Genomic DNA, 57,671 nt, shown 5'->3' with positions numbered 1-57,671 from the left:
AAATGATTATCTCTATTTTTATAACAACTTCTTCTTAGAACCGCTTGTACTCGTCTGATCAACACATGAAATGAAAAGGGTTTTGTTATATAATCATCAATCCCTATATCAAAGCCTTTCATTTGATCTTGTTCTTCTTCTAAAGCCGTCAACATAATAATGGGTATGTTTGACTGACTACGGATCATTTTGGCAACTTCAAATCCATTAAGGTTTGGCATCATTACATCAAGAAGAATTAAATCAAAGGATTGTGTATTAAAACGTTTCATTCCCTCTAACCCATCTGAAGCAACCTCTATTGTATAATGTTGTGTCATCAAAAACTGTTTAACTAATTCTTGAATTTCTAAATCGTCTTCTACTACAAGAACATGATAGTTCATCGATATATCCCCCTCGAAGCACATTATAACCTTTCAATCTGTAGTTTATGTGAAGATACCTCATGTTCCCTTTAAAACCTCTACTATCCTCTTATTCATAAAACAAATATTCATACTGACATGGAATCGATAAATGCTGCTGACGCTAACTTTTATCATTTCCTTAAATAGTTAACAAAATATATATCATTACTCGATAATCTCATTTGCGAAGATGGGGGTCTTTGCGACGTTGTTTTGATAACCGCATTGAGCGCGCAATCGACTGAAAAGAAAGCTTTTGGCTTCAACTTCTCTACATAAACTCCTCAACATCTCCACACAGATACCAGATTGGTCATGTACATTAATTGTTAGGAAGAAAATTGATTTTAATCTCCTTTATATATGCACTTCAAATGGAGTGTTCAGAATCAATATTTATCTTTCTATTCAGCAGTTATCTTTCAACGTATTCAATTAAGGAGAAGTTTTTATGAATAAAATCAATCTACGTCCATGGTTATTTTTGGTCGTATTTATGTTATTAATGTGTTCGTGTTTGACATACGTATCGCTTAAAGCTTTAGGAGCAGAGGAGATCTTCTTTACTTGTTAATATGATCATGATTAAAATATCTTAAAAGTATTTTTTAATATGATAATAATAAGAATCCATTTAGAAAAAGATGGATTCTTATTTTGTCGTTTAGGGGTACCGTCAGGAAAATGCGGATTTACAACGCTAAGCCCATTTTTAACAACGTTAAGAAAATTTCAATGGTCTTAAAGAATCTAACGAGATTATTTTTTCTGGATTAAAATTGTATTCTCCAAGTAAATTAATATGTTCCCAACCTAGAGGCGACATATGGTGCAATAATTCTTCATTAAAACTATCTGACCTTTTTGATATTCAACTGCTTTTGTTAGATGTAAGGTATTCCAAATACTGATGGCATTTCATTATGTTTAAAGCACTGGCTCTTTGCAATTGATGCTGTATGGTTCGTTCCCCTATGCTCTCCTTGTTTTCCAAAGAAAATAGCTCTTGCCAGCTAAGCTGTTTTGTCTTGAATAAGAACCTAATTTCTCCATAATAAGGGATGCTGAGACTGTTCCTTCTCTTATTGAATGGGCAAACCGCAAAACATCTTCATAATTTTCTTCAATGACCTTTGTATTTATTTGTCCACGTAAAATAGCTTTTAGTTTTGGATACTCACTTGCTTTATCTATTGTAAATAATTTTGAGTCCGATAGATCTCTTATCCTTGGAGCAAATTTAAATCCTAATAAATGAGTTAATCCGAAAATTTGGTCTGTGTAACCAGCTGTGCCTGTATAATGTTCCTCAATATTTAGATCTGTCTCATGGTGTAATAAACCATCCAAAACATGAATTGCATCCCTTGAATTAGTATGAATAATTTTTGTGTAGTAAGAAGAGAATTGATCACTCGTAAATCGATAGATGGTGGCTCCTTTTCCAGTTCCGTAATGTGGGTTTGCATCTGCATGTAGTGATGAAACACCTAGCTGCATTCTCATTCCGTCTGACGAAGAAGTTGTACCGTCTCCCCAATAGGAAGACAATTGTAATTTGTGATGAAAATTTACTAATAAGGCTTGGGCTTTATTCATTGCGTCTTCATACATGCGCCATTGAGACACATTGGCTAGTTGCTTATATGTAAGTCCTGGTCCCATCTTACTCAATCCAATATTCATTCCCATTCCTAAAATTGCAGCCATGATAATAATTGTTTCTTCTTTATCTGGTTTTCGATTATTGGAAGCATGAGTAAATTGCTCATGAAATCCTGTTATATATGCAACATCCATAAGTAAATCAGTTAATTTTATTCTTGGTAGCATTTGATAAAGACTTGCACTAAATTTCTTTGCTTCTTCTGGAGCATTCTTTTCTAAGCGTGAAATTGACAGTTTTCCTTTTTTAAGAGAAACCCCATCTAATTTATTAAAATTGGCAGACAACCACTTTAGTCTTTCGTTAAGGCTGCTGGTTCTCTCTGACAAATAGTCTTCGTATGATAAACTCACTGATAACCTCGTATTCTCTTTCGTTTGATTCCATGTATCTTCCGAAAACAAATATTCCTCAAAATCTCTATATTGTCTACTGCCCACAATGGATACATCACCAGCACGAACATGTTCCCTTAGTTCTGTTAAAACAGCCAGAATGTACTCTATTGATACAAGTGTAGGAGACTGATAAAATCATAGTTAAGAGCGTCTCATAAGACTTGTCTCAAAAATGAGGTGATATTTTGCGAAAAATCGGTTATATACGTGTCAGTTCAACTAGCCAGAATCCTTCAAGGCAATTTCAGCAACTGAACGAAATCGGAATGGATATTATTTTTGAAGAAAAAGTTTCCGGAGCAACAAAAGATCGTGAGCAACTTCAAAAAATGTTAGAGGATATACAAGAAGGTGACATCATTTATGTTACGGACTTAACTCGGATTACTCGTAGTACACAAGATTTATTTGAATTAATCGATAACATACGGAGTAAAAAGGCAAATTTAAAATCCTTAAAAGATACATGGCTAGATTTATCAGAAGATAATCCCTACAGCCAATTCTTAATTACGGTTATGGCGGGTGTAAACCAATTAGAACGTGATCTTATCCGTATGCGGCAGCGTGAAGGGATTGAACTGGCTAAGAAAGAAGGAAAGTTTAAAGGTCGGTTAAAGAAGTACCATAAAAATCATGCAGGAATGAATTATGCAGTAAAGCTTTATAAAGAGGGAGATATGACTGTAAATCAAATTTGTGAAATTACAAATGTGTCTAGGGCCTCATTATATAGAAAGCTATCGGAAAGGAACAGTTGATGAGTTATACCAAAAATCGGAAATATATAATAGAAAATAAAATTCATATAGAGGTGGAATTATATGCCTAAAATTGACAATATGTTAGCAATTCTATGGATGCTTCGTTCAGGTGAAAAAATTACTGCAAAACAAATTTCAGAAAAGTTAGAGATGAATATAAGGACTGTGTATCGTTATATTGATACAATTTCAACAAGTGGCGTACCTATAATTTCAGAACCAGGACATAACGGTGGATACACTTTATTGAACAATTTTATTGAGGCTCCTCTATTTTTTGATTTTGAGGAGCAAACTTCACTTTATCATGCTGCTGTTTTTGCAGAAGAAGCTGGATATTATGGTGGTGAAGCACTAAATAGGGCTATTTCAAAGCTAAGTAAATATTCAAATCAAGAGCAGGAAACAAAAATAAACCAACATTTAACTAGTCTTGAAGTAATAAGTCGATTAAGTTCACCCTCTATGGAACCTTTTTTGAAGGAGTTGGAGCAGGCCGTAGCTGACGGGTACTCAGTAAAAATTCTTTACCATAAAAGTGGCGAAAAGCAATTAAATTATAGATTGGTCGATCCGTACAGAATTATCTATTGGAATAATAAGTGGTATGTGATTGGATTTTGTCATCTTAGGAATGATATCCGTAGTTTTAGAGTAGATCGAATTGAAAGTCTAATGCTAACCGAAAATAAGTTTAACCGACCAGAAAATTTTTCAGCACGTGACTTTTTTATAAAAAATCTTCTTCCAACTATAGAAGATAAGGAAGGGATTATTTCTTTGGTTATTAATGGGGATAAAAGTGTATTGGCTGATATTTGCCAACATTGGTTTTTAGGACATTATTTACAAGAACGGACTTCAAATCAAGCAGTTTTTCTTCTTGAAAAAGATATGATACATACATATGTACCTTATTTACTTTTACCGTACAATAAATCTATTAAAGTTATTGAGCCAATAAGTCTTAAGAAAAGACTTATTGAAGTTCTGTCGGAATTAATAAAATTTCATCAAGTATGATAACTTCCCTGACGTTAACTGTCAGGGAAGTTATATTATAATTGCTATATCAATTGTGATTGGAGTGTTATTGGATGCAAACAAAAAAAGTTTTTCTATATGTATTTAATACAATGTCGGACTGGGAATATGGATATTTAATTGCTGAACTAAACTCAGGAAGATATTTCAAAAAAGATTTAGCACCTTTAAAAGTAATTACAGTAGGAGCTAATAAAGAAATGATTACTACTATGGGAGGACTGAGCATAAAACCAGATATTTCCCTTGATGAATGTACTCTTGAGAGTAAAGATCTTTTAATTTTACCAGGAGGGACTACTTGGAGTGAAGAAATTCATCAACCTATCTTGGAAAGAATTGGCCAAGCTTTAAAGATTGGCACTATTGTTGCTGCAATTTGTGGTGCAACTGATGCCCTCGCGAATATGGGATACTTAGATACTAGAAAGCATACAAGTAATAACTTAGAATATACTAAAATGGTATGTCCTAACTATAAAGGAGAAAAGTTCTATGAGTTGGGATCTGCGGTATCTGATGCGAATTTAGTTACTGCATCAGGAATAGCTCCTCTGGAATTTGCAATGGAGGTACTGAAAAAAATAGATGTATTTACACCAGATGCATTACATTCATGGTATAACCTAAATAAGACTCATAAACCTGAATACTTCTTCCAGTTAATGGATTCAATAAATAGATGAGCTAAAAAAAGCAACTTAGCAGATTTATATTAGTTTAAATAATTACCATGCTTTAGACAATGTCAAAGCATGGTTTTTGAATATAACTTAAAAATGCTTATGGAGTAATGAAAAAGCCCAATTTCTCTATTAATTAACGGTGAAGTTGGGCTTTTTAGTATTGAAAATTCCTTAACGTTGTAAATCCGCATTTTCCTGACGGTACCCCGTTTAAAGCTTTATTTGTTATATTTTCGATTTTACAAATGTCTACTGATAGATTTTTACATAAAATATTGATAAAGATACAAAGTTCCCCCTAAGATAAACATGTTTTAATTTTCGCCTGTTTATCCTAGGGGGAACATATGCTATTCATAACCGATTATTTACGCCTGGTTGTAAATCTGTCGAGCTATAGTATCATAAAATTTATTTAATGCATGAAAGAATTTCAATTAGGAGATGTAGAACCTTGTATCATATCTTCTTCTGAATTAGATGAGTAAGGATCCCACTGTTCTGGTGTCCGTTCACCTGGATTTGATGTGAATTCCTCCCACTGCTCTGGCGTCATTTCTCCTCTTGGATTTGGAGATTCCCGCTGCCGCTGGTCGGGAATCTTTTCTTCTGAATACGTATTATTATCTTGGTCCATATTGGTTTCACTTTGATCCAGGTTTCCACCTAAATTAATCAAATTCGCAAATAAACCAATTGCTATTCCGATAGATACTAAGCCAATGGATGCTGCTATTTTCGTCCACATCTTTTTCACTCCAATTTTACATTTTTATAAAAGAGTTTCGATAAAATTTTATTCCCGTTTCTTCTTCAAATTTTTACAAACCAAATTTCGTTGTTCAAGATAAACTACCCTATCAGACTGCTTAGCGACTTCCTGAGAATGCGTAACAACGATGATACATTTATTTTCTTTATGAGCAAGTTCTTTGAACAATTCGACAATTTCATCTGAAGTTTTCTCATCTAGATTACCAGTCGGTTCATCCGCAATTAATAAATCTACTTCACAAGATAATGCACGAGCTATGGCTACACGCTGTTGTTGACCGCCACTTAGCTGTAAAACTTTTCTTTTTGCTTCGATTTCCGACAAGCCAACCATTTCTAATAACTCAAGAGCTCTTCTCTTTTTATCATTTATTTTAACTCCTGTAATTTCCATTGCCGTGACGACATTTTGAAGAGCCGTCATATACGTAATAAGATTATAAGATTGAAAAATTATCGAAACATATTTATTTCTATATTTATCTAAACCAATTTTCCGTATATCTTTTCCTTTGTAGAGCACATGTCCTTCTTTAGGATTGTCTAATCCACTTGCCAGACTAAGTGCCGTAGTTTTTCCTGAACCTGAAGGACCTAAAATACTATAGAAACACCCTGTTTCAAAGGTAAAGTTGACATTCTCTAATAAAGTATTCTTCCCATTATTACTTTGATAATAGTAATTTAAATTTTTAAATTGTAATATGATGTCCATATGACTCCTCCTACTCATCTTTTAATAGAATTTCTTTTGGATTTAAGCGAAGAATTGATAATGCTGGTATAAGCGTTGATAAAATCGCAATTAATAGCCCTAGGCCACCTAAATTCAGCACATCTTGTGATGATATACTTACATCAATATTGTCGATAGGTTCCACATCCTTATCTTGTTTATTCATACTTCCAAACGAGAATCCTAAAGTATTTGATTCTTGTTGTTGATCTTCAGCAGCAATAACTTCTTGCTGTAATAAACTGTCTCCCATTTTTTGAGACACTGATTTACCTGTAATGATAGAAATGCCAAATGCTAGAACAGCTATACATAATACTTCTACTAACAATTGTCCTATTAATTTCCTCTTTTTTTCACCGATAGCCAATAGAATACCTAATTCCTTACGTCGCTCTTTTATGGTCAACATAATAATAAGACCTAATATAATGGATCCTGCAATGGATACTAAATAGACAATCATTTTGGAAGTAGCGGCAATATTCTCGATAGGGCCTACCATTTTTTGATATAAAGCATCATGCGCATCTAACTTAAATAGATCGAAATCAATATTTGTTTTCTTTGCGTCTGCTTTAAAATCCTCAATATTTTCTGGATCATTTAAGTAGTAAATTGCTTCGTTAATAGATACATCCTTTTTATCATTTTCTTCATCCATTTCTTTCGTCGAATCATAAGTAGTGTATACTTTGTTAGATGGGTGCATCATAGCTGGTAAATTTTCCTCAAAGTCAGTTATTCCAGAGTTTTTGTATATCCCTATTATTTCTAACTCAACATCCGATGTTTCATCAGTTGATTTAATCTTTAACTTATCACCAACTTGAAGCTCGTTTTGTTCAGCTAACCGTTTTTCAATCAGAGCTACTTTCTTATTCGCATCCTCTGATGTAACTGGACGACCGTCAATAATTTCATTCGTTCCATCTGTAAAATCTTGCATTAAATCAGAACTTCTTACACCTTGGATAAATGTATTAGGCATTTTCATATTTCCAGAGTTACTACCACCTACTGTTCCAACTACTCCTTCATCATCTTTTTCACTATTAATAGGTGCAAAATCATCTGCTACAAGCATTTCACTTTTAAGATAGTTGTAGTCTATTACATAAGGTGATTTAGCTAATTGGTCTGCTTCTTCTACCAAAAGTTCCGGATGCTTTATTTTTCCATTCGGATTCTCTTCTCGCTGTTTCGCCACATTTTCCATAAGCTTCTCTTCATCGATTCTAAGACTTACGTCTACACCTAATGTTTGTCTAGCGTGATCATTCGCCTTTTGTGAGACATTTTGAATAGCGAAACCCGCTAATACTAAATTGGAAACTACTAGAAATACAGTGAATAATATTAGCGATTTTCCCTTCCTTGCTTTAACACTTAAAAATGCTCGTTTGATAAAATTCATTTTTATTACCTCCTTGATAGCTATACTATATATGGGTGACCTGTAGTTTATATGGAGATACTGCGGAGTTTATCTAGAGATATACAGGAGTTTATGTGGATCAATTTGTGAACTTTATTTTTGGATGAACAATTATTTTATAATAAAAAAGACGCAATTCCCCCCACCGTATAGGATTCCTTTATCAGCGTAAATATGAAAGGAATGTCTCATTGTGTAAAAGCAGTTGTTCCTTATATGAAGAAGCAACATTCAGGTGTGATTGTAAATATGGGTAGCGTAGCGGGAATGACTTAAATAGGCTCATCTATCCCCTATGCAGCAACAAAATCAGCCATTCACACAATGACTAGATCATTCGCTATCGCATTAGCACCTAATATTAGAGTAAATTGTTTATCTCCTGGTGCGATTAAAACAAGATGGTGGTCTGGGAATGAAGAAAAAATGTATCAACTTGCAGGTACCTTACCACTGAAAAGAATATCTATACCAGATGATATTGCAGAGGAAAAAATCAAATTAAAAGAATAGTAATAGATGCGGAAATATAAAAGAGGGAGTCTAAGAGGGTTTAAGTGAATGTAAGTATTGTGGTTAGAGATTAATCAACTCTTTTTTCGTTTACTTGTTGGCATAATATGAAAGCACGTTGCGAGAAAAATTTGGGAAGTATAACGAACGAGCGTTGAAAATTGAGGAATCTGACTAAGTAGAATAAAGAGAAAAGGAGTAGCGAATGCTACTCCTTTTTGTTTAATTTAAAACTATTAATGATGTTGCACTTCGGGATAGTTCGTTGAACAAGCTATCTGCATCAAATAAGGAACAGCCGCATAGGTAACTGTATAAATGGTATTTTGATGAAACAAATAGTCTTCAAAAAGCGCGTCAACTGTTTCTTGGTCGTATGCTTGCTTCAATCGCTGTAATAACGCTGGCACATTTTCTCCAGAGCCATATGGTCCTGTCAGATTTCGCCATACCGCACTCGTCAATTCAAGCGAAACGAACACCTCCCTCTAATTACCACTCACGCCAATCATCTGTTAACTCATAACGTCCAAGATTCTGACTTTTAGTAAGGTCATCAATATCAAATCCACAATGAATCAGCACTTGGTCAAAATAGTCGCAAAGCTCCTCTCGTTCTTCAGTTTCAATTAATCCGCCTCCACCTACCTCATTAATCTCATTTAGGGCAAGTACCGCCGTTTCAATAGATTTCATAATTGCAGGATAGCTATCTGGCTGATTTGGCAGTTTCGCAATGGATGCTGCATACTGCTCTAGCACCATTTCCGTCTGATGAATAAAACTATCTGGAAACAATTCCGCGTAAATACAGTCATCTTTCTCAATCAATCCAGCAGTAAATTCTTCCTCTTCTTCTCTTTTAGCATTGCGCCAGCGTGACGTTGGTCGAATAACTTGCATAGGCCATTCCCCTTTATCTTGAGTTTCTAATTAGTAAAAAACCCCTCTTAAAAAGCCTTTATAATATAGAGTATTTGGTAGCATCGTAACAGTTATTTAAACATAACTCACTACCATTCACGTTCTCTTAATGCGTCTTCAATATCAAGCTTCACGTTGTATACATCCAATATATCAATAACAGTTAATGCAATACTATCTCGTGCAACAGTTTCAATTTCACTGTCATGTTCTAAGAATTCGTCTTCTAAATCATTTATCGCACGTGTAATTTCATCAAATTTTACTTGTATATCTTCTAATGAATGGGGACCTTGCTCTAAATAGCAGACAATTTGCTCCAATATACCTTTAATTTTATCTACTAAAAATTTAGGATAATAACTATCTTGATACATACCCCTTAAATAATTGATTTCTTTCATCTAAAACTCCTCCTTCAACTCTACTATCCCTCAATAATCTCCAAGTAAAACCAGTTCTTTTCCCCTCTATTAATCCAATATCGCCCTAGAAAATAAATCATGTATCTTTTGATCATTTTCACAAGCTTGTTTAAATCCAACAGCGAATCGCAACAATGCGTCCTTTTCGCTGGCATACGCACAGAACATATCTGCTTCTGGGTCAAAACGCACAATGCCTTCTAGCTCTGGCAACTTCTCTTGCAAATACACATCCGCAAGCGAGCACCAATCGTAGCCGTTACCTTGAAATCCTTCGTCTGCCCGTGTTTCAAACAACTCCTGTTTATAAATGCCTACTTCTAATAGGAACGAAATATTTCCACTATCATGTTCTAACCATCTAAACGGTTTTAGTTCTTCATTCACCATTTGAGCATGTAGACTAGCTAACTTATCCATTGTAAAACTTAATATCCCCTCTTGACTTACAATTTCCCCCTGCTCTATGCGTTCATTTAACCAACTTGAAACAAAGTCTGGGGCATATCCTCCTGTACTGAAACCTTGTGCAAGTGCAATGATATTCTTGTAATCCGCTAAATATTGCGCTTGCGTCACCTTCGAATTAGCACCAGTGTACAACCAAAACTGGATATCATACATCAGCATGGATAGTTCGTCTGCATGTAAAGCAAAATAGCCTTTGTCCTCTACAATTTGCGTACAAATACCTCGAATAACTGCTTCCATCCGATTTCCCTCTCCAGTTTTCTCACATAACGACTGTAACAAAGGAGAGAACGGTACATGTTTCACCATATCCAAATCGTCAAGTTTATCTTGTTCTGATGTATCGAACACTTCCTCATTCACCAATCCGACAATAAAAGTCTCAAAGTTCGGCGCAAGGAAAGTAATATAGTAATCAGCCTCTTGGTCTACATGTACAACAGCAGGTTCACCATCTGCACCACATGCACGATAATCAAGCATAATGACATCATGACCTGCCGACGGGCAATCGGCTATGACAACGCCAATATTTGGGTAGCCCCATTCTTCCAACATAAAACTGCTTCCCAAACTGCCACACAAGCTATTAGCCTTTTCGCGACCAATGCCCATAATTCCTGTAATCGCCACATGATTTTCTGCCCATGAAGTCGGCATAGCCGTTGGAAAACAAGTGTTAACTGGCATACCGCCGTTCTGTTGTTGCATAAACCAAATATAATCTGCTGGCAATTTATAGCCAAGTTCCTCTTCTATAGAAGCAATCATTTCAGTAGTGGGGGACACTTCTACATAATTTTTATACGCATAATCGCTTTTTTCCCAAAATTGACTGAAATCACGCTCATGAAAAGGTACAAGCTTGATATCATCTAGCGCTTCCGCTGACTTTTTCATAATATTCCGACATGCTACTATATACTCTTCAGTTCTAGTATCAAACTGTAATTCCTTCGCTTTTTCAAATGCAGCCAGTGCTTCTTGCCATTCCTGGATATAGAAATAAGCATAGCCAACACGCCAATGCCAATCTGCATCTTGTTGCCCCTGTTTTTTAACTGTGCATAACTGGGACAACGCTTCATGATAACGCCCTAAATTATTAAGCGCACGACCATAATGACCTACTATTTCGTAATCTCGCTCTGACTTAGACAATTGTTCAATCGCTTCTACAATTTTGTCATGTTGACTTTCCTCATACCATTTTTCTAACATATTCAATAATTTTTTTGGCATAATCCCACTCCCTCTCAATCATCTTGTAATTCAGCTAAACAAGTATCTTGTATTCTTGTGATGTTTGGTTAATGAATCACTAAATCAATCAACTCTTTTGCTTCCTTTAAAGAACATCCTGATAAGTCTATCAATTCTTTCATAAAAGGCAGATAATAACGTTTTGCAAATTTTTCTCTATATTTATCAGAATCTATTGTTGTGTTGCCATTGGGTAAAACATACTTTCACTTCAATAGATATTAAAAAAATTATAATATACTTCAAACCAGATAACAAACGTACGTTCCTTTCTGATCTATAAAGCTCCAAAATGAACCGTTAGCTGTAAGTGAGTTTCATTGTCATAAATAGATGATATTAAGTATTGGTAGTAATCACCTTTGCTATCTTCAACATTTAGATCTACATTGTACAATCCTACCCAAATCTTTTTTTCATCTTTGATGTTAATTAAAGGAATCTATTTAGATGTTTCCATCGTGACACCTCTAGCCATTTATAAATTACATTTACTAACACCTGAAATTTAGACCAAACGCAAACTATTATAAGTATCCGTCATTTCAAATACATATGATGTTGATAAAATGAACCTTATAGTTTCGTCGAATTTGCCTATAAAAACTACCAGTACAGCGGTTGTTGAGTATCCCAGAAGATCTAGCGGTACGATTCACGTATTGAACTTGTGCTAATCTCATACGGACTTGGCTCTGTACTAGTCAAATCAATTATATGTAGCATTCCATTGTATGTACCGACAAGCAATGTTGTCTCGTCAGAGTTTAATGCCATGCCACTGATTGTCCCAGATACGTAGTAACGCCAAAGTTTATTCCCCTCATAGTCGTCTTGTTTAAATGCGATACAGCCACGAACCGGTGTATAATCCATTAAGTCTGCCTTTTGGATTGTCTCAATGTACCATTTTGAAAAATCATTTTGTTGTGTTGTCATTGTTCTTTCCTCCGTTTCTGCAAGTTGTTTGCCACCAAAACTGAATAAATAAAAAGCACAAAGCTATCCTCTGAATAAGGACGTCTTCGTGCCAATTAATGTCTGAACAATCTTGTTCGTGTACAACTATTTAAAGATTTAGTCACAAAGACTTCTGTACGGAAATGTAAGTATAAATCTTTAATGGCTATTAGAAAGAGCTTGATTCGACATTTCCATAATTTTTTCAGCCGTCAATCTACCTGAACGCATCACACCATAGACACCATGGGCGCTTTGAGACCAGTGACCAGTTAAATACAATCCCTTAATTGGCGTTTCTGGTCCAAACATGTCTGTTCCGATTCGAATAGTGTTTTTCATCCATCCATATATAGAACCACCATCATTAAGCGTAAATCGATGAATAGTTCTTGGTGTGGCAAACTCATAAAAATGGAGTCTTTCTTTAATACCTGGTATTTTCTTTTCCAACATATTTAAATATTTATCTACAATAAATTCTTTACCTTTTTCATCTCTTATTTTTTCTAAGTAATGTGAATCACAGAGAGACATAACATTTATTATAGAATAACCTTTGGGTGCTAAGCTTGTCTCTGATACTGATGGGCAGCAAAATGAAATCACTGGAACGTTATCATTATTAAGTGGATCAAAGCAAAAATCCCTAGAGTTTTCTATGTTTTTTTCGGATATATAAACAGTTTCATGAGAAAAATCCGTTTGATTCCAATCCTTATTTTTTATCACACCGTACAATACAACTGCAGAATAGGAATTTTTTAGATTTCGCAATTGTTTTTTAAAGGATTGTGGTAACAGTTTTTCATCCATCATTTGAGTGAAAGTATTTTTTATGTCTGCATTTGAAATAATTGTTTTAGCTTTATAATGATTTCCTCTATGATCAACAACACCCTCTACGTCCGAACCATTAAACAATATTTTTTCAACTTTTCTATTAACTATGACTTTACATCCACTCTCTAGTATATATTTTTTCAATACATTACTTAATTGTTGTGAATTACCTTTAGGATAGAAAGCTCCTCCGTTGTAACTAGCCATTATATTTATCATTTTAAAAGTTGACAGTTCGTCAATAGAAACTCCTGCAAATAAAACTAATGAACTTAGAAGTAATTTGATATGAGGGTGTGTAAAATGCTCATCTAAATATTCCTTAAATGATGTTTTTTCTAATTCTATTATTCTTTTAAGCACGTCTGTATTATAATTTCCTTTTAAACTACCTATATATTTTATTTCGTCTATCACGTTTCTAATAGATGCTTGTTCTACTGGAAATAATGTTTGTAGTAGACTTTTGAATTTATCTAATTCTCCAGGAATTGAGAATAATTCATCTTCTATTTTTACTGTAATCATTGGATCAATTCGGGTAAATTTAATTTGATCTAACAAACCTAATTTATTATATAAATTATAAATTTCTCCCCCTTCTTCCCCTCCGCCTATTACATGAATAGCGCTATCAAAGATATAATTAGACCTCTTAAAAGTATGAGCTAAACCACCTACAAAATAGTGTTGTTCTAGAACAAGTACCTTATACCCTGATTGAGTTAATAATGCGGCAGATGTTAATCCAGCTAATCCAGAACCAATAACTATTATATCGTACTGATTATCACTATTATTCATATTTTACTCCTTTGTTCAGTTAAATTTATTAAGAACATTTATTGGATATAGTTGCATTAATATAGAGGCGAAATCTATTAAATTAGCATTCCCAAGAAGATTTTATTATTGAAAAAATAGTGGCAAAATCATCATCAACAGTATTAGATGATTTTGCCAAAAAATTATTTTAGTCAGTTGTAATCCATTTTTTCAACGTATTATAGTGTTGCATCAAATTTTCGAACTACATTTATGCCAGTTTCATAGTTCGTTTTTCATTTTTCCAATTCATAATTTATAGTACCTCTCTTATTAGCAAATAATGAAAAAACTATATTCATTATTAATGCGAAAATCGGAAAAGCCGATGCATAGTAAAATACCTTTGATAAAGATTCACTTGCAATAGGACTTAATATTAATGAACCTAAAGACACTCCTAAATAGGACATTAAACCAAAAATAGAGAAAGCATCTGTTTTAGCCATATTGTCTTTTACTTTTGCAATTCTGTTGTAAAAAAGATTCATTAGTCCACCATAAGAAGAACCAAATACAACAGCATTTATTATTAATAATACATAATTATTTGTATCACCTATTAAATAGGTACTAATTGTTATTAATAATATAGTAATCGGCACTACTATTTTTTCAGAAATATAAGAAGTGATTGTCAACGTATACACTTGAGATAAGAGAAATGCCAACCAAAAAAATAAGTAAAATATATCTATTCGCAAGTTTAATCCTTCTAATAATAATGGCAGATAGGCAATAACAGCCCCATAACAGAGAGAAATTAATAGAAAAGCTATATAATTAATTACATAATCTAAGCTAAATACATTTTTATTTATATGTTTTAATCTACTACCTAGTTCAATTGGAACTGCTTGTTTTTTAATGAAGAAACTTGTTAGTACAGTCGTAATTGCTACACTAAAGAGAAATAGGTATAGGTACATCTTATTTTCAATACCATAAAATAAATATAATCCTAAAAATGGAGCGGTAGCAGACGCCATTCCCATAAAAGAATTATGAAGACCAATACTTAATTTTTTATTATCACCTATATTAACAATAAGTGTAAGTAACACAGGAGAAACAATCCCAACCCCTAAGCCTAAAAAAGATGCGCCAACATAATATAAAAATAGACTATTTGCATCCAATACTAATAGTCCAAATCCCATACAATATAGTATTAAACCTACCTTCAATAATGATTCTTCACTAAAATGAACTTTCAGTAAAAAAAACCTAACAATAAGTAATGCAGCCATAAATGTTCCTAAAACATATCCCGAAGTTGCTGCAGAATTAGATATAGCGTAAACTAACAACGGTAGTATAGAGGTTAATAAGCTAAACAGAAAATTAAATATGAAAACGATATATAATATTTTTTTCAATATTTCACCCTTTTTCAATTAAATACTTTCGTTAACACACGTACGACAAATTTACCCATAAATTTATTTCTTATTGAAATGAAGGAATTTGTATCAATTAATTGGCAACCAATACTTTTCTTTGTATCATATGTTGTTGGTCCACAATACATTTTTTTAAATCCATTATTTATGGCGTAGTCAATTGAAACGTAATATAGATTAAAATATGCAAAACATGAAGTAGAATGTTTATAATCCATCCCTACGTGTTTGAAAATTAGATGATCATTGTCTTCTACCAATAAAGCAAAAGCAATTATTTCTCCCTCAAATTCGATAATTAGCCACCTATAGCAATCGTTCATATTGATCCAATTACTAAAACTTTCTTCTGAATAATTGATTATGCTCGGAACAGCATCATTTCTTAACGCTGTGTTGTTGTATAGTTGGTAAATTTTTGAGTAATCTTTGATTTCATCACAATTACATATATATATTTCAGCACCATATTCTTGTAGGATTTTTTGTTTATTTCTTACATCCCATCTTTTTTTCTTTTTTAAACTTTGGAGATAGTCATCGAATGTATTATATTCTGTGTTCAATACAGTATTAGGGTAAAATGGAATTCGGACAAAGTTTTTTTCCTTTAATTTTTGATTGAGTAATTCGTCATAAACATTACTTACAAACACTGAATCACATTTAATTTGGTCGTAAATTACATTTCTACAGGATACAATGAATTCATCTAAGAATAAGTCATTTTTTCCATGTATTCCTTTAAATGAAGATAGCGGATTTGTGATGAAAACGACTTTAAATTTTAAAGGATTTAAATGGACTTTGTTTAACGAATCTATTGCTTTTTTCATAGAACCCGACATAAAAGTTCCTACATCTAATTTTCTAATAATATAACCTGTTGAAAAATATAAGATTTCACCATTTTTTTTTCCAACCAAATATATTGGTTCATAATCATTCAGCGTCTCTTCTAAAAATAAGAACCAATTTTTAGAGATTTCACTTGAATTTAAAAAGTGTGATTCAATAAATCCAGCTTCATCCTTATAAATATCTTTATATTTCCTATATAATTTTATTTCCATTATATAGATAAACCTCCGTCCACTATTAGGTTTTGACCAGTAATATATAAAGATTCATCTGAGCTAAGAAATCTGATAACACCTGTTATATCTTTTGTTTCTCCGAAACGGCCTAAAGTAATATTTGGCAAAAATTTTTCTTTATTTATGTTTTCTGTCATTTCAGTATTAATAAATCCCGGGCTAATTACATTCACTCTTACTCCATATGCCCCTACTTCTTTAGCTAATGTTCTAGTAAGAGAAATAATTCCTGCTTTAGATGCAGAGTAATTTGTTTGACCAGGAATTCCTATTACACCAGAAATAGATGAAATGTTTATGACTACACCACTTTTTCTTTTACACATTTCTTTTAATGCAAATTTACTATAGTTAAATGTTCCATTTAAATTTGTTTCTATAACTGAATTCCAACTTTTTTGATCCATAAAACTAATGGTTTTATCCTTTGTAATCCCAGCATTATTAATTAAACAATCTATTTTTCCATGTTTTTCACATATGGTCTTGATGATATTTTTTGCTAATTCATAGTCACTTACATCTGCTTGAAAAGAATAAACATTGTTATTTTCTTCTTCGATTTTCATTGCCTTTACTTTGCTTTTATTATATGTGAAGTATACAATCCAGCCTCTAGAAGAGAAGTTTTTTACTATCGCTTCCCCTATTCCTTGTGATCCGCCTGTAATAAGAACTACTTTATCCATTATGCTAATCCTCCTCTTAGTTCTCTACTAATAAACAGCAATTATTACCATATTCATTTGTTTCCACTATAAGTGATTGGCCTTGGCTAAAGATTCCAATTAATAATTTAATCATTCCTGAAACCGCATAAGTTGTTCCAACATACGTGAATGGATTTTCTACTTTTATACTTAAATTTTCTTTTTCTATAAAATTCTGAATATTTAAATCGTTTTTGTTGCCTGAACCATATATTATTTTATTTATGCTAGTTGTACTTTCAATGATTTGACTAACTTTTTGATTGATTATACCTTCTTTGTAGGTATGTTCAATCCAAGACAAAGTGTCCTTTATCGTTCCATATTTATTATTTTTTGAGGATTTTTCTAAGACTATGGAAACAGCCATTTCTGTCATTTTATAATCTGTATTTTCAAGACTTGGAGCTTCATTATGCAAGACAGCCTGTTCAATATCTTCAACAGCTACTACAATAGCTTTATCTATAATCCCGTTTTCAATATAGCTTTTCGCTTGAATTATTGCATCAATTCCCGATGTATTTCCGGTGTTCACTGTACTATTAATTCCCTTAATATTAAAAACAATCGACACCCATCCAGATATATTATTAAGTACTGTATTCGGAAATTTAAGAGGACTGACAGATTCAGGACCATCCACATATACACTTTTAAGAAAATCATTAATATTATTTAAATAACTCATTGAATTCCCTACAAATACGCCAATTCTTTCTTCGTCCCAATTCTCATCTAACGAATATCCTGAATCTTCAATCGCTAATTTAGTCGCTGCAATAGCCATTTTGGTCGATTTAGGAAGCGTTCGAAGACCTTTTTTGCTAACATATTTTTTTAATTCAAAATCTTTTAACAAATTTAAATGTGCGGTTCCAGTTTTAATATTTTCAATAAAAGTCTTTGGCATATCTCCCCATGGTGATATACATCCAATTCCAGTGATTTCTATTTTAGTATCCAATTCATTCACCTCTTCTACTTTTCGAATTTTTTGAAAACTACACTTGCATTAGTTCCTCCGAAAGCATATGAATTATTGATGACATAATTCATATTAAATTCCCTTGCTATATTAGGAATACAATCAATTTCACATTCTTCATCCGGTGTTTCAAAATTTATAGTAGGAGGAGCAATATTCTCTCCAATAGCTAAACAACTTACTACACTTTCAATAGAACTGGCAGCCCCCATTGTATGCCCTAACATAGATTTAATGGAACTAGTTGGCTTCTTGTTTCCGAAAATACTATTAATTGCATGTGATTCCACACGATCATTCGCAGGTGTCCCAGTTCCGTGAGCGCTTATATAGTCAATTTTTTCGGGTGTGATTTTTGCATAATTTAATGCATTTCTTGTAGATCGTATAATTCCTAATGATTCTGGATGTGGCGATGTTATATGAAACGAATCAGAACTAACACCATAACCAACAATTTCTGCATATATTTTTGCGCCCCTTGCTAAGGCATGTTCTAATTCTTCTAAAATCACACATGCCGAGCCTTCTGCTACTAACATACCTTTTCTGTTTTTATCAAAAGGTCGACATTTATCTGGTGATATAGCTTTTAAACGATTAAATCCATAGTAAGCAACAGTAGAAAAAGGATCTGTTCCTGCTGCTATAGCCACTTTTGTTTTATTTCTTCTAATTTGTTCAAATGCTTGTATATTTGCATAATTCCCAGCAGCACAAGCATTTGTAATTAAAGAGGATTGCCCCTTTAAATTAAATTCTCTTGAAGCATAAACAAGCATATTTTTTAATTGGTTTTGTTCTAATAATATATCAGAGCTTAATTTCCCTTGATAAATGTTAAAATCGCTTATTTCAACAGTAACTTCTCCCATAGTTGTACCTATGTAGAAGTCTGCATATTCATATTCTTGTTCTTTTAATTTTGAATTTTCTAACGCTTGACGCATACTGGAAATTAATAATTGTGAACCTCTTCCAATTTCTGAAACATTATTAATGAAAATATACTTAGAAGGATCAAAATCATGAATTTGTCCTCCAAATTTTGGACCTGCAACTTGTAAATTATTTTTTTTTATTTCAGTGATTCCTGATACCCCATTTTTACATGCTGTCCAAAAGTCACTTATATTTTGACCTATAGATGAAGTTACACCTAGACCAGTGATTACTACTCTTTTCAAGTTTTTTCCACCTTTCACATCTGTTTTATTGTAAAAGTTAAACTTCCGCTTGCTACAATTTCATCATTTACATAAATGGTTCCATCGACTATAGCTGATTCAAGTACCTTTTTACGAAGGTTTACATGGATAAATAATTGATCACCAGGAACTACAACTTTTTTAAATTTTATATTTGTATGATATAGGACAGGTGTTTTATTAGTTTCTGAATCATTACTATTTTTAAATTGATTAAATAGAATGATACTTGCTTGTGCAATTGATTCTGTTAACAAGACACCAGGATAGATTTTAAAATTAGGGAAATGCCCAATAAAAATTGGGTCATTTCCACTAATATTTTTTATGGCAATAATTTTTTCTTCATTTAATTCGATAACTTTATCTAACATTAGCATTGGATAGCGCTGTGGAATTAATTGCATGATTTCTTCTATAGACATTGGTAAAGTTTTTATCATAGATTGGCAACCTTTAAACTATTTAATACTGATAATATTTCATTTAATGTTCCGAAATTTGGAAGTTCACTTTCTGGAATTTTTATATCTAATTCTTTTTCAATAGTAGCCATAATTTCTAATGCCATCATTGAATCAGCCTCTAGTTCTTCCACCAAATCTGTATCCATTTCTACTTGATCAACTTCCACTTCTAAAATTTCTGCAATAATTTCTCTGATTTTTTCAACTTCTTGACTATAAACACTCATTATTTAGCCCCCTCATAAATATTAAATTTAGCTTTATTAACTTCTAAAAGCATTGGACATTCATTAGAAATACCTTCATACATTTTGAAATCGCCAATCTGTTCAAATCCTATTCTTTCATAAATCGATTTTCCTTCTTCAGAACTTTGAAGATACACATGTGTAATTTTTAACTCAACTAAAGTTTCTCGTAATTTTTTGAGTATTTCGAATAATATTTTTCCTTTAATGCCAAATTTATTTGTTTCATGATCATCAACAATTATAAAACGCATAGCCTCTGCGTACTTATAATTACTGTCACTTTTTAAGTTATGAACACGCTCAATCATAAGTAAATCATTTTTTTTAACAATTAATGACATTGTTCCTACTAATCGATCTCTCAAAAAACAACCAATATGCAGTCCTTCATCATCAAAATCATCTTTTAGTTGTCCATCTGGATAGAATTCTTTAGGAGCTGCATTTTGTTCTTCAACAAATATTTTGTATCTCAACTCAAAATATTCTTTTAGCTGATTTGGATCTTGAATTAATCGCGATTCTATCAAGTAAGCTACCTCCTTTATTTGAATTTTCTAACAATAGCACAAAGTTTATTTCATTTTCCCCTTTTCTGCCATTTAATTTATATTTCCATATTTAGTATATATTTGTAAACAGTGGCTATGAAATTTGATTATAAAGTATTGGTGTTTTATAAAAAAAATCATAAAAATGTTATTTTTATGATTTTTATCGTAACAAACATATACTCAATTGGCATCATACTCAACGAAATATAGTTCTTGTGTTCATTTCAGATGTCATTAACTTCTTTCAGCAAATGTTCTTTGTACCGAAAGCAAAGCTGCAGGTACAGGTGTCTTTTGTAACGATAGTGAAGCGACAGGTACAGAAGTCTCCCACCTCTACAGGTGGTGAGATGAATGCGGATTTAAGCTACTTTTCAGCGGGTGTTCAAACACCCGCTGAAAAAGAGGAACCCAGGCTAAGACCTTTACATCCTGTGAAAACACCTGAGTGACCAACATCGTGTTGTGCCGCTGCGTTAGCACTACGCTTTCACACAAAAAACATTTGTTGTCCTAAAGCCTCCGGTCGATTCCGGACGCAATTATGCCGAGGCATAATTGATAGATTAAAAAAGAGAGTTTTTACGTTTCCTAATGTGTATATTATTTACATCTTTGCTTTTATAGGATATAGTATAAATACGAATGATTGATTAGTCAATCACTGATGAAAAGAGGTTTCCCATGGTACTTTCAGAAAAGCAAAAGTCAAATATGATAATAAAAAGAAAAAAAATATTAACTGAAGCAATTCACCTATTTGCGGAGAAAGGTTTTGAGGGCACGAAGATTCAAGAGGTTGCAAAGGCTTCTGGAGTCAGTTTCGGAAGTGTTTTCACCTATTTTGAAAATAAAGAAACACTTTTTCATGCGGCAGTTGTTGAACCATTAAAAAAATATGAAGAAGATATTTTGAATTTTAATCCAGAGGAACAAGATCTTATACAAGAATTAGAATCCATGATTAAAAAACAAATAAAAATTTTTGCTAATTCTGGCTCTTATTTAAATTTGGTAGTCTTTATTATCGCTCAAAATAAAGAATATAAGGATACCTTCAAGGAACTAGATTTATTTAACATTAATTTTAGAATTAAGCTTATTCATCTTATAGAAAACGGACAAAAAAAAGGCCTATTATATAAACAGAATCCTACTTATATTGCTACAGCTTATACAAGTTTATTAATGGGTTTACGATTAAACTTAATAGACGATCCATCCAGTAGTATGTGGGAAGAATTATCTCCTTTTGCATTGCAGTTATTTGGACCTGTAAAATTGAAAAATGAGCTATAAATTCTTTAAATCGAAACAAATAAAACAACTAGCCGAGCATCCTTATAAATGCCTAAGCGAAAATAGTATTTAACTTTTTTTAGCAGATATTTTTTGTACCGAAAGCGTAGCGACAGGTACAGAAGTCTCCCAACTCTATAGGTGGTAAGAGGAATGCGGGTTAAAGTTACTTTTTCAGTGGGTGTCCAAATACCTGCTGAAATAGAGGAACTCAGTCTAAGAACGCCACGTCCTGTAGCATTACCGAAATGACCGACATCGTGTCGGCCCTTAGCACTGCGCTTTCGCACAAAAAACATCTGCAGGCCTAAGCACAAAGCCGATTTCGACGCAAATATGCCAAGGCATATTTGATTGAAACAAAAAATAAGCTTGCTTCTCAAAATTTGAGAAGCAAGCTTATTTATGTATCATTTTTCCTTTTCATCTTTTCAATTATTAGTATGCTTGAGCAAACCAAACTGTATGCTTTGCTTCATTGCCACAGCAAATACAAGTAGATTTCGTAGTTGGTGGGTTAAATGGAATGTTACGAGAAGTATATTTTGTCTCTTCTTTCACTTTTTCCTCGCAGGCATCATCTCCACACCATCCAGCAAGAATCCAGCCAGGAATAGATCCTTTTTCCTTGGAAATGTTAATATGCTGCTGTAAATCCTTCAGAGTATCGATATTTGTATGAGCGTTTTCATCACGGAATTTACGTGCTTTATCGAATAATCGAGTTTGCATTGTTGTTAGTTCCACTTCAATTGCTGCAACAATGTCGTTCAGGTCAATGGATTGCTTGTCATCTTCATCTCGTGCTTTTAACAATGCCTGGTTTTTCTCTAAATCGCGAGGTCCTAATTCAATACGAATTGGCACACCTTTTAATTCCCATTCATTAAATTTGAAGCCTGGTGATTGGTCGGAGTCATCAAGACGTACTCGAATTCCCTTCTTCTTAAGAATTGCAAAGATGTCATCTAGTTTCTCCATAATTTCAGGGTTCTTTTTCCATGGCCCTACAGGGATTAAGACAACTTGAGTTGGTGCAATTCGTGGCGGTAAAATAAGCCCCTGTTCATCACCGTGAACCATAATGACAGAACCAATTAAACGTGTCGAAGTCCCCCAAGATGTTGTGTGTACATGTTCATGCTGATTGGCTTTGTTTAAATACTTAATATCAAAGGCTTCAGCGAATTTTGTCCCTAAATAGTGAGAGGTCCCAGCTTGTACAGCCTTTCCATTTTTCATCATTGCTTCGATAGAAAATGTATCTACTGCGCCTGCAAAACGTTCGGAAGGTGTTTTTTGTCCATCGTAGACAGGGATTGCAAGTAAATCCTCAACTACCTCTTTATAGATCGTTAACATTTGCATTGTTTCTTTACGTGCATCTTCTTCATCAATATGTGCTGTATGGCCCTCTTGCCACAAAAATTCAGATGTTCGAATGAACGGAAGTGTTTTCTTTTCCCAGCGGAAAACATTTGCCCATTGATTAATTAGGACCGGCAAATCACGATAACTTTTGATCCAATTAGAATATAAGTGGCCAATCATCGTTTCAGAGGTCGGACGAAGCGCTAAACGTTCTTCTAATTTTTCACCCGCTGCCTCTGTTACCCAAGGAAGTTCTGGTGAGAAACCTTCGATATGATCTTTTTCTTTTTGGAAGAAGGATTCAGGGATTAACATAGGGAAATAAGCGTTTCGATGACCTGTCTCTTTAAAACGACGGTCCATTTCCTCTTGAATATGTTCCCAAATTTCATAGCCGTCTGGTTTAAATGCGATACAGCCGCGAACCGGTGTATAATCCATTAAGTCTGCCTTTTGGATTGTCTCAATGTACCATTTTGAAAAATCATTTTGTTGTGTTGTCATGTTCTTTCCTCCATTTCTATAAGGTGTTTGCCACCCGTTGAATAAAAATAAAAAAGCACAAAGCTGTCCCTACAATAAGGACGTCTTTGTGCTGAATAAACGTGGTACCACCTTGAATTTAGTTTTAAGAACATCTTCTTAAAACCCTCTAACGTTTTGTAACGAAAAACGACTCGGTTATGTTTGCATAACATCTCCGTGGTAGGTTTCAGATAAGAAGCGGTGATATAGCTCTCAACAGTTGCTATATTCTCTGTTTCACAATTCTATCTTACTTAGCCACATCATCAATTAATATTTTATATAACTTTAGCAAAACAGTTAAATAATTTCAAATATTAACAATTATTTTTCGGGAAATATCAGAAAATTGACTTTGTTCCTTATAGACCAGATGCTTCTAACTAGCCAATGTATTAATATTTCTATTCCTAATGAATAATCTTCCTTTTTTTGCTACTATTAAACCGTTATTAGTTACAGAAAGAGGTTTAAGTTAAATGGTACAGAAATATAAAATGGCTCTTTTTATAGTTGTAATAATTGGGTTTATCGTTGGTTTTTATGTGTTATGGGACACTGTAGTACACAATTTAGGAACACATGCTTCTACGGATGGTGAGGTGGAAATAAATGATACATATTTATTGAATAGAACCAGTGCTCATTCCTATAATCTAACTAGTACAGAAGCATCGAATTTTGTTTTAAAACCAACTATAGAAGAATTTAATTATGATAAGAAAGATATTATAGCTCGTACAACAGATGAGTTACATGTATCTGAAGATAAAAAAAGTGAATACTGGATTATAGATGTTAAAACAAATCAACTATATGGACCGATGAATAAAAAAGATTTCTTTAAGAAAAAAGAGGAATTATTTTTGGAACTTGAGTTAAAAAAAGTATCTAAATTCTTTTAAATAATCCCTTAAAAAAAGAGCGAAATTCGCTACTCCTTTGTTCTTTCTTTATTCGTTGTAAAATCGCATTTCGTACTAAAATAACCCCATAAACACTTAGAGGATCTTGGCCTAAATTAAGGTCAAGATCCTCTATATTGTCTACATATTACTATCTACTATCAGCCGCGTAAAGTCATCTACCGATAGTGGCTTACTGAAGTAATAGCCCTGTACGTACTCGCAGCCATGCTCGCGCAGCACTTGTAATTCTGCTTCTTCCTCGACGCCTTCAGCTACTACTTGAAGATTGAGGGCATGCGCTAGAGAGATCATGGCTGAAATCATGGCAATGCCTGATTTTTCGGGCACAATATCACGGATGAATGCGCGATCTATTTTTAAAACATCTACGGGGAATGTTTTTAAGTAATTGAGCGACGAGTAACCCGTTCCGAAATCATCTAAGGAAATCGTAATACCAAGTGCTCTTAATTGGTTAATAGTATCGATCAAGTCTTCCGTATAATCCAACATACTCATCTCTGTAATTTCTATTTCTAATGAGTGCGGATCAATTTTTGTTTCTGTAATAATGTCGCGTACCATTTCGACAAAGCCTGTCGTACTAATATGAATCGGAGAAATGTTTACGGCAACACGTAAGTTTAAATTATGTACCTCGTTCCAAGTGCGTGCCTGGGCAGATGCTTTTCTTAACACCCATACCCCTATATCATTAATAAGCCCACATTCCTCAGCAAATGGAATAAAGTGATCCGGTGGTATATAACCAAGTAAAGGATCATTCCAGCGAAGTAATGCCTCCATGCCAATCACTGTATTCGTTTTTAAATCAATTTTTGGTTGATAATGTAATTCTAAAATATCTTTTTTTAACGCTTGATGTAATTTTGTTTCAAGTAATAGCCATTTATCATTGACTTCCTCCATATTTGGACGATATAAGCGATATTGATTACCACGTGAAGATTTCGCTGCATACATAGCGATATCTGCATTTTTCAATAATTCCTCCGCAGAGTTTGCATGATCTGGGAATATACTGATTCCAATGCTAATACTCGCGTAAAATTCATACGTATTCACAATAAAACTCTCATTAAAGACGCCGATTATTTCCTCAGCCTTCTCCTCAACACGGTCAACATCGTTTAATATAATCACAAATTCATCACTATTGTGGCGGTAGATAGAATTCGATGTGTAATCAACGTTGCGTAGACGATGCGCCATTTCCACTAAGAACATATCCCCGATGATATGGCCAAGACCATCATTAATGTTTTTGAAACGATTGACATCAATGAAAAATAATGCAAACTTCTCACCTGTACGTCGAGATTGATGGAATTCGTTTTCTAAACGTTGCTCTAACTTACGACGATTTGGTAGCCCTGTTAATTCATCGTGATAAGCAATATGGGTAATCTTTTTTATATCTTTTTGTGCGGTAATATCAACTCGTATAGCAATATATTGATACGGTTTACCATTGTCATCAAGAAAAGGAATAATCGTCGTCTTCACCCAGTAAAGACTACCATCCTTCGCGCGATTACACACCTCGCCATTCCACATGTCACCCTTACCTATCGTTTTCCACATCTCTCTAAAGAAAGACCTTGGATGGTAACCTGAATTCAGTAAACGGTGATCTTGCCCTACTAATTCTTCACGAGTATATTTAGAAATTTTGCAAAAATGATCATTAACAAACGTAATTTTCCCAGTTCGGTCTGTAATTGCTACAATGATTGAACTATTCATTGCTGAAAAAATATCTTGTAATTCTTTCAGGCTATAGTTAACTTGATTAATACTACTAGGCGTGATATTCATCATTTACATTCTCCGTTCATTAGAAGGGTTTGGTACTTTTGCTTTAAAAAAAGTGAGGTATAAAGTTATGGGATATCGCCCTTTATTATGTAATTACATTATAGTATTAGAAAAGCAGTTAATTCAACCCAAATATTAAAACATTCAAGTCTATATTTGATGATTTTTAATAGAACAGATCCTCGGAAACAAGGTCTTTTAACTTACTTATAACGCTTGATTTGGAATACTTTAATTACCTTAGACTATTAATATGTTATATTTAGCCTATTTATCTCTGGAATGTATGAATTGTCTGTTATTTATAAATACTTGAATACTTTCTTCATTTATGATATATAGCAAAAATACCTCACTGTCAGAACTAGGCAGTAAGGTATTTTAAAAGCTAAGAGACTTCATATTCTATTGGACCTCCGAATGTTTTGGCTCGTTCATTGTAGGCATCTAGTTGCTCCTGAGATAAGTTCAACATATAATAGTGAAAATTTATGGGCTCTAAACCATGTTTCTCGCATACGTGTCGATAAAAATCATAACCTTCTCGATATTCTGTCATACTAATAACTTCCTTTCGTTTTTGCAACTTCGTTAAAATAGTCCAATTGTTCTTGTGATAATTGATTGTCATAATAATAGAAATTGGTGGTATTCTCCTTTCGTTGTTATATAACAGTTTTATTATTTTTTAATAATATATAACAGTTAGGCAGCTATGTCAATGAATTTTCTGATATTTCTTTCAAACAGTCGAAAGCCCAGTCCATTTTAATTAGTATGGCTGGGCTTTTCATAAAATATTCACGTCGGCGTCCGTTATAACCACATCCTTTAATCTTAAACCTTTTAAATGCCTAATTGTTTTGCTTGCATATTATAAGCTGAAAGTTGCTGCTGTGATAACTGTAACACATAATAGCGGAATGAAATTGGCTCTAAACCATAACGCTCACACATCTCACAATAAAACTCATAGCCATCACGATACTTTGTCATAAGAATTCCTCCTAGAACAAACTGTTTTATAACAGTTGTTTTTATTTCTATTTAATATATAACAGATGATTTATTTAGTCAAGCTTTACAATAAAATAACCTTGAAAACTTAATTTCACGACATAACAAAAACCATTGTTTTGAAAAAGATTGATCAAAACAATGGCTCTAGAAAATTTCGAATAGAACATAATACTTCAGGAAAGCAATTCTACCTTTACCTAAGCGCGGACTATTTAGGAGGCTAATGACGATTCCTAGATTTTGCCGCATTTTTAAAGAATATTCCTTCACCTCTTTTTCAACACATCTAATAATTGCAGGTTCCGTAAGAGCCCTTCGTATTCATTGAGTTTGAAGGTGTTTCCGTAAATTCCTGAAAAATAAGTTTTGTGGAATAATTAAAGTAGTTTTGGTTCCTCGATTAAGTACCCTTCCTAATGGATTGTCTGCAACTGATCCATCATCGGTTTGAATGGTTTGCGTTAAAATCTTCATCAATTTGCCAGCGCCGTTTCTTCCCATCAGACCAACGATTTCTCCTTGGTTGAGTCTTGCTCCTCGACCTTTTCTTATGAAAAATCCTTTTTATATTGGACAGCTAGGTACATCCCACCAGCTAATAATGCCAGCGTATATTTGAACAAGAAAAAGATGGTCCACATATCGTCTTTAGGAAAAATTATGTCACATAGAATAATTGCCACCAGCATATAGGAACTGCTTTTCAAAAAGATTATATTTGTCCGTTCGTCATCTTGCCCAATCTTCTTATAAAAAACATAGGCAAAAATCGCACTACCCACAATCAGTAAAAAGCCAACTCCAATGAGAATATTCCAATTTCCCTTGTTCAGCCCAGGATCTTAAAGGGGAAAAAATGGCTTTATGGATATCTGACATAAACTTAGTTATCATTTTGATCATTTCCTTTCTCATAAGTAAATATATCGTTTACATCAACATTAAAAAATTCGGCAATTCGAAAAGCTAACAGCAGAGTCGGAACATAATTTCCTTTTTCCATTACGAAGATGGTTTGTTTGGACACCCCGACTTTCTCTGCTAATTCTTGCTGAGACATTCTGGCAAGTACACGATATTCATAAACCTTATTTGATATCGAATCACCAAAATTTGATTTAACAAGAGCCAGAATGCAGAAAGAACCTGACGAAATTCATGATTCCGTCAGGTTCTTTCTGCATTTTATGATATTCAATCAAAACAATAGCTCGTCAATTTCGAATATTAAAGACATTAAGGAAGTAACTCGACCTTTACCTTTAGATTTATATCTATTGGATGCTCTTCGTCTAGTACACGGTAAGTTATGACATAAGCTCCTTTGGGAAATCCTTTAAATAACTTTTCAAAACTTTCGTTACCGTTTAAAATACCATTTGCAATTTTTGCTTCTTTATCTACATGTTGAATTTTGTAAAAAAATCTTTTTGTTCCAGTATTGGTTACGGATATTTTAAATGGAAAATCTTCCTCATAAGTAAAATATGATTTACTTCCACCTAGAGGAGCCGATACCTCTTCATTAATCTTAATAGGATGAGAACTTCCTATTGATTCATCGTCTTTCTCCTTATGAGTGATATCTACGACAACAGGTTTATCTTCATTCTCCTTATGAGTGCTCTCCAAAACAACAGGCTCATTTTTTACAGCCTCTGACGCTGCATTTTTAGAGGGTACTTCTGTTTTAGATGAAAATGTATTACATCCTGATAAGAGTATAATAGAAGTGCATATACTAGCTAACTTATAAATTCTCATAATTTCTCCTAACAAAAAATAGTAAATAACGATAATTATAGCATAAAATATGAAAAAGAAGGAAAGGCTCTTTGTCCTTTCCTTCTTACTATGTGGCTATATCTCGACCTCTTTATGCTGTTTGCGAAATTAAACTCTTCATAAATTTTTCAATAATCGGAAGATTATTCTAGGGATAAATATTAAAATGTTCCAGATTATTTCTAATGCGATTGAATTTTTAATGTCTATGATAATTTCTTTAACATAATGTCGGTCTTTTCTTTTTTTCATTCTTTGTACTATGTCTCCAGGAAGTTCATTAGTGTTCAACTGTGATTAATGCTTTGATTTCTTTTATTTGTTCAATATGTCGTTGTTCATGAAAATAAATTTGTTCCACCCATTGATCGAGGGGTAATTCTCCAAGAACAGGATGCTTCACGGATTTCTCTGCTAATAATGATTTGTCTTCAATAGTATCAAGGTAAGTTGTTAATTTTTTTCTCGAATCCTCCAGCAACTCAATGATTTGCTGTACTGTAAAGAAGTCTTCAGCTGGTTCAACAATTTTGGGTGCCGTAAATTTCTTTGTTCTGTCTACGATAATGTCAAAATTTTTTCGTTCCGTTTGCTTATTATCTACTTGTTTTATTCCCCATGAAATCACCTTTACTGTAGACTCCTCCACTAAGATTAAGTGATGGCAAATCTGCGCTATACTCCAATTGTTTGCATCAGGCTTAGCATTAAACTGAGTATCACTTAATACTTTAATCTCCTCAACTAAGTTATTTCTTGTTTCACATAGATGATCGTTAATTAATTGATTCATAAGCTACTCCCCTTACCAAACGATTTTTGATTCCTATTCTGTATATGTTCTATACAATATAAAGTATTCTTTAGATTAAGCAAATTCCCTTTAAAATTTTGGAAATTATCTTGCCCGAACAATATTAAATGGATTATTTTCGAGTACATGTTGCAGCTCTTCATTTTCAATATGGGTATAGATTTGCGTTGTTGCCACACTTGAATGGCCCAATATATGCTGGAGACTTCGAATATCTGCCCCTGATTTATACATCATTGTTGCGGATGTATGACGTAACTTATGTGGCGTCAGTCGTTCTTTTTGGAGTCCAGATTGCTGATTAATTTGTTTAACGATTTTTGCAACGGTTTGACGGGTAAAGCGTGTTCCCTTTTGTGAGATGAAAAGGGGCTCGTCTCCCTCACCTTTATATGTTGTCTTTCCGTTATTTTCATAGTCTGCAAGTGCCTGTATACAGCTATCGTTCAAATAAACGGTCCGTTCTTTATTCCCTTTACCAACAACCGTTAAGTAGCGTCCTTGTATAGACGACCTATTTAACTGACAAAGCTCCGTCACACGAATCCCTAAATTCAAGAAAAACATCATCATACAATAATTTCTCGGTGAAGCGCGATTTGGCTGGATGCCATCGATAAATCGTGTCGCTTCCTCGATATTCATATAGATAGGTCTTTTCCGTCCTATTTTAGGGGTCTCTAGTTCATCTGCAGGATTTTCCTCAATAAGACGACGTTTCCCTTTCAAGTATTTAAAAAATGATTTTAACGTTGCTACTTTACGTGCTCTCGCAGATGCAGAATTGCCACGCTGCACCTCGCAATATTCCATAAATAAATAAAGATCTTCTAGTGTCATTTCTCGAATTTCTTCTATTGAAATAGTAGAAATATCTATTTTCGTTAATTCTGAACTATCATGATCATTCTGAATGGCTATGTAAAAACGGAAGAATAATGTCAAATCATATTCGTATTCTTTTCTTGTGCGGTGAGACTTCCCTTTAATCGTCGTTAAATAAACAAGGAAATCTCTCATTAGTTTTGGTAGCTTCGGCTTTTCCATAAAATCACCTCTATTTGCTCTATTTTACCACGAAAAAACGTTCCCAAATATAAATTTGGGAACTTTATGGTGAAATAAATGAACTTTTTTCACTTAATGGAACGTATGTTCTTTTTCAGGTAACAAAAAAGATGATTCTCTTTTAGAAAGAAAATCACCTTATTTTAAAATTTTTTTGAAAGTTTCACTATTTAGGTATAAAACGCGAAAAAAATGAATATTTAAATCTAGTGAGATAAATGCTGTGAGATGAATCAAAAAATGAAAAGATGGGTAACTGTACATGTCGATTCTTCTCACAACGCGCATGGGATTATTTGGTTTTTGTCGATTTCAGACACATTATTTACCGGTGCAAAAGCGAAGCGACAGCAATAAATGTTTTCTGTGCGAAAACCGTTACTTTACAAAAATACTATACGTCCCATCTACTTGTTTAGCTACTGACCAGTTCGTTGATAGCATAAGTTGAAGCTTTTCGATAGTTTTCTCATTACAAGTTAGATGCTGGATTCCTGTTTCTAATAATTGATAATCCTTACCTTCTTCTAATTGGAAACGAAGATACAGTAAACGTTGAATGCCTGGCAAAGTTACATATTTGATACGGTAGTTACCATGCAGAGCGTCTAAGAATAATTGTTTCCCTTCTTGATAAAGTGCCATTGTTTCGGAAAATTCATAGTTTGGTACTTTTTCCTGCCAAACTGATAAATCCCCTGTTTGCAATGTGCGCACAATTTCCTCATTAGTAAAATCTAATTTTGAAAGCTTGTCTAGCTCATAGGCTTGCATTAAATTAATGATTGTCATTTTATTAGCTCCTTTTATGTATTCATTTTTAGTGTAACACGTTTTCTCTACTACTTAAATTCGGAGGGCGATCCATATGATGAAGTTTTACGAATCTGGTTTGTTTTTTGATGAAATGTTAGATGGCAATCAACCGAAGCCTCATTATCGGTCTTTCCACCATAAGCTCAATGCTTTTACAAAGAACCAATTAGAGGAAAAATATCTGCAAGCACAATCTAGATTCCTTAAACAAGGCATTACATTTACCGTATATGGAGCACAAGGTGGAACAGAGCGGACAATGCCCTTTGATTTTATACCTATTATTATTCCACATGAACAGTGGCAAGAAATTGAAGCTGGGATGAAGCAACGTGTGAAAGCCTTAAATTGTTTTCTGCATGATGTCTACCATGAACAATCTATTTTTGAGGATGGGCTTATTCCAAAACAGCTCATTGAAAACAATCCTTATTATTATAAAGAAATGCTTGGTGTTAAAGTACCTATCGATAATCATATTTTTTTAGCTGGTATCGATTTAATACGTGATGAGAATGGTGTTTACTACGTGTTAGAAGATAATTTACGCAATCCTTCAGGTATTTCCTATGTTTTCCAAAATCGATCTGTGATGAAGGAAGTGTATCCTGAATTTTTCTCTAAACATTCGATTCAGTCACTCGACAAACAAATGGCCTTTATGAAGAAGGCACTCCTTGCTCATCGGCCACCTTGCATGGAGCCAGATAGAGAACCTAAAGCTGTCCTCTTAACAGCTGGCATGTATAATTCAGCCTATTACGATCATGTTTTTTTAGCACAGCAGCTCAGTATTCAACTTGTCGAAGGGCATGATTTAGTTGTCCAAGACAATAAGGTATATATGAAGACCATCTACGGTCTTGAGCAAATTGATATTATTTATCGTCGAATTGATGATGATTTCTTAGACCCTGCTGTTTTTCATGAAGATTCTTTACTCGGAGTTCCTCATATTATGGTTGCTTATAAAGCTGGAAATATTGCCATTTTAAATGCAGTTGGTAACGGTGTGGCTGATGATAAAGCGATGTATGCCTATGTACCGGATATGATTCGCTACTATTTGAAAGAGGAACCTATTTTACGTAATGTGAAGACTTATCATCTAGCTGATGATCGTCAGCTAGATTGGGTTCTTGAGCATATGAGAGAGCTTGTCATAAAAAATGTTAGTGCCTCTGGTGGCTATGATATGCTGATTGGTCCGCATGCGAATGATGAAGAAATCGCTATTTATAAAGAAAAAATTATGGAAAACCCGCATCAATACATTGCACAACCAACGATTAGTCTGTCAAGAGCACCGGCTTTCCAGGATGGGAGATTTTATCCTTGTCATGTCGATTTGCGTGTTTATGTGATGAAGGGTGAGGATATTTATGTGCTTCCTGGCGGGTTATCGCGTGTAGCATTAAAAGAAGGATCTTTAGTCGTGAATTCTTCACAAGGTGGAGGAGCAAAAGATACTTGGATATTAAAGGAGGAATTGCAGTATGCTAAGTCGAGTAGCCGATGCACTATACTGGATGGCACGATATAGTGAACGATCACAATCGAATGCACATATATTACAAGTACAGCTGTTGAATATGTTGGAGCAATCTGGCAAAGAAAATGAATACATCGATCATTGGGAAGCAGTGTTGAATATTTGTGCCTCGAAGGAAGAGTACTTGACCTTATATGAGTCGATTCGTGTCAATCCACTTATCGAATATCTACTCTTTTCAAATAATAACTGTAACGCTCTTCATGCTACTTTACGTGCAGTTAGAGAAAATGCGCGCGTAACTCGAGATAGCATCCCCATTGAGCTTTGGGAATTGCAAAACGCCTTTTATTTATCCTTACAGCAAGAAATATTGGAACGTGAAAGACCCATTCCGCTTATCGTTCTTAACTCTTTTTTACAAAATGTTCGTAAGACTTCTTTGACGGTTACCGGGCTTATCGAAGGCTCGATGGATCGAGATGTACCCTTTTATTTCATGCAAGTTGGGAAATGGTTAGAGCGTACAGAAAAAACGATTCGTATGGCTTTAATTATACTTGAACAACATAAGGAAATAGCCATCTCCTTACTAGAAGCGGACGGTTCGTTTTTACTCGATTTATCAGAGGCGACGGAGTCTTATTTACAAAAGCATCGCCAAACCAATTTACTGTGTGTACTTCAATATTTATTACAGGATAAGCATTTCCCGCGTTCAGTGATGTTTTGCCTAGAAAAGTTAGAAGAAACATTTATTTGTTTAGAAAACGATCCTCTTTCAGCAAGTTTTATAGAGCTTCATGCCCCATTAAAAAGTTTATTATTTGCTATATTGAATGTAGATTTATGGAATAGTACCTTAGAAGAAACGATTTTGTTAATGGAGGAAAGATTGTGTCAATGTATTGATTTTGGCAATACATTTTCAACAATTTATCATTTATATGAACCCAGCCTACAACCTTGAAAGGAATCAACGACAGCTCTCTATCAACAAGCAAGTCAGTAATTCAAAGGAAGCGGACACAATGAAATTTGAAATTCAACATACTAATATTTTTCAATATGAGTCTGAAGTCGATCAAAGCTTAAATACAATCCGCTTAAAGCCAAGAGGCGATGAGCGTCAGCGCTTATTATCCTATCGAATTGCCATTACACCTTCATCTTTAACGCGTGAGCATACAGATATATGGGGCAATACGGTTGGCACTTTTTATATACCAGAGCAGCATCAAGAACTAGAAATCCAAACGACCTCTATTGTCAGCATTCAACGCGCACCATTTATTCATCGTATTCAATATTCACCAGAAATGCAGACCATTTTTCACTCTCAACTGTTTTACGAGCATTATTTGCCCTATTTAAAGTTTACACAATTTACGTATATGACAGAAAATCAGTTAGAGGAAGTTTACCATGCCATTGGTCATGCTGAAAATCCTGTGCTATTTTCATTAAATTTAATGCAATATTTATACTCGACTTTTGAATATGATCCGGGTGCAACCGATGTGACGACGACGGCAAGTGAAGCTTTCGCCCTTAAGCGAGGTGTTTGTCAGGATTTCACACATGTCATGCTTGCGGTGCTAAGAGCTAAAGGAATTCCAGCGCGCTATGTGAGCGGTTATTTATACGTCGACGAAAACTCCGCCTTGATCGGTGATAGTGCAACCCATGCTTGGGTAGAAGTCATGATACCGGGAATTGGCTGGATTGGTCTCGATCCAACTAATAATGTAGAAGTATTAGAAAATCACATTATTTTATGCATTGGCCGTGATTATTCCGATATAAGCCCTGTTGAAGGTGTTTATTCAGGTGGAAAGCATGATTTAACAGTTAAAGTGAGTGTCAAAGCATTGAATCATTTGTAACAAAAACGTGCAATGGTTTAAATGAAAACCCCTGATTTTTCTACGCTAAGCAGAAGTATCAGGGGTTTTATTAGGATTATGCAATCTTAAACTAAAGCTCTCGCTGTCCAACAACGATTTAGTCATTAACATCTTTTCAATATTATTAAGTTCTATAAGATTTTTTATACAATACCCATTTCTTTTCCTATTTTCTTAATTTTATTGATGACTGTATTGAGCTGCTCCATTGTATGTGTAGCCATCACTGTAATCCGCAACCGGCTTGACCCTTTTGGCACAGTTGGTGGTCGAATCGCTGGAATAAAGACACCTTCATCCATAAGTTTCTCAGAAAATTGCATAGCTTCACGGGAATCACCAATAAGAAGAGATATAATGGGAGTTTCCCCTTCCCTAACTACAAAACCGGATTCCTCCAATTTTAAACGTAAATACTTAGCATTATTCAGTAATTGTTCCCTTCGTTCGGGCTCATTTTGAATAATGGATATTCCTTCTCGCGCTGCTTCAATCGCACTTGGAGATAAACCTGTTTGGAAAATAAATGATCTAGCGTTATTTAGTAAATAGTTCTTTGCAATTGACGATGTCGCCACAAAACCACCCTCTGCACCAATCGCTTTACTCAACGTGCCCACTGTAAAATCAATCTCATCTTTCAACCCAAAATAATCAGCAGTACCACGACCATCACTTCCTAAAATACCTGTCACATGCGCATCATCAATCATTATGTAAGCATTGTATTCCTTTGCTAGCGCAACTATTTCAGGAAGTGGAGCAATATCACCATCCATACTAAAGACGCCATCCGTTACAATTAACTTCTTTCCATCTCCATTTGATTGTCTCAATTTATGCTCTAAATCCACCATATCCGCATGTTCATACACAATTGTTTTTGCTTGACTAAGGCGACAACCATCTATAATACTCGCATGATTCCAGGCATCAGAAAAAATAATATCCCCTGCCTTCATCACACTTGAAATCACGCCAATGTTCGCTAAATAACCACTGCTGAAAACAATGGCAGCTTCCGTTTTTTTAAAATCCGCAATTTCTGATTCAAGCTGTTCATGAATAACGAAATTTCCAGTTGTTAATCTCGAACCGCCAGCTCCTGTACCGTATTTACTAATACCTTCAGATGCTTTCTTTCTCAACCGAAAATCTGTTGCAAGACCTAAATAGTTATTAGATGAAAAAAGCAAGAATCTCTTATCATTCATGATTACCTCGCTCTCATTTCCATTTGAAAACGAGCGTAACTTCCTTGTCAATCCTTTCTCTTCTATTAATTGTAGTTCCCGTTGAAACCAATGATCCATTTTTTAATCCCTCCTAATGAGAACCGGTACATTTTCTAAATAGTCTATATAAGATTCTAGCTCAACTTCATCTGACACAAAAAAAATACGCCCTCCGCTCTCACAGCCTACCCTTTTTAACGGTGTAATTCTGACATAACCAATGGCACGATTACTTACATATCCAGTCACATAATCTGGATCATCAGACCAACATAATTCTGCAATTGTATACGGAGAATTTGCCACTTTTGACGCCAGAGCCAACGCTTCACGGACACGCTCATTAAGGTCCCCAGTAGCATCTTGCCAATCGATTCGTGATACACGAACACCCCTTTGTCCTCGATCGTCAAGCCGTAAGCCAGTTTTACTATTTAGGATGATTGCCCCACGGAGATTTTGATTACTACTAAGTTGATGAAAAGCAACATTCAGTGCATGTTCCGAAACACCTCGGGAGGTTAGTATCTTTCTTGCTTCATTATGGGCCTTTTCGATTGAAGCAGCCTCAACTGTCGTAATTTCTAAAGGTGGCATATACTGTATCTGATCATGTGCAATTTTTTCAACGGTAATTTGAATAAAGTCAGCCTCTCCACGTGAATGATTATTTACTTTGCTCAATAACTGTTTTACGATTGGCTCTATCTGAGATTTACTGCCTATCCGTTCACCACCAGATATATGCTTTTCCCCTAGTTCAGAACTTCTTTCAGCCGCACGCATTCGAATGCTATAACACGCTTTTAACATGATTATTACCTGCTACTTTCCTATTAATTGTATGTAACATTTTCGTTATAGGATAAACACTAACAGCTGTGATGACCATACCTGGAATAGCCAAAACTAATAACGGTAAAAATGGAGTCCCTAACGTAAAAGCTAAACCAAATCTAGCAACCGTTGTTCCAATTGGGCCTGCCAAAACAAGTACCGGAATTGAAGTCCCAAATAAAACAATGAGTAGGCCTACAGTCAATCGAAAAATGAATGCGATCTCCACATTTAAAATCGAGTGTATACCTAGTAAAAATAAGATTAAACTTGCAATGATCCCCGCTAGAAAATATCGTTTAAATCCAAATACCGCAGCAATCGCAACTGCAATGGGTGCTGATAATTGAAATTCTGACCCAGGAATACCTGTTGGAATTTTAAATATGCCTGAAACGATAATAAGACAAGCTAGCAATGAAATCTGGGCAAGATCATAAGTAGAAAACTTTCGGATCATTTTATTCCTCCATCTTACTTTTAAATACTTGTTGTTGTTTTCTCCTATTCTCCTTAATTTGGGTTAACCTCAATTAATAATAAGTTAACACAAATGTAGATTGGAAAGTAGATAAAATGGTAGGATTTTTTATTATTTGTGAAAATACGATTTTGTTATTTATCACTAAATCGGTGATATTGCAACCACAGGTCCTTTTTATTTAGATTGATTAATTGTCCCTTTCATATATTCAGGTAGAATGAATGTCCCCTCCATATATTCTTTTAGAGAAAACATCATTGGTTCACAATTCCCACCAACTCCAATTATGATGCTTAAATCTTTTGGGCAATAGACAACTGTATGCAACGTACCAAAGTACTCTTTATAGTGTTTAAAAAATATCGGGGAACTTTCATCATTAAAGTGATGGTATGTAGACATGGGTGATAAACTTTCCGATAATAAGGAACTCACATAGTCCTTATTTTTTATTGATCCTTGTACTCCTATTCTGTTTTTCTCTCTCAATATTTCTGACTCAAAGTGATTGGTACAAATAAGAGGATTCGTGAAATTGATGATCTGTTGTTGCGGGGAAGCTTCTACTATTACACTTGTTCCACTTTGATCTGTAATGGAGTAATTGTAGCAATAACCATGAGGTATATTTGTGATGAAATTTAGTGCCTCTTCAATATTTGCACATTGTTCTAATAGCATTCTAACAATAGTCGTTGCTATAAATCCCTCTTCCTTGTATTCGTTATTCACAAAATGTAACCCTACAACGAGCCCCTTTTCATTCATTCCATCAAGTCTTCCAATTATTTGCTGACTAAAGCCTACGCTAACATAGCCATCTGTAGGATTCATCCATACAAGCCTTGCATCGTACATTTCCGGACTAAAATCATAATTGCGTACATAATAGCCATCATTTACTAATGTAGTACACCCCATTTGTGGAAATGCTACATCATATCCACTAAAAAGTTTAATAGTATTATCTATTTCCATATCTAATCCTTCTGCCAAGCCGATTAATTCTTGAAAAAGATTCGGTGAAACTTTTTTTACTATTTCCTTCGCCTTTTGTACATTTGAGTTAACATTCAATTTCCCTAGCTGTTCCAATTGTTCAAAGATCGGTAATGACCTTAATTCTCTACCTTGCTCCAAGCCAAATTGATAATAATTTCCTTTCAATTCTACTATTCTTACAACTAACTCTTCATCATTTTTATACATTTTTCGTTTCCCCCCTCTTCCCAAATTGTGTGACCGGCAATAATAAGTCGAGATTAGTAAAATCATTCCCTCGATACCATTCTAGTATGGAACCTGTAGGAACCCAGTTATTTTCATTTGCATAGTTTATTAATTTGCAATAACCATCTTGAATTTTTGTGATTGAATCATTAAAGGACATAGCAATGTATATACAAGCTGGCATATGTTCTAAAAAATCTGTTTCAATTAGCTTGTTTGGGTGTATGTCTAAAGGTATTCCGAAGCCAAATTGGACTTTAATCACGTCTTTTCCAGATATATATTTTAAATAGCAATTTTTTATTTGAATATTTAATTGCTCAAGTTCTTTAGCTTTCTTATTAACAATTTCTCTGAATTCACCAATTTCGGATTCAGCAAAAAACCAAATAATTTTTTCTGCGCTTTTCTCTAATAGATAGATATTTTTGCTAGTATTTTCACTTTCTAAGTAGCGTAAACTTACATTTAAAATATCTAGCCTTCCCTTTATCATCTGAATCCAATTATCCATCATCTTTTGTCTTGTTATTTCATCGCTTTCCTCTAAATACGCTTGAATATTTTTTATTGGTATATCTGCCAAACGTAAACTTGAGATTAATTTAGCTACTTCAACTTGATCTTCAGAATAAACTCGATACCCACTAATGTCTCTACTGACTGAACGAAGTAAATTTTGTGACTCATAATATCTTAATGCGCTTTTGGAAATACCAGTTCTTTCGGCGAAATCCTGTATTGTCATCAACTTACTCAACCATTACACCTCCTTTAATTCAATGATACATCTTAAAGTTACTTTAAGGTCAAGAGGGAAATTCAAAAATAATTAGCTTGCTATTCATACAAGCCTCATCTCAAATTTATGACATCCGCCGGAAACTTTAGGCTAACAAATGTCTTTTGCACGAAAGCGAAGCGGCAGTAGCAGATGTTTTTTGTGCGAAAGCGAAGCGTCAGCAAAAGGGTTTTATCTGCGCGAAAGCGAAGCGGTAGCGGCAACAACACGATGTTGGTCACTCAGTTGTTTGCAGATTCCGCATCGCTACGAGCACCCTTGCACTTGGCTAGTCACTACTTCTATCTTCGCGGTTCAGCTATATATTCTATAGATTACATTCATGCTGCGCGCATCAAAAAAGTATAGGCCAAATTAGCCTATACTTTCACACCTTCCTAAGTTAAGAACTTTTCCCTTTCGATTTGAAGGTTTTACAGCACATATCTGATGGAAGCCTAATAAATAATGATAAAACCATACAATTTTTCCTGTAATGGCACACTATACACCTCTTTTATTCCCCCAAACAAGAGCATGCACCTGTGGCAGTACTTTGACATCTCTGAATTCCTCATCCTTCATCACTTTATCAATCAGCGCATGATATTTATCTAATAAATGTAGTATTAAACGTGAATTGTCAATCGTCGTAAGATCATCATTACCGACTTGGAGATAAAAAGGAATCTTTGGATACCGATGGTGAATTTGTTTAGCATACTCGTAATCCGCTTGATTAAAAACGACTATTTTGAGGGATATATGGTGATTACTGTTTCGATTTTTAAGTTTTTCGAAGAAATCAGAGAGCACCGAATAGTCTGTTGTCATACCAGAGCTAGGTGGCTTTGGTGAGATTGTCAGTTCATCTATCTCATACATCCATTTTTGCCACCTACTTCCTTGTGTTTCCACCCCGACCTTTATGTCATTTTCTTTTAAAATTGCAATGAACTCCTCCAAATTTCGGATAAGTGCAGGATTGCCACCTGAAATCGTGACAAATGAAAAGCCACTGCCTCCAAGACGTTTCAACTCCGACCAAATCTCTTCCGCTGTCATTTGGACAATAAGATGCTTTCCGCTGCCATCCCACGTAAACGATGAATCACACCAAGAACAGGAATAATCACAGCCAGCAGTTCTCACAAACATGGTCTTTTGGCCAACTACCATTCCCTCACCTTGAATCGTCGGTCCAAAAATCTCGATAACAGGTATCTTACTCAACTTCCATCCACTCCCGTCTCGCTTCTGCATAGCTTGTCGGAGTTTCATATAGCCGGATAAACTCTACACGAGCACCGTTATATCTTTGTTCATCAAGCAAGGCCTCAGCCAACTTTTCGTAAATCCAAACAACAATGTTCTCTGCCGTCGTATTCATGGGTGGAAGCGTTTCATTTAAATAACGGTGATCCAAATGAATCTCTATTTTTTCTTTCCAAATTCCTTTTATATCGCCAAAATCAATCATCAAACCGCGTTCATCTGTGTATCCACTTAGTCCTAAAACTACGCGATACGTATGACCGTGCAGGTTTTTACATTTCCCCTCATAATTATGTAGATGATGAGCAGCATCGAAGGTAAATTCTTTGCTTACGAGAACACGTTTTGTATGATAGTTCAATTGATTTCTTTGAATATCTACATCTATTTTTTGGAGCTTATCGACGATTCTAAAATCTGACATGCCTTAAGACTCCTTCCTGTAACTCAAATACTCATCAAGCCCTTTTTTTCGAAGATGACATGCCGGGCATTCACCACAGCCATCTGCTATTACACCGTTATAGCAAGTCAACGTTTTTTCCCGAACAAATTCAAGTGCTCCAAACTGATCAGCAAGCTCCCATGTCTGTGCCTTATTCAGCCACATCAAAGGTGTATCAATCATAAAGGAATCATCCATCGATAAATTTAACGTTACATTTAAGGATTTAATAAAAACATCTCGGCAATCCGGATATCCGCTAAAATCTGTTTCACAAACGCCAGTTACAATATGCTTAGCTCCTACTTGGCTCGCTAAAACGCCCGCAAATGAAAGAAAGAGAAGATTTCGGCCAGGTACAAAAGTCGATGGAAGCTCACCATTTTCTCCGTCTTCTACCTTTATGTCTTGTCGTGTCAATGCATTCGGAGCAAGCTGATTCAGGAGTGACATATCAAGAATATGATGCTTGACACCGAGCTCCTCTGCTATCATCTTCGCACATTCAATTTCAAAACGATGCCTTTGACCATAATCAAAAGTTACTGCCTCAACTTCTTTAAAACGTTCTTTTGCCCAGAACAAACAGGTTGTACTGTCCTGACCTCCACTAAATACAACAATTGCTTTTCCCTGCATCATCTATAAAAACTCCCTTTTATCGAAAAAACAGCACTCTAAGAAAAAGTGCTGCTTCTTCTTAGTTTTTTTTAGAGGGTAGCTAAATACCTCTTTCTTGATTGAACTATTCAATTCCTCATTGATCGATAATCAATTTTTTCTGGATTAAGATCGTGGTACGACATATGAATATTGTGTACTTTAAGGCGTCAGTCCTTCTTAATGGCTTCGGCCAGACATAGAAAAACCTCCTTGTAAAATGTTTCCCAACACTTTTCAAGAGAGGCATCACCAATCGTTCTATTAAAACATAAGTAAAAACATAAAAAAAAGCCACGTCCGATATGGACATGGCATATTGTCATGTTTCCATAGTTTTTTATAGAGGGTATCAGCTATGAACCTCTCCCGTTCTAGTCCGGGCATTCTTTTCTTCAATATAATACAAAAAATAGTACAATACGTCAAATGGATTTTTTTTATAAAATCTTCCCATAAATGCTTCTCTGGAAAAACCACTGTTATACTGCCCAATCCGGACGAATTACTTGCATTGCAAAGCGAGTTCTTGGTCGAAAACTAGTTGTTCCGTCGAAAGGAATAACGCAAAGTCAACTTTAATAACCAACATTTATTGGTTTATTCATCACGATCAAGTGCCTCTTTCACAAATGTAGGAAGTGCGAATGCACCAACGTGTAAATCTGTATTGTAATAGTTCGTTTTTAGAGCAAATTTGTCCCAAGCATCTACTTGAATATCTTTAATTGGATGTAATACTTTTGAAGCAAATCCGAATAGCCAGTGTCCCGATGGATATGTTGGCATATGGAATTGATATACGCTTGCGATTGGGAAAATATCTTTAATTTTTTTATGTGCTTTACGCATGTTTTCTGCATACTCCACGAAGTATGGTGATTCGTGTTGGTTAATTAAAATCCCTTTTTCGTTTAATACACGGTAACATTCTTTATAGAAAGCTGTTGTAAATAAACCTTCACCGACTGAAATTGGATCAGTAGAATCTACTAATATTAAATCGAATGATTGATCAACTGCGTTTTGAACGTAAGCTAAGCCATCATCGAAAATCATTTCCATACGTGGATCCTCTTCGACACCAGCAGCTGTAATTGGAAGGTATTTCTGGCTTAAACGGAATACTAACTCATCGATTTCAACCATTACTACTTTTTCTACTGATTTGTAACGTAGTACTTCACGAGCCGTACCACCATCACCACCACCAATAATTAATACCTTTTTTATATCTGGGTTAGTAGCGAATGCTGGGTGCGTAATCATATCGTGATAAACGAACTCATCTTTTTCATTGACCATCATCAATCCATCTAAAGTGAAGAAAGTACCAAACTCTTCACTTTTATAAAAATCGATTTTTTGGAACGGAGATTGTTCACTATGAATTTCTTCGTTGTATCCGATTGAAAATTTACAGTGATTGCTCCATTGTTCTGTATACCATTTCATTAAATCACGTCCTCTAATACTTCTTGTTTCACTAGAATTGTATCAATTTCTTGTTCTGCGAATTGGCGAATTTTATCTGCCATTCCACGAGGTACTTCAAATGATTCTGTCTTTTTTGCTTGCAGTTTTTGTTCTAAATATTCTGCTGCTTTCCAAGGACTTACTGAGTCGCCACAAGTGTAAACATCAACAGAAGCAAATCCATATTCTGGCCAAGTATGAATTGTTAAATGTGATTCAGCAATAATGACTGCACCCGAAACACCATATGGGTTGAAATGATGGAAGCAAGATTCTACAATTGTTGCCCCAGAATAGTCTGCGGCTTCATTCATAAATTGCTCGATTAAAGCATTTTGCTCAATAATTTCACTTGGGCAACCATAAAATTCGATTAATACGTGTCTTCCTAATGTTGATAATTCAATGCTCATTTATCTATCTCCCTTACGACTGTTATATAATTTTCTTCTTTAGTTTCATTCAAAACATTCCTAAAATTAAGAAAATAGAAGTTATATAATTCTACTACTTCCTCTGAAATAACTTCTCCGGGGATCACTAGTGGTATTCCCGGTGGATAAATCATTAATGAATCTGCACTAATTCGACCTACCGCATCAAAAATTAAAATTGTTTCTGTTTCTGCATTACACGCCTGTTGTGGTGTCATTGCTAATCTATTTATTTGATTCGCTGTCACATAAGCTGACTGAATCGCATCTTTTTTAGCGTGATTACGTTCTATATCTTTTAACGCATGTACTAATTTACCGATTGTTTCATTCGTATCAACATGACTAATGACTGCCATTATGACATATCCTTCGGCAAGTTCTAGTTGAATTCCATACTGTTGTTTCAATATTGTGTAAACTTCGAAACCGGTTAAACCGATATCGTTCACACGAATAACAAGTTTCGTCCAATCATAGGATTGATTGAAATTTCGTTGTACGTTTTCAGCTACTAGTACTTCATAGCGTGAATTATTTTCTATTTCTTCAATTGCCGCATCAACAATTGACTTTAAATGGCTATAACGTTGCTGTCCATACACCGCTAATTCCCTTCGTGCTACATCTAACGAACTCATTAATAAATAATTTGCACTCGTCGTTTGAAGCATATTTAATACTTTTTGCAAGTGCTTCGAATCGATTCGTTTTTCTTGTAGTAAAAGAAGCGAACTTTGCGTTAATGAACCCCCAGTTTTATGCATACTCATCGTTACTGCATCTGCACCAGCACTAATCGCATCGTTTGCATTAGGTAAAAATGTTAAATGAGCTCCGTGTGCACTATCAACAATAACTGTTACATTTTGTTCATGTGCGAGTTTACAAATTTCTTGCAGTTGATTCATCGAACCAAAATAGGTTGGATATGTCACAAGTAAAGTTTTCGCTTGTGGATTTTCTGCAAGCGCCGATTTTACATTTTCAACTGAAATTCCGTGTGCAATACCAAAATGTTGATCCACTTCAGGTTGAATAAATACTGGTTTTGCTCCACTTAATATAATGCCGTTCATAACTGATTTATGGCAGTTACGAGGAACGATCAATGTATCTCCTTGTTTACATGTCGCTAAAATCATCGCCAGAATGCCTACAGTAGTTCCATTTACTAAAAAGTAAGCGTAGTCTACATTAAATGCTTGTGCAGCTAATTGCTGAGCTTCTTTAATAACCGATTCCGGATGACTTAATAAATCAAGCTCTTTCATCGAGTTTACGTCCATTCTTAATGTCATTTCTCCAAGCGTCCATTTTAATGGGTTTTCATGTAGCCCCATTTTATGTCCAGGTACATCAAACGGCGTAACTTCTTGTTTAGCGTAATTGACCAAAGCTTCAAATAATGGCATGCGGTCTTGAGTGACTAAAAACTCCTCTGTAGCCACTCGATCTTGCACGCTTTGCATTATTGTCCCATAGCAACTGTTAAGAGTTGCTGTAATTCCGAAACTTTGTCTGTATTTTCCCAAGTTACGTTTACATCACTACGTCCAAAGTGACCATAAGCTGCAACTTGTTGATATTGTGGTTTACGTAGATTTAGCATGTTAATAATGCCAGTTGGCGTTAAGTCGAATAATTGACGAATCGCTATTAAAATGTCTTCTTTCGCTACTTTTTCTGTACCAAATGTTTCTAAAGCGATACTAATTGGTTCACTTACACCAATTGCATATGATAATTGGATTTCACATTTATCTGCCAAGCCTGCTGCAACAATATTTTTCGCAACGTAACGCGCTGCGTATGCCGCTGAACGGTCAACTTTTGTACAGTCTTTACCAGAGAATGCGCCACCACCATGACGAGCTGCGCCGCCATAAGTATCAACAATAATCTTACGTCCTGTTAAACCTGCATCTCCGTGTGGTCCGCCTACTACGAAACGACCAGTAGGATTAATTAAAATGCGGAAGTCTTCATTCATACCAAATTGCTTCGCAACAGCTTTAATTACGTTTTCTGTAACGTAATCAATGAATGCTACTCGGTCAAAATCATCATCATGTTGTATTGACATTAAAACAGTATCAATTTTAGGTTGCTTACTATCTGTATAATCAATAGTTACTTGTGATTTCATATCTGGGCGAGCCCATTTGAATTGACCATTTTTACGTTGCTCAGTTGCACGTTTTACAAGCATATGCGCCATTTCAATTGCTAGAGGCATATAGTTCTCAGTTTCATTCGTCGCAAAACCGAACATAATACCTTGGTCACCTGCACCAACTTCTTTTGTATCGCTTGAAGAATCAACACCCATTGCGATATCAGGAGATTGCGTGTGTACTAAAACTTGTACATTGCAGTTATGACCATCAATACCGAACTGATCATCTGTGTAACCAATGCCGATTAGGGTATCACGGGCAATTTTTTCGATATCTAGTTCTGCTTTTGTTGTGATCTCTCCACCAACAATTACTGTGTTTGTAGTTGTGAATACTTCACATGCCACACGTGATAGCGGATCTTGTGATAATGCTGCGTCTAATACTGCATCTGAAATTTGGTCTGCAATTTTATCTGGATGTCCTTCCGAAACAGACTCCGATGTGAATAATACTTTTTCTGACAATTTTCACTGCTCCTAACAAAATTATAGATTTTAGGGCATAAAAAAAAGCTCACCCAATTTTAAGGAAAGCTTCGAATACTATCAGCTGCTGTTCCTCTTATTGTTCACAAAAGTAAATTTTGTGCTCAGGTTCGGCCCACTGGATTTAATTCATGATGAACTAAATTGTTTGGCCACCGTATCTTCGACCCCTCGTCTCAACGGTTATTAATAAGAGCTATATTATTATGCTGAGACTCATATTAAGTCATAAACATTTGAGTGTCAATTTATTTTTTTATGATTAATCGCTATGAAAAATAATTCATTTACCCTTTTGCACACAAAAATACTAAGTGTAACAATTTATAATCAATCAATATTTATTATAAAAAATGAATAATAATGCATCTAAAGGTTTTGATATTAATAATAGAATGAACTCCTATTAAATTTGTTAATAGATGCGTCAAAATATCATATTGTAAACATGAAAATTTTCAGATCATCAAGGAAGATATAGGAATTTTTCAGGTCTTTTATTTATAGAAATCATTTAAATTTCTATAATTCAGAATATTTTTTTCGGTCAATTATAGAGTTCTATGGAGTTTATCCATTCTTATGAGATAGAATAAGGGCTGTCACAAAAGTCACTTTTATGACAGCCCTTTAATGTGAAAAAGTTTGGCTGTTTAAGTAAATTGTTATAATTATACTCTCGTGCTCGTATTTCTTGGTATTTCTCAAAAAACGTATTGTTATCATATATATTCTGTTTCATTTTACCCTAACGTTATGAACTATTTGCGCAAATTAATTATCACATGTATACAAAAATAAAATTAGACTTATAATTCAGTTTTTGTTAGGATGCTGATAGAGGCAAATTCCATGAAAACAATATATTAAAAGGCAGAAATCCCACTCGATTTCTGCCTTTATTTTTATGGTATTACTTTATAGGAACTATGATGGGTTCAATTGCATAGGGTTCTTTAATGAGTTCTAGTGCACCATCACTGTCCTTCATTTTGTAAATACCTACTACAGGAGTAATCATTATCGATGTTGCTTTTTCATCAAAACGATTTGTAGTAATGCGTGCTTGATTCCCGCTTAGGTAATTGAAATCTGTACTATGTCCTGTACCTCTGTGATGAACAATATTATACACATTTCCTAAATCATCGGACACCTTGTACTCAATTAATACGCCACGCCACTCTTCTTCCTCTTTAGCTATTGACGCCATATCTACTAATTCTGAAATTTTCAGTGTTGTAGAAACAGGTGTTTCTGTTATTTCTCTAACGATTACTTCTGTACCTTCAGCTTCCGTTATTATACTACCTTTTTCAAATACTTTAGTTTCACTTGCGAGCTTTGCTAAAGTGAATTCAAATGACCAGTCTCCTGCTATTGCATTATTTCCATTATTTAAATCAACAATTTTATTTCCTTGGAAAGTAATTTGTACTTTCTCTGGCTTTGGTCCTTTAATGAGCTCGTAAATATATAATACAGCATACTCTTTGTCATTTATTTTTTTGACAATATAATGATTATCGAATCCACTATGTTCATATCTATTTTCAAATTCATCAGCAGTTATTTCACCCTCTAAGATCGGCCTTTCCCCTAACTTTTTTTCACTCTTTATTGTGTAAGCTATCGTAATATTTTCTCCATCGTAAACAGCATCTGTTACAGTTACTTCAACATCATTACTTTCTTGAGTCGTTCCAATACTTGTTGAATATTCATCATGCTTTTCGAATACATACTTCTCGTCATCAACGAATAACCCGAATATATTCCCGACAACCGGTATGTTTGCCGCAAAAGTTGGGAATGCGTAGCCAATTGAAATACTTGAAGCAACTAAAAATACAGCTGCAGCCACAAAACTTCTTGTTAAATGCTTTTTCTTATTTACTTTCATTACATTTCTTTTAATTCTCTCTTTTTCAAGAGTACTCACTTCCATCGGGTCCATATTCATGTCGATTTTTAAGTGATTAAATTGTTTATATAACTTTTTCATGTCACACTTCCCCCTAATCGAATCTGTTGTAACCGTTTTTTCCCACGATACAATCGGTTATCAATAGCAGCCTTTGTCAAACCGTGATGCTCAGCAATTTCTTCATTTCTCATATTTAAAAAGTATTTCATCGTAAAAATATCACGGTCTAATTGGTCTAATTGGCTCATCATTTTTAATAATTCTTCTGTAGAAATCTTTATCAAAAACTCTTCTTCAGCTGATATTACCGCCTCACTTTTTTCATCTATCTCATAAAACAATGGCGATTTAGATAACTTTCTTTGTTTATTGATTGCTTTATATTTTGCTATTGTGCAAATCCATTTTCTAAAATCCTCTTTATCTCCTTCAAATTGCTTAGCATTTTCGAAAGCTCCCAAAAATGTATCACTTATACATTCTTCTATCATTTGTGGATCATTGTAAGATTTTAAAGCATTATATATAACTGCTTTTACGATTCCGACATACTCGTCGATTACATATTGAAGTGCTTCTTCTCGCTTTTTCTTAAGATACTTTATAAAGTTTTCATTAGTTATCCTCATACAAACACCCTTTCTTAAAACATAAGAGCCCCTACACTTAAAACATCGCTCAAAATTAAATTAATTCTCATAATCATTAGAAAATTTGTGAAATATTTTCGAAAAAAATAAATAGTACGCCATATCAAACATACTACATTCTATTTATTTATAAGTTTCTTTCCCTAAATTCAATTTTATTACAAAAGTAGTAAGTATAAACAAAAATCGATTTAGCCTGCTATAGTTTATCTTTTTATACTTTAAGGTCTTCACATAAAAATCCCATAATAAAAAGCAGGGAATTATTTCAAGATTCCCCACTTTTTAATATTATTCTAAAATTTGAATTTCTAAAGAAAACCTCTAAGCATTTTATATAGTACGTCCCTACGTTAAGTCGCCGCTGCTGAGGAAGCAGCAGCGTGGTCAGCCTTTACACAATCAATTGCGACAACGAGCGCAATAATGATAGCTTCCATCTCTTCATTCAATATTTGTACCTTGTAGCTATCGCCCCAAGTGAACCACTCCTTATTCACTTTACCGACGACTTCACCATGCTGTAAGATTTGAAAATCCATATCCCACCAGTTACCTTCTACCTCAATGCCTGCCGCATCAATTGTATAGCGTGCTTTAAAGAAAGAATACTCCTTCTTAATCGTTAACACCTCTTGACCGTTTACTTCAACAAAAAACTTCGGTAAAAAGCTGAACACCTTTTTCGTAATAAGCGCGACCTTATCTCTTGCTGCATTCATAATGGAGAACGTTTTTGGAATTTGCATAAAACTGCCCTCCACGTAATAAACATCCTTCTCCTGCTGATCCTTTACCGTAAATTTTCCACTTAAACTGAATACCTTCTGCTTTATAAAAAGTTGCTTCATACTACGCCTCCTTTTTAATAGCATATTACTAAAATCATTTTTATCATAGATAATAATTACAGAAGTGTGTTTTATATGTATAATATTTAATGAAATTTGCCTAGGAGAAAAATATTTTCTTTATATATATTCACCATATAAATAACTCTCTTACTTGTAACATAGAAATAAAGCCTATTCAAGACTGCTATATCTTAAATAGGCTTATTGTTTTTTTACAGAGAAAACACACTTACTTATGATACGGTTCCCGTAATGTATCTAAATGAGGTTCGGTACATTTTCTTTTAAAATCAATTCGCTGATTAACTCGCTGGGATGTAAAAACTATAGGCTCAGTTAAACACTATGGTTGATTTTATTAGAATCCATTGAAAAGCTAGTTTCGTCTCTTCTTTTAAAATCAACACAAGCTACAAGATAATGATAAACAATCAAATACACAGAGTATTATAATATTAAAAAAGTATAAGTTAAATAGTAAGTAAAGAATTTATTGAATTTAATCCATCAAGTACTTGTTTAACTTCAATATTTTTCGACCAATCTTCATCTTCGATTTCTACACGATTATTAACTACAAGCCATAAGTTAAGCTATGGCTGTGCAGCCGCTCTACTAAAACCTATTAACTTATACTCCTCAAGGTGAATCATATTTACCATCCCTACAAATTGAACCTTCTTTGGCTTTCTAATATGGGCTTCCTTTACTGCTGGTTAAACAAAGTACTATTCCGGCTGGCGGTGTTTAGGGAGATGCTGGACAGCTTGTTTCTTTCACTCCACTTATCTGGTTTTCAAATACTACAACAGTAGATGACTTTTTTGATAGCGTACAATGGTACGAATCCTTACAAAACCGGACAGGACAAGTTCGAAGTGGTTTCTTCATTCAGACACAACCTGAATACAAATATACTTGTGGTAAATAAGCAACGAAAAAAAGGAGACTTTGAGAAATGAAGTTCAAAGTCTCCTTAGAATATCAGCATGCTATCTAGTTCTTATTGAAAAGTAGCCAAAGGTTTGTCCTTTATGCTTATTTCAATTTAACCCCTGTAGAAATCTCTTACTTTACTAGACCGTGTGGGTCGATGACGAATTTTCTGGCAGCCCCTTTATCAAAATCTTGATATGCATTTGGAGCTTCGTCTAATGATATTACTGTAGCATTAACAGCTTTCGCAATTTGAGCTCTCCCACTCAAAATTGCCGCCATTAAATCGCGATGATATTTCATAACAGGTGTTTGACCAGTTACAAAAGTATGTGCTTTAGCCCATCCTAAGCCAAGACGAATTTTTAACGTACCAATTTTTGCATCCTCATCAATTCCACCAGGATCCCCGGTTACGTAAAGACCCGGTATACCTAAACGTCCTCCAGCACGTGTTATTTGCATAATAGAATTTAAAACAGTAGCAGGTGCTTCAACTGCATTAGCTCCATGTGCAGATGCTTCAAATCCTACACAATCTACAGCACAATCTACTTCAGGTGCTCCAAGTATTTGGTCGATTTGCTCTCCTAGGTTTGAATGATTTCGTAAATTAACTGTTTCGCAACCAAAGCTTCTAGCTTGAGCTAACCTTTCTTCATTTAAATCTCCTACAATTACTACAGCGGCTCCTAGTAACTGAGCTGAATGAGCAGCAGCGAGACCAACTGGACCTGCACCTGCGATATACACAGTTGATCCCGGTTTCACACCTGCACTTACGGCACCATGATATCCAGTTGGAAATATATCTGAAAGCATTGTTAAATCTCTAATTTTCTCCATTGCTTGGTCTTTATCAGGAAATTTTAATAATTGGAAGTCGGCATATGGCACCATTACATACTCAGATTGACCTCCAACCCATCCTCCCATATCGACATAGCCATATGCTGAACCAGGACGATCTGGATTTACATTCTCACAAATATGAGTATTCCGCTCCTTGCAGCTACGGCACCGACCGCAAGCTATATTAAATGGAACAGAAACTAAATCACCTTTTTTAATAAATTCAACATCTCGGCCTACTTCAATCACTTCTCCTGTAATCTCGTGGCCTAGAACTAATCCTGTCGGAGCTGTAGTTCTCCCCCTCACCATATGCTGATCGCTTCCACAAATATTAGTTGTTACTACCTTTAAAATAACACCATGATCACATTTGCGTCCTACATTAAGTGGATTTACCCCTGGTCCATCTCGTAAAACCAAATCTGGAAAACCAATATCTTGCACTTCTACTTTTCCGGAGCCCATATAGGCCACAGCTCTATTTCCAAACACTTGCAATTCCTCCCCTATATCATAAATTCATACAATCTATATATATGGCCACTTTGTCCTAATCATTCCTATGAAAAATAATATTCGTTCGTTCAAATTATTCATTTCTTGTTTAACGAAATGGCTCTATCTCTCACGTCTATTTCTCTACTTTACAATTGAATTCACCCATTTCAATTAAGTAGAGATTTTTTTTCCTTGCAAACTGCATATGAACTAAAAGAAGAGAGTTAGTCCATAAAGAACTGACTCTCTTCTTTTAGTTCATACTATTAGGTCTATTTTTTCTATTTAATCAACGCTCCATTAAATAAATAGAATCTCACTTACTTGTGGTACGGTTCACCATAACTAGTGTAAGTGCGGTTTTTTGTTATATTAATTAAAATCATGGCTATATTAATTTACTTTTTCTATAAAGATATATTTTAACACACGTGTTGATTAGGGAAAATGCCAATCTCGTTTTTGAGTCGTCTTAAGCAGTATATTAAGTATCGAACCAATACACATACAAACTAAAAATCCAAACAAAGCATAAATGAGTGATTCCATAAAATACCTCCAAACTTCTATTAAGTAATATTTTACTATAAATTCTTATTCAACTAAACTGCTCCGTTAGCCATCCATGTAGCGCTAAAACCAGTGATACACCACAGATGATGAAAGATGATTAAGTTCTTTCATGGGAGTTGAACAGTACGTTCCTAAGCGAGAAAATCAAAATGAACGATTAATTCGAATGCTTGAGCAACAATTAGCTCAGTCAAATCGACAAATCGAAGCATTGACTGAACAAGTTCGCCAATTAACCAAGGCTTTATACGGTTCAAAATCGGAAAAATCAAAGTATCAAGCACCAGACGGACAAGGTTCTTTATTCGATGACGATCCGTCTTTTAACGAATCTGAGCACACAGAAGAACAAAGCACAGCGACGATTACTTACACTGTTAACCGTAAACTACATAAGAAAAAACGGAATGATTCTTTTCATGAAGGGATTGAAATAGAAGAAATTCATCATCACCCCACCAATACACAATGCGACTGTTGCCTTGGCCAAATGACCGAAGCCGGTACAACTATTGCGCGTGAAGAAGCAAAATTCATTCCTGCAAAAATGATGCGCATCCAGCATATTGAACATGCCTACGAGTGCAAGCACTGTAAAATGGATGCCACACAAAAAGCACAAATGAAACGTGGGAAAGCCCCACAAGCTGCCATTCAGCGAAGCATTGCGGGACCTACAGTTCTAGCAAAAACGGGCAAATTGGCGTGGATTACTGTGATCAACTGTATCACCTAGAACGACAATTCAAGCATCTTTCACCAGGTAAACGCCGAAAATCACGGCAAAAACATTCAAAGCCGATTGTAGAGAAATTCTTAAAATGGGTGGATGAATCACCTTTCTTCGGAAAAAATGCCTTAGCCAAAGTTACGGAATACACATTAAATCGTGTACATGGATTAAAAGCTTTTCTGTTCGACGGTAGGATTGAAATCGATAATAATCCGGCTGAAAATGCGATTCGTCCAAATGTGATTGGTCGTAAGAACTGGCTTTTCTCTGTTAGTGAAGCAGGCGCTAAAGCGAATGCCATCTGTTTAAGTTTGGCTGAAACGGCAAAAGCAAACGGCATCGATTTCTATCAATACCTAGTGACGTTAATGACAGAATTGCCAAATTTACCGATTCACCAGCAGCCAGAGATTTTAAATAATTACATGCCTTGGTCGAAAAAAATCCAAGCCACATGTACAAACTAGCCATCTATCCGAAAAAATTAGGATAGATGGCCATTCGTCGTGTGTACCGAAAAGGTGCGCTTTTTTTTTATATTTTGGGCTTACTCTATATCGGAGAAATTGTAGCGCAAACAATTGATTCTACACAAGATACGTCATTCGTTTTGGATACTTTATATCAATTCTACCGCAAGGCTGCATCTTGCATAGCGATCAAGGTTCTGTGTACACATCATATGCGTATCAAAAATCAGTCAAAGAAAAAGGAATTACCCTAAGCATGTCCCGCAAAGGCACGCCCACTGATAATTCCCCAATTGAAACGTTCTATCTCGACGGAATCTACCGCACGAAAAATGCGCATATGATTCAAATCGTCGAAGACTAAATTACCTATAATAACAATATCCGTATTCAAACAATATTTAACAGCCAGTCCCCCATACCTGAATGAAAACACTGCTATCATTCAAAAAATAACGTTACATCTGCCAGTTTACTTAAGCTAAAATGCTCTCTGACTGTATAATAGTTGGTTTATAGGAATTTCGCAACTTCATGTACCTACAATAATTTAGATTACAATTATGTTTATATAGTAACTAATTCAGCTTTCTTTTTCTTAAGTGGTGCAAGCTCTGGTAGACGTACCCAACTTAAACCAAGCGTTCCTTCACCTGCATGAACCGCTACACAAGCACTTAGTGGTAATACGGAGAAGTTTATGAGCGGATATTCGTTCTCTAAAGCTTTTTTCCAAGCGGTTGCGCCTTCTTCATCATTACAGTGAATAATTGCAACTTCAGGGATAACACTTTTTTCTAGATCAGTATTTAAAACATTTTGTACATATGTTTTAGCTCTAGTCGTAGCGCGTACTTTTTCTTTCATAACGGGCTTCCCATCTTCAAATGATATGACAACTTTAATATTCAACAAGTTACTTAAAAATGCTTGAGTCCCTGAAACTCGGCCACTTTTATGTAATTGTGATAAGTTAGCCGGAATAAATGAAAGCTCACTGTTATCTGCCATCTCATTGATTCTTTCAACAATATAGCCAGGTTCAAAACCTTCACGCTCTAACTGCTGACCGAGTTTAATCATTTTCATCATCGGAAATGATCCGATTTTTGAATCCACTGGATATACTTCAAATTCAGCTTGACCAGCTGCTGTGAAAGTGCTTTGATAAGTGCCCGAAAGATGTTGAGAGGTATGAATTGCAATTGCACATGTATACCCTTGTTCTTTTAATGATTTATATAAGTCTACAACTTCACCAATAGCAGGTTGTGATGTCTTTGGATTTTTTTTAGCATTTCGTAGCTTTTCGTAAAACTGATCATGTGTCATATCAACAGTTTCGCGTAAAGCCCCTTCTTCGAACACTATATTAAGTGGTAATACGTGAATTTGATTGTCCTGTATGAACTTTTCATCTAACAATGCTGCTGTATCTGTAACCCATGCAATTTTCTTTCCCATTTAAAAGTAATCCCCTTCATCTATCGTAGAATATTATTCATTTTATCTTATGCAACTATACACAGATAAGATCATCATGAGTAGTGATATTTATAATACTGTATTTATTTTTTACAATCTTCGACATTATTTCGACAATAATTGCGATAAAAATAGCATTTTATAAAAAATACGGTAAGCTATCTAATATTTCATTCGCTAATTGTTGGGCGCATATACGACGTTATTGGCTGAAAGCCGATAGCAAAAATGGGAAAATCGGCTTGGATTACTGTGATCAACTGTATCGCTTAGAACGGCAATATAAGCATCTCTCACCAGGAAAGCGTCGTAAAGCACAGCAAAAGCAATCAAAATCGATTGTCGAAAAGTTTCAGGAATGGGTAGATAAATCGCCATTCTTCGGAAAAAACACCTTGGATAAAGTTTCCAAAAACACATTAAATCGTGTACATGGGTTAAAAGTTTCTCTGTTCGATGGTCGGATTGGAATTGATAATAATCCAGCTGAAAATCCGATTCGTCCTAATATGATTGGCCGAAAGAACTGGCGTTTTGATAGATGGACATTCGTAGTGCGGTCCGGAAAGGTGCGCATATTTTTTATATTTCGGGCTTACGTTGAACAAGGTACAATTTAGCATCTCAATTATAATACACTTTCATTTCTCAAATATTTCTAATTATAATTTGAATCACAAATAAAAGCTGAACTAATAGAAAAATTAGTTCAGCTTTTAAATAACTCATTATAATGTTGCACATTTAATAAAGAATACTGATGTAACAAGTGAATTACTTTAACTCTTGACTTTTAATAAAAGTTATTCAATGATTGGATTTAAACTACACTTATTTATGATACGGTCGTCCGTGAGATGTCTAATCTAATTATTTTATTTCTGTCTCCTTCAATTATTAGAGTCCAATCTAAGCGATACTTCAATATGCATTTTTATCTATTGTTCAAGTTGTTGAATATCTATTAATACTACGTTATAAATCCAATCTTATGGAAAACTATGAGATAGAATAAGGGCTGTCACAAAAGTCACTTTAAAATGTACCCTATAAGATAGACACTTTCAAAAAGGTCATCTTATAGGGTATTTTTGTTTATAATGAAGAAAAAACGAGCGGTGGTTAATTGTATGACTAAAAATTTATTTTCGAAACAACAACAGGCACAATTAAAATTAAATCCATACGTTAAAACGGTAAGCGCAAAAGCCATTACTTATACAGATGAATTTAAAGAATTTTTTATTGATGAATACGAAAGAGGAAAATATCCAAGTGAAATTTTCCTTGAGGCGGGTTTTGATATTGAAGCCCTTGGTCCGACACGTATTCGGAGAGCTTCGAATCGTTGGCGTACGGCTTATAAAGAGCATGGGCTATCAGGTTTAGAAGATGCCAGAAAACATGCTTCAGGTCGCCCTTTAGATCGTGAATTAAGTTTAGAAGAAAAATACGTCCGCTTAGAGGCGAAGATGAAATTATTAGAAGCAGAAAACGAACTTT

At 34.6% G+C, this 57,671-nt stretch carries 55 protein-coding genes, 6 pseudogenes, 1 riboswitch and 1 other annotated feature (1 of these 63 running past the window's edge); of the genes and pseudogenes, 14 read left to right on the top strand and 47 right to left on the bottom strand.

The genetic code is table 11. From position 1 onward, the window contains the following. Together ACFXN8_RS14860 and ACFXN8_RS14855 are read right to left on the bottom strand one after the other, a co-directional pair. Nucleotides 1–410, bottom strand: partial view of a response regulator transcription factor gene (locus ACFXN8_RS14860; RefSeq protein ID WP_386846113.1) — the 5' portion only. It extends 277 nt beyond the left edge of the window; the window shows 410 of its 687 coding nt (coding positions 1–410); its start codon is at nucleotides 408–410; its stop codon lies off the left edge, out of view. 721 nt (nucleotides 411–1,131) lie between these two features. Continuing rightward, a pseudogene (locus ACFXN8_RS14855) lies at nucleotides 1,132–2,576 on the bottom strand (Tn3 family transposase); the annotation flags it as partial. Nucleotides 2,577–2,659: 83 nt separating this feature from the next. On the opposite strand from ACFXN8_RS14855, the gene ACFXN8_RS14850 reads away from it, so the two are divergent. The 3 genes from ACFXN8_RS14850 to ACFXN8_RS14840 all read left to right on the top strand — a co-directional run bounded on the left by ACFXN8_RS14850 (nucleotide 2,660) and on the right by ACFXN8_RS14840 (nucleotide 4,968). After that, on the top strand, nucleotides 2,660–3,235 hold the full coding sequence (locus ACFXN8_RS14850) for a recombinase family protein (RefSeq protein ID WP_033728358.1): 576 nt from the start codon (nucleotides 2,660–2,662) through the stop codon (nucleotides 3,233–3,235). A gap of 63 nt (nucleotides 3,236–3,298) precedes the next feature. Next, nucleotides 3,299–4,261, top strand: a complete 963-nt coding sequence (locus ACFXN8_RS14845) for a helix-turn-helix transcriptional regulator (protein WP_376070131.1) — start codon at nucleotides 3,299–3,301, stop codon at nucleotides 4,259–4,261. Nucleotides 4,262–4,335: 74 nt separating this feature from the next. After that, nucleotides 4,336–4,968 (top strand): type 1 glutamine amidotransferase family protein, encoded by a 633-nt coding sequence (locus ACFXN8_RS14840; RefSeq protein ID WP_376070129.1) that lies wholly within the window; start codon nucleotides 4,336–4,338, stop codon nucleotides 4,966–4,968. A gap of 433 nt (nucleotides 4,969–5,401) precedes the next feature. On the opposite strand, the gene ACFXN8_RS14835 is transcribed toward ACFXN8_RS14840, so the two are convergent. The 3 genes from ACFXN8_RS14835 to ACFXN8_RS14825 are packed head-to-tail and all read right to left on the bottom strand — an operon-like array spanning nucleotide 5,402 to nucleotide 7,895. Beyond that, nucleotides 5,402–5,716 carry a hypothetical protein gene (locus tag ACFXN8_RS14835; protein ID WP_386846110.1) on the bottom strand — a complete coding sequence of 105 codons (315 nt, stop codon included), beginning with the start codon at nucleotides 5,714–5,716 and terminating at the stop codon, nucleotides 5,402–5,404. 48 nt (nucleotides 5,717–5,764) lie between these two features. After that, on the bottom strand, nucleotides 5,765–6,457 hold the full coding sequence (locus ACFXN8_RS14830) for an ABC transporter ATP-binding protein (protein WP_376070123.1): 693 nt from the start codon (nucleotides 6,455–6,457) through the stop codon (nucleotides 5,765–5,767). A gap of 10 nt (nucleotides 6,458–6,467) precedes the next feature. After that, complete coding sequence (locus ACFXN8_RS14825) at nucleotides 6,468–7,895, bottom strand: ABC transporter permease (protein WP_386846107.1); 1,428 nt, start codon at nucleotides 7,893–7,895, stop codon at nucleotides 6,468–6,470. A 174-nt stretch (nucleotides 7,896–8,069) separates the two neighbouring features. Between ACFXN8_RS14825 and ACFXN8_RS14820 the strand changes: the two are divergent. Beyond that, nucleotides 8,070–8,405: pseudogene (locus ACFXN8_RS14820) on the top strand (SDR family NAD(P)-dependent oxidoreductase); the annotation flags it as partial. A 260-nt stretch (nucleotides 8,406–8,665) separates the two neighbouring features. Here ACFXN8_RS14820 and ACFXN8_RS14815 read toward each other — a convergent pair. From ACFXN8_RS14815 to ACFXN8_RS14750, 14 genes are all read right to left on the bottom strand, one after another. Then, the gene (locus ACFXN8_RS14815; RefSeq protein WP_386846105.1) at nucleotides 8,666–8,911 is read right to left on the bottom strand and encodes a hypothetical protein; all 246 of its coding nucleotides are present in this window, start codon (nucleotides 8,909–8,911) and stop codon (nucleotides 8,666–8,668) included. 10 nt (nucleotides 8,912–8,921) lie between these two features. Further along, on the bottom strand, nucleotides 8,922–9,332 hold the full coding sequence (locus tag ACFXN8_RS14810; protein WP_386846103.1) for a hypothetical protein: 411 nt from the start codon (nucleotides 9,330–9,332) through the stop codon (nucleotides 8,922–8,924). Nucleotides 9,333–9,442: 110 nt separating this feature from the next. Then, on the bottom strand, nucleotides 9,443–9,757 hold the full coding sequence (locus tag ACFXN8_RS14805) for a DUF5713 family protein (RefSeq protein ID WP_386846101.1): 315 nt from the start codon (nucleotides 9,755–9,757) through the stop codon (nucleotides 9,443–9,445). Nucleotides 9,758–9,826: 69 nt separating this feature from the next. Next, nucleotides 9,827–11,491 carry an Imm51 family immunity protein gene (locus ACFXN8_RS14800; protein WP_386846099.1) on the bottom strand — a complete coding sequence of 555 codons (1,665 nt, stop codon included), beginning with the start codon at nucleotides 11,489–11,491 and terminating at the stop codon, nucleotides 9,827–9,829. 663 nt (nucleotides 11,492–12,154) lie between these two features. Then, nucleotides 12,155–12,451, bottom strand: a complete 297-nt coding sequence (locus ACFXN8_RS14795; protein ID WP_386846124.1) for a PQQ-binding-like beta-propeller repeat protein — start codon at nucleotides 12,449–12,451, stop codon at nucleotides 12,155–12,157. A 180-nt stretch (nucleotides 12,452–12,631) separates the two neighbouring features. Beyond that, nucleotides 12,632–14,119, bottom strand: coding sequence for a phytoene desaturase family protein (locus ACFXN8_RS14790; RefSeq protein ID WP_386846097.1), 1,488 nt, complete (start codon nucleotides 14,117–14,119; stop codon nucleotides 12,632–12,634). Between the two features lie 257 nt (nucleotides 14,120–14,376). Continuing rightward, the gene (locus ACFXN8_RS14785) at nucleotides 14,377–15,519 is read right to left on the bottom strand and encodes an MFS transporter (protein ID WP_386846095.1); all 1,143 of its coding nucleotides are present in this window, start codon (nucleotides 15,517–15,519) and stop codon (nucleotides 14,377–14,379) included. A 14-nt stretch (nucleotides 15,520–15,533) separates the two neighbouring features. Further along, entirely contained in the window at nucleotides 15,534–16,616 is a 1,083-nt protein-coding gene (locus ACFXN8_RS14780) for a peptidogalycan biosysnthesis protein (protein ID WP_386846093.1), read from the bottom strand. After that, complete coding sequence (gene fabG, locus ACFXN8_RS14775; protein ID WP_386846091.1) at nucleotides 16,616–17,329, bottom strand: 3-oxoacyl-ACP reductase FabG; 714 nt, start codon at nucleotides 17,327–17,329, stop codon at nucleotides 16,616–16,618. The genes ACFXN8_RS14780 and fabG overlap by 1 nt, the downstream gene beginning before the upstream one ends. 16 nt (nucleotides 17,330–17,345) lie before the next feature. After that, on the bottom strand, nucleotides 17,346–18,317 hold the full coding sequence (locus tag ACFXN8_RS14770; RefSeq protein ID WP_386846089.1) for a beta-ketoacyl synthase N-terminal-like domain-containing protein: 972 nt from the start codon (nucleotides 18,315–18,317) through the stop codon (nucleotides 17,346–17,348). Nucleotides 18,318–18,331: 14 nt separating this feature from the next. After that, a complete protein-coding gene (locus ACFXN8_RS14765; RefSeq protein WP_386846087.1) occupies nucleotides 18,332–19,525 on the bottom strand; it encodes a beta-ketoacyl-[acyl-carrier-protein] synthase family protein in 1,194 nt (397 codons plus the stop codon). Nucleotides 19,526–19,539: 14 nt separating this feature from the next. Next, the gene (gene fabZ / locus ACFXN8_RS14760) at nucleotides 19,540–19,989 is read right to left on the bottom strand and encodes a 3-hydroxyacyl-ACP dehydratase FabZ (RefSeq protein WP_386846085.1); all 450 of its coding nucleotides are present in this window, start codon (nucleotides 19,987–19,989) and stop codon (nucleotides 19,540–19,542) included. Next, on the bottom strand, nucleotides 19,986–20,240 hold the full coding sequence (locus ACFXN8_RS14755; protein WP_386846083.1) for an acyl carrier protein: 255 nt from the start codon (nucleotides 20,238–20,240) through the stop codon (nucleotides 19,986–19,988). The genes fabZ and ACFXN8_RS14755 overlap by 4 nt, the downstream gene beginning before the upstream one ends. Next, nucleotides 20,240–20,794 carry an N-acyl amino acid synthase FeeM domain-containing protein gene (locus tag ACFXN8_RS14750; protein ID WP_386846081.1) on the bottom strand — a complete coding sequence of 185 codons (555 nt, stop codon included), beginning with the start codon at nucleotides 20,792–20,794 and terminating at the stop codon, nucleotides 20,240–20,242. Before ACFXN8_RS14750 ends, ACFXN8_RS14755 begins: the two co-directional genes overlap by 1 nt. Before the next feature lie 239 nt (nucleotides 20,795–21,033). On the opposite strand from ACFXN8_RS14750, the gene ACFXN8_RS14745 reads away from it, so the two are divergent. Further along, nucleotides 21,034–21,270 carry a hypothetical protein gene (locus tag ACFXN8_RS14745; RefSeq protein ID WP_386846079.1) on the top strand — a complete coding sequence of 79 codons (237 nt, stop codon included), beginning with the start codon at nucleotides 21,034–21,036 and terminating at the stop codon, nucleotides 21,268–21,270. Between the two features lie 232 nt (nucleotides 21,271–21,502). Then, nucleotides 21,503–22,117: a TetR/AcrR family transcriptional regulator gene (locus ACFXN8_RS14740; RefSeq protein WP_386846077.1), complete on the top strand. Its 615-nt coding sequence runs from the start codon at nucleotides 21,503–21,505 to the stop codon at nucleotides 22,115–22,117. Between the two features lie 438 nt (nucleotides 22,118–22,555). Here ACFXN8_RS14740 and proS read toward each other — a convergent pair whose 3' ends face one another. Next, nucleotides 22,556–23,992 carry a proline--tRNA ligase gene (proS, locus tag ACFXN8_RS14735; RefSeq protein WP_386846075.1) on the bottom strand — a complete coding sequence of 479 codons (1,437 nt, stop codon included), beginning with the start codon at nucleotides 23,990–23,992 and terminating at the stop codon, nucleotides 22,556–22,558. A gap of 73 nt (nucleotides 23,993–24,065) precedes the next feature. Further along, nucleotides 24,066–24,289 (bottom strand) — a binding site (T-box leader). Between the two features lie 203 nt (nucleotides 24,290–24,492). Here proS and ACFXN8_RS14730 point away from each other — a divergent pair. Then, complete coding sequence (locus ACFXN8_RS14730) at nucleotides 24,493–24,918, top strand: DUF3997 domain-containing protein (protein WP_386846073.1); 426 nt, start codon at nucleotides 24,493–24,495, stop codon at nucleotides 24,916–24,918. Nucleotides 24,919–25,059: 141 nt separating this feature from the next. Here the strand turns inward: ACFXN8_RS14730 and ACFXN8_RS14725 are convergent, their stop codons facing one another. The 10 genes and pseudogenes from ACFXN8_RS14725 to ACFXN8_RS14680 all read right to left on the bottom strand — a co-directional run bounded on the left by ACFXN8_RS14725 (nucleotide 25,060) and on the right by ACFXN8_RS14680 (nucleotide 32,239). After that, nucleotides 25,060–26,763, bottom strand: a complete 1,704-nt coding sequence (locus ACFXN8_RS14725) for a putative bifunctional diguanylate cyclase/phosphodiesterase (protein WP_386846071.1) — start codon at nucleotides 26,761–26,763, stop codon at nucleotides 25,060–25,062. Nucleotides 26,764–27,148: 385 nt separating this feature from the next. Beyond that, the gene (locus tag ACFXN8_RS14720; protein ID WP_376070075.1) at nucleotides 27,149–27,319 is read right to left on the bottom strand and encodes a transcriptional regulator; all 171 of its coding nucleotides are present in this window, start codon (nucleotides 27,317–27,319) and stop codon (nucleotides 27,149–27,151) included. A gap of 287 nt (nucleotides 27,320–27,606) precedes the next feature. Further along, nucleotides 27,607–27,756, bottom strand: coding sequence for a hypothetical protein (locus ACFXN8_RS14715; RefSeq protein ID WP_036126419.1), 150 nt, complete (start codon nucleotides 27,754–27,756; stop codon nucleotides 27,607–27,609). A gap of 345 nt (nucleotides 27,757–28,101) precedes the next feature. Further along, nucleotides 28,102–28,332: an ATP-binding cassette domain-containing protein gene (locus ACFXN8_RS14710; RefSeq protein WP_386846122.1), complete on the bottom strand. Its 231-nt coding sequence runs from the start codon at nucleotides 28,330–28,332 to the stop codon at nucleotides 28,102–28,104. Next, nucleotides 28,329–28,674: pseudogene (locus ACFXN8_RS14705) on the bottom strand (DUF2178 domain-containing protein). Before ACFXN8_RS14705 ends, ACFXN8_RS14710 begins: the two are co-directional and overlap by 4 nt. Then, a complete protein-coding gene (locus tag ACFXN8_RS14700) occupies nucleotides 28,664–28,912 on the bottom strand; it encodes a helix-turn-helix transcriptional regulator (RefSeq protein ID WP_386846120.1) in 249 nt (82 codons plus the stop codon). Before ACFXN8_RS14700 ends, ACFXN8_RS14705 begins: the two are co-directional and overlap by 11 nt. A 104-nt stretch (nucleotides 28,913–29,016) precedes the next feature. Then, entirely contained in the window at nucleotides 29,017–29,544 is a 528-nt protein-coding gene (locus ACFXN8_RS14695; protein WP_386846068.1) for a hypothetical protein, read from the bottom strand. Between the two features lie 301 nt (nucleotides 29,545–29,845). Then, on the bottom strand, nucleotides 29,846–30,358 hold the full coding sequence (locus ACFXN8_RS14690; RefSeq protein WP_386846066.1) for a DinB family protein: 513 nt from the start codon (nucleotides 30,356–30,358) through the stop codon (nucleotides 29,846–29,848). A gap of 105 nt (nucleotides 30,359–30,463) precedes the next feature. Next, complete coding sequence (locus ACFXN8_RS14685; protein ID WP_386846064.1) at nucleotides 30,464–31,426, bottom strand: tyrosine recombinase XerC; 963 nt, start codon at nucleotides 31,424–31,426, stop codon at nucleotides 30,464–30,466. A 399-nt stretch (nucleotides 31,427–31,825) separates the two neighbouring features. Continuing rightward, the gene (locus tag ACFXN8_RS14680) at nucleotides 31,826–32,239 is read right to left on the bottom strand and encodes a hypothetical protein (RefSeq protein ID WP_386846062.1); all 414 of its coding nucleotides are present in this window, start codon (nucleotides 32,237–32,239) and stop codon (nucleotides 31,826–31,828) included. Nucleotides 32,240–32,315: 76 nt separating this feature from the next. Between ACFXN8_RS14680 and ACFXN8_RS14675 the strand changes: the two genes are divergently transcribed. The 3 genes from ACFXN8_RS14675 (at nucleotide 32,316) to ACFXN8_RS14665 (ending at nucleotide 35,641) form a co-directional block, all read left to right on the top strand. Continuing rightward, nucleotides 32,316–33,806 carry a circularly permuted type 2 ATP-grasp protein gene (locus tag ACFXN8_RS14675; RefSeq protein ID WP_386846060.1) on the top strand — a complete coding sequence of 497 codons (1,491 nt, stop codon included), beginning with the start codon at nucleotides 32,316–32,318 and terminating at the stop codon, nucleotides 33,804–33,806. Continuing rightward, nucleotides 33,760–34,725 (top strand): alpha-E domain-containing protein, encoded by a 966-nt coding sequence (locus tag ACFXN8_RS14670; RefSeq protein WP_386846058.1) that lies wholly within the window; start codon nucleotides 33,760–33,762, stop codon nucleotides 34,723–34,725. Before ACFXN8_RS14675 ends, ACFXN8_RS14670 begins: the two co-directional genes overlap by 47 nt. A 61-nt stretch (nucleotides 34,726–34,786) precedes the next feature. Beyond that, a complete protein-coding gene (locus tag ACFXN8_RS14665; RefSeq protein WP_376070055.1) occupies nucleotides 34,787–35,641 on the top strand; it encodes a transglutaminase family protein in 855 nt (284 codons plus the stop codon). Between the two features lie 164 nt (nucleotides 35,642–35,805). On the opposite strand, the gene bioF is transcribed toward ACFXN8_RS14665, so the two are convergent. From bioF to fdhA, 16 genes are all read right to left on the bottom strand, one after another. Next, nucleotides 35,806–36,975 (bottom strand): 8-amino-7-oxononanoate synthase, encoded by a 1,170-nt coding sequence (gene bioF, locus ACFXN8_RS14660; RefSeq protein ID WP_386846055.1) that lies wholly within the window; start codon nucleotides 36,973–36,975, stop codon nucleotides 35,806–35,808. A 3-nt stretch (nucleotides 36,976–36,978) separates the two neighbouring features. Further along, the gene (gene bioW, locus ACFXN8_RS14655) at nucleotides 36,979–37,710 is read right to left on the bottom strand and encodes a 6-carboxyhexanoate--CoA ligase (RefSeq protein ID WP_386846053.1); all 732 of its coding nucleotides are present in this window, start codon (nucleotides 37,708–37,710) and stop codon (nucleotides 36,979–36,981) included. Next, nucleotides 37,691–38,194 (bottom strand): hypothetical protein, encoded by a 504-nt coding sequence (locus tag ACFXN8_RS14650; protein ID WP_386846051.1) that lies wholly within the window; start codon nucleotides 38,192–38,194, stop codon nucleotides 37,691–37,693. The genes bioW and ACFXN8_RS14650 overlap by 20 nt, the downstream gene beginning before the upstream one ends. A gap of 198 nt (nucleotides 38,195–38,392) precedes the next feature. Next, nucleotides 38,393–39,427 (bottom strand): C45 family autoproteolytic acyltransferase/hydrolase, encoded by a 1,035-nt coding sequence (locus ACFXN8_RS14645; protein WP_386846049.1) that lies wholly within the window; start codon nucleotides 39,425–39,427, stop codon nucleotides 38,393–38,395. Continuing rightward, on the bottom strand, nucleotides 39,420–40,208 hold the full coding sequence (locus ACFXN8_RS14640; protein ID WP_386846046.1) for a helix-turn-helix domain-containing protein: 789 nt from the start codon (nucleotides 40,206–40,208) through the stop codon (nucleotides 39,420–39,422). The genes ACFXN8_RS14645 and ACFXN8_RS14640 overlap by 8 nt, the downstream gene beginning before the upstream one ends. Before the next feature lie 525 nt (nucleotides 40,209–40,733). Continuing rightward, nucleotides 40,734–41,462, bottom strand: a complete 729-nt coding sequence (gene queE / locus ACFXN8_RS14635; protein ID WP_386846044.1) for a 7-carboxy-7-deazaguanine synthase QueE — start codon at nucleotides 41,460–41,462, stop codon at nucleotides 40,734–40,736. Then, the gene (queD, locus tag ACFXN8_RS14630) at nucleotides 41,455–41,928 is read right to left on the bottom strand and encodes a 6-carboxytetrahydropterin synthase QueD (RefSeq protein WP_386846042.1); all 474 of its coding nucleotides are present in this window, start codon (nucleotides 41,926–41,928) and stop codon (nucleotides 41,455–41,457) included. The genes queE and queD overlap by 8 nt, the downstream gene beginning before the upstream one ends. 3 nt (nucleotides 41,929–41,931) lie before the next feature. Beyond that, entirely contained in the window at nucleotides 41,932–42,591 is a 660-nt protein-coding gene (queC, locus tag ACFXN8_RS14625) for a 7-cyano-7-deazaguanine synthase QueC (protein WP_386846040.1), read from the bottom strand. A 344-nt stretch (nucleotides 42,592–42,935) separates the two neighbouring features. Next, nucleotides 42,936–42,982, bottom strand: a riboswitch (PreQ1 riboswitch). 227 nt (nucleotides 42,983–43,209) lie between these two features. Beyond that, nucleotides 43,210–44,064 (bottom strand): polyamine aminopropyltransferase, encoded by an 855-nt coding sequence (gene speE, locus ACFXN8_RS14620; protein ID WP_386846038.1) that lies wholly within the window; start codon nucleotides 44,062–44,064, stop codon nucleotides 43,210–43,212. Then, complete coding sequence (gene speD / locus ACFXN8_RS14615; protein ID WP_082172725.1) at nucleotides 44,064–44,498, bottom strand: adenosylmethionine decarboxylase; 435 nt, start codon at nucleotides 44,496–44,498, stop codon at nucleotides 44,064–44,066. The genes speE and speD overlap by 1 nt, the downstream gene beginning before the upstream one ends. Beyond that, nucleotides 44,495–45,991, bottom strand: a complete 1,497-nt coding sequence (locus ACFXN8_RS14610; RefSeq protein WP_386846036.1) for an aminotransferase class I/II-fold pyridoxal phosphate-dependent enzyme — start codon at nucleotides 45,989–45,991, stop codon at nucleotides 44,495–44,497. The genes speD and ACFXN8_RS14610 overlap by 4 nt, the downstream gene beginning before the upstream one ends. Beyond that, a complete protein-coding gene (gene metK, locus ACFXN8_RS14605; protein ID WP_386846034.1) occupies nucleotides 45,991–47,166 on the bottom strand; it encodes a methionine adenosyltransferase in 1,176 nt (391 codons plus the stop codon). Before metK ends, ACFXN8_RS14610 begins: the two co-directional genes overlap by 1 nt. Nucleotides 47,167–48,100: 934 nt before the next feature. Beyond that, complete coding sequence (locus ACFXN8_RS14600) at nucleotides 48,101–49,192, bottom strand: DUF4179 domain-containing protein (protein WP_386846032.1); 1,092 nt, start codon at nucleotides 49,190–49,192, stop codon at nucleotides 48,101–48,103. After that, nucleotides 49,189–49,743 carry a sigma-70 family RNA polymerase sigma factor gene (locus tag ACFXN8_RS14595; protein ID WP_376077478.1) on the bottom strand — a complete coding sequence of 185 codons (555 nt, stop codon included), beginning with the start codon at nucleotides 49,741–49,743 and terminating at the stop codon, nucleotides 49,189–49,191. The genes ACFXN8_RS14600 and ACFXN8_RS14595 overlap by 4 nt, the downstream gene beginning before the upstream one ends. Nucleotides 49,744–50,117: 374 nt before the next feature. Then, nucleotides 50,118–50,615 (bottom strand): LURP-one-related/scramblase family protein, encoded by a 498-nt coding sequence (locus ACFXN8_RS14590; RefSeq protein ID WP_386846029.1) that lies wholly within the window; start codon nucleotides 50,613–50,615, stop codon nucleotides 50,118–50,120. A gap of 1,071 nt (nucleotides 50,616–51,686) precedes the next feature. Next, nucleotides 51,687–52,901: a formaldehyde dehydrogenase, glutathione-independent gene (gene fdhA, locus ACFXN8_RS14585; protein WP_376077473.1), complete on the bottom strand. Its 1,215-nt coding sequence runs from the start codon at nucleotides 52,899–52,901 to the stop codon at nucleotides 51,687–51,689. A 745-nt stretch (nucleotides 52,902–53,646) separates the two neighbouring features. Here fdhA and ACFXN8_RS26530 point away from each other — a divergent pair. After that, nucleotides 53,647–54,680: pseudogene (locus tag ACFXN8_RS26530) on the top strand (IS66 family transposase). A gap of 83 nt (nucleotides 54,681–54,763) precedes the next feature. Next, nucleotides 54,764–54,990, top strand: a pseudogene (locus tag ACFXN8_RS14570) (DDE-type integrase/transposase/recombinase); the annotation flags it as partial. Nucleotides 54,991–55,250: 260 nt separating this feature from the next. On the opposite strand, the gene ACFXN8_RS14565 reads toward ACFXN8_RS14570, so the two are convergent. Then, on the bottom strand, nucleotides 55,251–56,147 hold the full coding sequence (locus tag ACFXN8_RS14565; RefSeq protein ID WP_386846024.1) for a DegV family protein: 897 nt from the start codon (nucleotides 56,145–56,147) through the stop codon (nucleotides 55,251–55,253). 161 nt (nucleotides 56,148–56,308) lie between these two features. Here ACFXN8_RS14565 and ACFXN8_RS14560 point away from each other — a divergent pair. Next, a pseudogene (locus tag ACFXN8_RS14560) lies at nucleotides 56,309–56,698 on the top strand (IS66 family transposase); the annotation flags it as partial. A 600-nt stretch (nucleotides 56,699–57,298) separates the two neighbouring features. Next, the coding region (locus ACFXN8_RS14555) for an HTH domain-containing protein (protein ID WP_386846020.1) at nucleotides 57,299–57,671 on the top strand (373 nt) is incomplete at its 3' end.

It is taken from the genome of Lysinibacillus sp. NPDC059133 (assembly GCF_042755925.1).
GTDB lineage: Bacteria > Bacillota > Bacilli > Bacillales_A > Planococcaceae > Lysinibacillus.
This window is presented reverse-complemented; position numbering and strand designations above follow the sequence as displayed.

Bases quoted from the DNA above. Each gene is read 5' to 3' on its own strand.
- fabG (WP_386846091.1), bottom strand. From the start codon at position 17,329: ATGGATAAAGTAGTTCTTATTACAGGCGGATCACAAGGAATAGGGGAA.
- ACFXN8_RS14600 (WP_386846032.1), bottom strand. From the start codon at position 49,192: ATGAAAAAGTTATATAAACAATTTAATCACTTAAAAATCGACATGAAT.
- speD (WP_082172725.1), bottom strand. From the start codon at position 44,498: ATGAGCATTGAATTATCAACATTAGGAAGACACGTATTAATCGAATTT.
- ACFXN8_RS14825 (WP_386846107.1), bottom strand. From the start codon at position 7,895: ATGAATTTTATCAAACGAGCATTTTTAAGTGTTAAAGCAAGGAAGGGA.
- ACFXN8_RS14675 (WP_386846060.1), top strand. From the start codon at position 32,316: ATGATGAAGTTTTACGAATCTGGTTTGTTTTTTGATGAAATGTTAGAT.
- ACFXN8_RS14790 (WP_386846097.1), bottom strand. From the start codon at position 14,119: ATGAATAATAGTGATAATCAGTACGATATAATAGTTATTGGTTCTGGA.
- ACFXN8_RS14845 (WP_376070131.1), top strand. From the start codon at position 3,299: ATGCCTAAAATTGACAATATGTTAGCAATTCTATGGATGCTTCGTTCA.
- ACFXN8_RS14685 (WP_386846064.1), bottom strand. From the start codon at position 31,426: ATGGAAAAGCCGAAGCTACCAAAACTAATGAGAGATTTCCTTGTTTAT.
- ACFXN8_RS14725 (WP_386846071.1), bottom strand. From the start codon at position 26,763: ATGATGAATATCACGCCTAGTAGTATTAATCAAGTTAACTATAGCCTG.
- ACFXN8_RS14830 (WP_376070123.1), bottom strand. From the start codon at position 6,457: ATGGACATCATATTACAATTTAAAAATTTAAATTACTATTATCAAAGT.
- ACFXN8_RS14805 (WP_386846101.1), bottom strand. From the start codon at position 9,757: ATGAAAGAAATCAATTATTTAAGGGGTATGTATCAAGATAGTTATTAT.
- fabZ (WP_386846085.1), bottom strand. From the start codon at position 19,989: ATGATAAAAACTTTACCAATGTCTATAGAAGAAATCATGCAATTAATT.
- ACFXN8_RS14730 (WP_386846073.1), top strand. From the start codon at position 24,493: ATGGTACAGAAATATAAAATGGCTCTTTTTATAGTTGTAATAATTGGG.
- ACFXN8_RS14755 (WP_386846083.1), bottom strand. From the start codon at position 20,240: ATGAGTGTTTATAGTCAAGAAGTTGAAAAAATCAGAGAAATTATTGCA.
- ACFXN8_RS14720 (WP_376070075.1), bottom strand. From the start codon at position 27,319: ATGACAGAATATCGAGAAGGTTATGATTTTTATCGACACGTATGCGAG.
- ACFXN8_RS14835 (WP_386846110.1), bottom strand. From the start codon at position 5,716: ATGTGGACGAAAATAGCAGCATCCATTGGCTTAGTATCTATCGGAATA.
- ACFXN8_RS14840 (WP_376070129.1), top strand. From the start codon at position 4,336: ATGCAAACAAAAAAAGTTTTTCTATATGTATTTAATACAATGTCGGAC.
- queC (WP_386846040.1), bottom strand. From the start codon at position 42,591: ATGATGCAGGGAAAAGCAATTGTTGTATTTAGTGGAGGTCAGGACAGT.
- queD (WP_386846042.1), bottom strand. From the start codon at position 41,928: ATGTCAGATTTTAGAATCGTCGATAAGCTCCAAAAAATAGATGTAGAT.
- ACFXN8_RS14810 (WP_386846103.1), bottom strand. From the start codon at position 9,332: ATGCAAGTTATTCGACCAACGTCACGCTGGCGCAATGCTAAAAGAGAA.
- ACFXN8_RS14695 (WP_386846068.1), bottom strand. From the start codon at position 29,544: ATGAGAATTTATAAGTTAGCTAGTATATGCACTTCTATTATACTCTTA.
- proS (WP_386846075.1), bottom strand. From the start codon at position 23,992: ATGACAACACAACAAAATGATTTTTCAAAATGGTACATTGAGACAATC.
- ACFXN8_RS14645 (WP_386846049.1), bottom strand. From the start codon at position 39,427: ATGTATAAAAATGATGAAGAGTTAGTTGTAAGAATAGTAGAATTGAAA.
- ACFXN8_RS14565 (WP_386846024.1), bottom strand. From the start codon at position 56,147: ATGGGAAAGAAAATTGCATGGGTTACAGATACAGCAGCATTGTTAGAT.
- ACFXN8_RS14680 (WP_386846062.1), bottom strand. From the start codon at position 32,239: ATGACAATCATTAATTTAATGCAAGCCTATGAGCTAGACAAGCTTTCA.
- ACFXN8_RS14610 (WP_386846036.1), bottom strand. From the start codon at position 45,991: ATGCAAAGCGTGCAAGATCGAGTGGCTACAGAGGAGTTTTTAGTCACT.
- ACFXN8_RS14795 (WP_386846124.1), bottom strand. From the start codon at position 12,451: ATGACAACACAACAAAATGATTTTTCAAAATGGTACATTGAGACAATC.
- ACFXN8_RS14590 (WP_386846029.1), bottom strand. From the start codon at position 50,615: ATGAAGCAACTTTTTATAAAGCAGAAGGTATTCAGTTTAAGTGGAAAA.
- ACFXN8_RS14780 (WP_386846093.1), bottom strand. From the start codon at position 16,616: ATGGAAATAAAATTATATAGGAAATATAAAGATATTTATAAGGATGAA.
- bioF (WP_386846055.1), bottom strand. From the start codon at position 36,975: ATGGATCATTGGTTTCAACGGGAACTACAATTAATAGAAGAGAAAGGA.
- bioW (WP_386846053.1), bottom strand. From the start codon at position 37,710: ATGTTAAAAGCGTGTTATAGCATTCGAATGCGTGCGGCTGAAAGAAGT.
- ACFXN8_RS14595 (WP_376077478.1), bottom strand. From the start codon at position 49,743: ATGAGGATAACTAATGAAAACTTTATAAAGTATCTTAAGAAAAAGCGA.
- ACFXN8_RS14690 (WP_386846066.1), bottom strand. From the start codon at position 30,358: ATGAATCAATTAATTAACGATCATCTATGTGAAACAAGAAATAACTTA.
- ACFXN8_RS14740 (WP_386846077.1), top strand. From the start codon at position 21,503: ATGGTACTTTCAGAAAAGCAAAAGTCAAATATGATAATAAAAAGAAAA.
- ACFXN8_RS14650 (WP_386846051.1), bottom strand. From the start codon at position 38,194: ATGATCCGAAAGTTTTCTACTTATGATCTTGCCCAGATTTCATTGCTA.
- ACFXN8_RS14665 (WP_376070055.1), top strand. From the start codon at position 34,787: ATGAAATTTGAAATTCAACATACTAATATTTTTCAATATGAGTCTGAA.
- ACFXN8_RS14670 (WP_386846058.1), top strand. From the start codon at position 33,760: ATGCTAAGTCGAGTAGCCGATGCACTATACTGGATGGCACGATATAGT.
- ACFXN8_RS14715 (WP_036126419.1), bottom strand. From the start codon at position 27,756: ATGACAAAGTATCGTGATGGCTATGAGTTTTATTGTGAGATGTGTGAG.
- ACFXN8_RS14800 (WP_386846099.1), bottom strand. From the start codon at position 11,491: ATGCCAAAAAAATTATTGAATATGTTAGAAAAATGGTATGAGGAAAGT.
- speE (WP_386846038.1), bottom strand. From the start codon at position 44,064: ATGAAATGGTATACAGAACAATGGAGCAATCACTGTAAATTTTCAATC.